Raw genomic sequence first — 57,671 nt, forward strand, 5'->3', positions numbered from 1 at the left:
TTAAATCGTGTCAGCGCAGGGCGTTTAATGGAAATTTCTGATATTTTGAATGTTCCCATTGCCTTTTTTTATGCCGATATCTTAACAAAACACCAGCCCCCATACCACCATGAAGAAATTGCATCAAGCACAGAGGAATACCTGCTTCTCAAAAGATTTAGAGTTCTAACAACGGTAAAAAAGAAAGCCTTTTTACAGCTGATCTCTGATGAGAATGCAAGCTAACATCACACGGATAGCGTGCGCTATTCATAAGCATTCATACGTATTTTAAAAAGCAACCTCCATTGTAAGCATTTTTTCATTTTATGGGGATAAGCCATTGATATAATAGAAGATAAGCATCTTTACATACGATAACCCCTCATCATTATTATTTTTAACAGGACTGTATTATTTTTAACAGAACTGTTTTAAACAGTCTGTCTCTCGTCGACATTTATGCTACTTTTTTAACTTACCCAACCCTACCTTGAACCAAGACGAAAAACTGAGAGATAAAAAGTAATATAGAAATGAAATTCTTATACGGCTTGTAATGATGAAAAAAAAATGTGAAAATTCTGATCGGTAATGAGGAGAAAACACCATGATCAAGAGAAGCGTGAAGCTGCTCATCTTAGGCGTGATTGGGCTTGCAAGTTCTGCTGTAAGTTCAGCGGGAAACACTGAAGAAATCTCAAATTCTGAAAGCTCTTTCAATACGATTCAAGAAGCTTCAAACACTCAAGAACCCTTTCAGCCCTTAAAAGCTGGAGACTATGATCAAGCCTATGACTATTACATCCAAGGTTATTATTTAAAAGCTTTTCGTGAAGCACTCCGACGTGCTGAAAAAAATGATCCTTTTGCACAAACTCTTCTTGCCCGAATTTATATGGAAGGATGTGCTGTTCCTATTGACGGTGCGCGTGCTGCTCTATGGTTTGAACGCGCTGCAAAACAGGGGGAACCCCAAGCACAACTACGCTATGGACTTATGTTGTTTGATGGTAACTTTATAAAACAAAATCAAGGACTTGGTGCGCAATTCATTCAAAAAGCTGTCAAAGCAGGCGTCAAGGAAGCCTATTTTTATTATGGACAACTGCTTCTTTATAAAGCCTCACAGGAAAAACAAGCTCTCCCTGGTGTTTCTTCCCAAAGTCGTGAAAATGAAGCAATAGAGCAAGCCTTAAAATGGTACTTAAAAGGTGCTGCTCTTGGCGATGCTGAAGCGGCTTTTTCTGCTGCAAAAATTCTTTCCTTAGGCACGTTAAAGCGACCAAAAGATGATCGCAATGCCCGCAAGCTCATGGAGGTAGCGGCTCAAAACAACCACTTAAAAGCTCAACTTCATTTAGCACAATGGCTTGTACAGGGGCGTGGAGGAGAAACAGATTTTCAGCGTGCTTTTCATTTACTTCAAAGAAATGCTATCAACATGGTAGCACCAGCACAGATTTCCCTTGCAAGGCTTTATCGAGATGGCACAGGAACAAAAGGCGATATAATAATGGCAGCGGCATGGTATATGCTCGCAAAGGAGGCAAAAATGCAAGCTCCTGATCTTGAAATAATGCTCCAAGGCATGGATAAGGCACAACTAGAAAAAGCGCACAAAGAAGCAATAAAGCTCCTTCCTGTTTTTTAAAATACTCCTCTCTGCATCAAAAAGATAAAATTTATAGAAATTCCGGGAGATTTTGCTCTGTCCAGGGGCGATAAGCACTAAAAGCAAAAAGGCTGATTTGAGTTCAGTATTTTCAAGCTCCCGGAATACCAATGCGAGGACGCTCGCAACCGGAGGGGGCTTTAAAATGCGAGCCAAAAATCTTGATAACGACATTTTCATTGGTAAAGAAAACGCACTGGTATCATTTGCTTAAGCAAACAATATCCAATAAGCAAAAGAGCTAGGCTATCCCGAAAATTCCGCAAGCTCTATTTTTTCATTCTTTTTGCTTGGATGAAAAACACGCCGACTCTCAGTAAAAAGCTATTTTTTATTGCCAAGCCTCCGAAATTACTTTACATATTGAAAAGTGTCTTGGTCGCATACGCAACGACCAATAGGGATCTAAAAACCCGAAAACTCAAACATGAATTGACCCCGCTTTGCGGGTATCCCGGGATTCCGGGAGATTTTGCTATGTCCAAGTGCTTTCAGCACTAAAAGCAAAATGCTGATTTGAGTTCAGTGTTTTTAGACTCCCGGAATACCAACGCGAGGGCGCTCGCAACCGGCGGGGGCTTTAAAATGCGAGCCAAAAATCTTGATAACGACATTTTCATTGGTAAAAAAATTCGTTTGAGACGAAAAATGCTAAAAATGTCTCAAAAAACATTAGGTCAACATTTAGGTGTTACTTTCCAACAAATCCAGAAATATGAAAACGGCTTAAATCGTGTCAGCGCAGGGCGTTTAAAAGAAATTGCCGATATCTTAAATGTTCCACTTGTCTTTTTCTATGCGGACACCTCAGCAAAACAACAGCCCCTATACCCTCATGATGAAATCGCATCAAGTACAGAAGAATACCTACTGCTCAAAAGATTTAGAGTTCTAACCTCGATAAAACAAAGAGCCATTTTACAATTACTCTCTGATCAAAATGAAAGCTTTTAACATCATAATATAAGGCGCTACACTCTCTGTTCTTGACTTGCCTCCCATCCCTCAAAGGATAGAAGCCCCTTCCCTATCCGGTTGGGAAACAATCCGTCTTCTCAGAACAGAACTCTTTTAGCTTCCCATTTTATGTATTTCATTTCACAAGATTATCCGGACAAGCTCCCCCTCAAATATTCACCACACACTCTCATAAAAACATCACATGTGCAAAGTTTTATGCCTTACAAACACCACACCTCAAACGATAGTATTAAAAAAAACAGAATAAACATTCATACGTATTTAAAAAAAGATAGCCCTTAAAAAGCAATGCTTGAAAATTTTTTTGGTCGATCTGGAATAACACTTAACACATCATTTTATAATGGTGATGGAGGACATGATCTTAACATGCAAACGCAAAAATTGCTTTTTTATCATAATCACTAAAAGCAGCTGTTTATTAAAATATACGCCACCAGAAGCACTTCAAGCAGCCTTTACAGCTGAAACCATTATTCATTGATTAATTAACCGATTGATTAGATACCGATATGTTGTTAATGTGCTATAAGTAAAGTTGCTCTTAATTTCTGGAAGAGGAGCTTCGCAAATAAAGAGCAACAATAAGTAAGGGGAATTAAAGATGTTAAAATATTTATTGCTGTCACCGGTTGTGTTGGTGGCTGGTTGCGCATCTGTAGGCAATTATTCATCAAATTATGTTGATCAAAGTCTTACAAAGCGTCAGGCACAATTAGTTGCTAACAAATTTATTAGCTATATCAAGAGACCTCTACCACCAGCTACAACCACATTTCTTATAAAGAAAAATAATACAGCAGACAACTTTACTCCTTTATTTATCAATCTGTTGCGACGGAATGGATATAATGTGATCTATACAGATCAACCTCAAAAGCAACAAAACATGGGTGTGAATTTGAGGTATAGAATAAAATTAAATAGTAGCACTATAGTGTCTCTTTTTCAGTATAGTGTGAACGGAGAACTACGTGCTCATATAAGTACTCAGCCCAAATGAACCCGCTATTTAATGTAAACATTCTCTATATTTTACACGTAAAGACTTAAAAGCTCTTGCGAAAGGCAAAGAGATTTTCACCTCAATAAAAAACCTCATTTTTAGCCAGAGTGGATAAATTTTATTATAGATTGTGACAATACAAAATAGTGTAAATTATAGCTTTGAGATTTAAGAAAAGAAGAATACTAAAAATAATGAAAATGCCCCACACCCTAGTGAATTGTTACGCGAAGATGTAAATGCAAAACTTGGACTATCTGTGATTGAAGCAGCTGAAGAGTTTTCTATATCCCGTGTAGCATTTTCTAGGGTTTTGGTAAAAATCCTTATAACGACATTTTCAGCGGCAAATTCATTGGCAAAAAAATTCGTTTGAGACGAAAAATGTTGAAGATGTCTCAAAAAACATTAGGTCAACATTTAGGTGTTACTTTCCAACAAATCCAGAAATATGAAAACGGCTTAAATCGTGTCAGCGCAGAGCGTTTAAAAGAAATAGCCGATATCCTAAATGCTCCACTTGTCTTTTTCTATGCTGATATCTTAACAAAACAACAGCCCCCGTACTCTCATGATGAAATCGCATCAAGTACAGAAAAATACCTGCTTTTAAAAAAATTTAGAGTCCTGACCTCGATAAAACAGAAAGCCTTTTTACAGCTGATCTCTGATAAGAATACAAACGAACACCCCGCGATAACACACACCACGCTCTATCCCATGAGACACTCATAATAAACTCCGTATTCACATATTCTTAATTAAAAACACCTCATGGTTTTAGGGAACTTATATCATTACCATCAATTATATCATTGCCATCAATGATGATATTTTACGACACAACGGGATAAATTTCCCCAAAAATTCTAAAAAATTTTTGTGCAAATTTTTAAAAAGCTTGCGTCTGAGCGCTTTTTATGGTCTTGCAAAGAGCTGAAAAGCAAAAATACATAAAGGTCCTTTTTTACTTAAGCTTTTCTCTTTGCAAAAAGCAGGAGAAAGCCCATAAAGAGCACACAGGACCATGAGAGAGTAGCAAGGTTAATCAAAGGGATTTTAGCCCGAAAATAACAAAAGAGCTTGACCGTTAAAGGCAGCAAAGAAAAGCGCCATAAAGACAACAAGAGAGTTCTTTTTGCAAGAATAGAATTGGATAGAAACGATGAAAATTAATGGCAATGAAATTCGCCCTGGTAATGTGATCGAACATCAAGGAAGTTTATGGGTTGCAGTTAAATGCAACGCTGTAAAACCAGGAAAAGGTGGTGCATTTAACCAAGTTGAAATGAAAAATTTGATTGATGGTACAAAACTTAATGAACGCTTTCGTGCTGCTGAGACGGTTGAACGCGTGCGCCTTGAACAAAAAGATTTCACATTTCTTTATCAACAAGGGGATGCTTTGGTCTTTATGGATTCAGAATCTTATGAACAACTTGAACTTCAAAAGGATTTTGTTGGTGAACGTGCTGCGTTTCTCCAAGATGGGATGACTGTCACAGTTGAACTTTATCAAGAAAAGCCTATTGGCATCTCACTTCCTGATCAAGTTGCTGTCACAATTGCGGAAGCCGATCCTGCCATCAAAGGACAAACGGTTACCTCCTCTTATAAACCCGCCATTCTTGAAAACGGGATTCGTATTCTTGTTCCCCCCTTTATGAATGCTGGTGAACGTATCATTGTAGACACCAATGAGTTGATTTATTTGCGTCGCGCAAATGAAAAAGATAAATAAAGGAATAAAAAATGGCCCATTCTGCAGTCATGAATGTCATGGTGCAAGCTGCAATGAAAGCAGGACGCTCGTTGGTACGTGATTACGGTGAAGTGCAAAATTTGCAAGTGTCTTTGAAAGGACCAGCAGATTATGTCAGCCAAGCAGATCGCAAAGCGGAAAAAATTATTTTCAATGAACTAAGCAAGGCGCGCCCCAAATTTGGTTTTCTGATGGAAGAGTCTGAAGAAATCATTGGAGAAGATTCACAACACCGTTTTATTGTTGACCCTTTAGATGGCACCACAAATTTTCTCCATGGCATTCCTTTTTTTGCTGTTTCCATTGCCTTAGAAAGCCAAGGAAAAATCGTTGGTGGTGTCATTTACAATCCCGTGAATGATGAACTCTTCACCGCAGAACGCGGGTGTGGTGCTTTTTTCAATGACCGCCGCTGTCGCGTTTCTGCTCGACGCAGACTAGAAGATTGTGTCATTGCCACAGGAATGCCTCATTTTGGTCGCCCAAATCATGGAACCTACCTTATTGAATTACGTAATGTGATGGCAGAGGTTGCCGGACTTCGCCGTTTTGGTGCTGCTGCTCTTGATTTAGCTTATGTGGCTGCTGGAAGAACCGATGGCTTTTGGGAAGATAACCTGCAAATTTGGGATATGGCTGCTGGAATATTGATGGTTCGTGAAGCCGGTGGTTTTGTCACCGATAAAGAAGGCGGCAACAATATATTTCGCAAAAAAAATATCATTGCCGGCAATGAACACATTCGCCTAAAATTAGAAAAAACCCTCAAAAAAGGCATTTAAGCCTAAAAAAATCCAGCAGATTACCTCAGCCAAGCAGATCGCAAAGCGGAAAAAATTATTTTAAATGAATTAAGCAAAGCGCACCCCAAATTTGGTTTTCTGATGGAAGAGTCAGAAGAAATCACTGGAGAAGATTCACAACACCGTTTTATTGTTGACCCTTTGAGATGGCACCACAAATTTTCTCCATGGCATTCCTTTTTTTTCTGTTTCCATTGCCTTAGAAAGCCAAGGGAAAATCGTTAGTGGTGTCATTTACAATCCCGTGAGTGATGAACTCTTCACCGCAGAACGTGGGTGTGGTGCTTTTTTCAATAACCGACGCTGTCGCGTTTCTGCACGTCACAGACTAGAAGATTGTGTCATTGCTACAAGCATGCCTCATTTTGGTCGACAAGGTCATGGAACCTATCTTATTGAATTACGTAATGTGATGGCAGAGGTTGCCAAACTTCGCCGTTTTGGTGCTGCTGCTCTCGAATTTAGCTTATGTCGCCGCAGAAAAAACCGATAGCTTTTGGGAAGATAATCTGCAAATTTGGGATATGGCTGCTAGAATATTGATGCTCGCAAAACCGGTGGTTTTGTCACCGATAAAGAAGGCGGCAGCGATATATTTCGCAAAAACACATCATTGCTTGCAATAAACACATTCGCATCAAACTATAAAAAAAACTTCAAAAAAGCATTTAATTCTTACAGTTTTTTACAAAACCCTTAGAACCTTAAACAAACACATGAAGAAAGAGTTTTTAATTTTCTTTACAGAAAACGATAGGAAATAACTGATTAGATAGTGACAAAAAACATCACCACAAACAAAAAATGTACTTGCTATAAGCCCCCACAAAAGCAATCCCCAATAGCTTACCTTATTGACGTTTCTGTTATTCAAATTCCCCTGCAAACAAGCTGCAAAAGGCAATAAACACAAATCCCATCATAACCAAACGCCCCAAAAAGCAATTATCGCACCCAAAACAAGAACACAGCCCATTTACTCCTCAATATATGCTCTTTACAGTGCGCTATCCATTGATCGAAAAACTCTCCTCTCTCATAAAAGCTGCCGCATATGCTTAAGAGTTTTCACTCTTTTCCACCACTACATAATAGCAGAAATTTCAGAAAAACCACTGATTCAGTGGGCTGTTCTCTACCCCTTTATTCAACCGTTTTACAAATAGTTTATCAAATGCCGACGACATTTATAATAATGAAAATCTTTGTTTTCCAAAATTGCTTTCTGCATTTCACTTGCAAGCTGCTCTTTATCTTTTTCAACAGCCTCTTTCAGCGCCTTTACCTTCTCATTACCGAAGATAATTTTTAATTTTTCTTTTAACTTTTTTTCCTCAACAAGCTTCTCCCAAAAGATCAATCGGTTATCACATTTCTCATTTGCTGCTTTTATCCATTCTCTGGCTCCTAATTTGTAAGCTTCTTCAAATGTTGGATTCCCCTCAGCTATGGAAAGATTTTTTGCTCTATTTGTGTCATTCTCTTTACAAGTATTGATTACATCTCTAACTGTGACAGAATGGCAACCATTATCAAAGGCAACATAGCCTTTTTTCACTGTTTTAATAAGCTTCTTATAGTAAATGAAAGTTTCTCTTGCCGCCTTATAATCACTGGAAAAATCACACAACAACAACAACACTTTCTTTTTACAATATAATAATAAAATACACTCACCAGACCAAGATTCCGAAAGCTTTAGCATTTCCTCTATCTCTTCGTGTTCTGTACTTATAGATATGTTGTCCCACAAAGTATCTGTAAATTTTTTCTTTTTATCCTCCCCTGTAGAGTTGTTTTCCTTTTGGTGCTGTTTGCATTCAGCTGTAATCATATCATCAAGAACATATAACCACCAATGAAGTAATAACATCGTAGGTTGACTCCGTTTTTTGTTCGTAAGAGGATCTACAAACTTTTGCAGAGTTATTCCATTCTTTCTCATTAATCGCACTGCTTTTACAAAAAATTTCCTAAAATACGAGGTATCCAAGAGACTACATATTTTTTTGTAATGTTCATAAGTAAGTTTTTTTTCGAGTGCTTGTTTGTACAATAAACGCACTTCGTGCTCCCCTCGAACACAAATATCCTTTACAAATGGAAGCCGATCTCCACTGAATTTCATATCTTCCCTAGGATTTTTTATCCCCAGTACGTCTCTTTCCCATAGCCTTACTCCCTCATCCCATTGTTTCAACCATTCCTGCGATACTTTTTGAGTTTTTTTAACAAGCCTTTGTTCCCCTTGTGCAATAATATCTTTATGTCCAGCGCATTCTTGCTTTTTTTGCTCAAGTTGTTCAGTCAATTGAAGACACTTCTGTTCCCATTGTGCAATAATATCTTGATGACCAGCGCAATCTTGCTCTTTTCGCTCAAGTTGGTCAGTCAATTGAAGACACTTCTGTTCCCATTGTGCAATAATATCTTGATGTCCAGCGCAATCTTGCTCTTTTCGCTCAAGTTGGTCAGTCAATTGAAGACACTTCTGTTCCCATTGTGCAATAATATCTTGATGTCCAGCGCAATCTTGCTCTTTTCGCTCAAGTTGGTCAGTCAATTGAAGACACTTCTGTTCCCATTGTGCAATAATATCTTGATGTCCAGCGCAATCTTGCTCTTTTCGCTCAAGTTGGTCAGTCAATTGAAGACACTTCTGTTCCCATTGTGCAATAATATCTTGATGTCCAGCGCAATCTTGCTCTTTTCGCTCAAGTTGGTCAGTCAATTGAAGACACTTCTGTTCCCATTGTGCAATAATATCTTGATGTCCAGCGCAATCTTGCTCTTTTCGCTCAAGTTGGTCAGTCAATTGAAGACACTTCTGTTCCCATTGTGCAATAATATCTTGATGTCCAGCGCAATCTTGCTCTTTTCGCTCAAGTTGGTCAGTCAATTGAAGACACTTCTGTTCCCATTGTGCAATAATATCTTGATGTCCAGCGCAATCTTGCTCTTTTCGCTCAAGTTGGTCAGTCAATTGAAGACACTTCTGTTCCCATTGTGCAATAATATCTTGATGTCCAGCGCAATCTTGCTCTTTTCGCTCAAGTTGGTCAGTCAATTGAAGACACTTCTGTTCCCATTGTGCAATAATATCTTGATGTCCAGCGCAATCTTGCTCTTTTCGCTCAAGTTGGTCAGTCAATTGAAGACACTTCTGTTCCCATTGTGCAATAATATCTTGATATCCAGCGCACTCTTGCGCTTTTTGCTCAAGTTGATCAGTCAATTGAAGACACTTATATGCCCCTTGTGCAATAATATCTTGATATCCAACGCACTCTTGCTTTTTTTTCTCAAGTTGTTCAGTCAATTGAAGACATTTCTGTTCCCCTTGAGCAATAATATCTTGATATCCAGCACACTCTTGCTCTTTTTGCTCAAGTTGTTTAGTTAAATGCTTGTTCTGATAAATTGCCAATGCAAGCATTAAGCTTCCCCCACAACACACTATCATTGCCAAACCGAACAAAAAATCCACTGAGTATCCCGAATACCACGACTTCCCCATCCATATGATGCAGAAAATCATAACGCCGCATCTTACACTCCCACATTTTTTCCCCCATTTCCAAATGACCTTAATTATAGCTATTATGAAAGCTATTGCCAATTTTATGTCTTCTTCCATTCTTGCTCTCTTTTATTCCCACCAATATTTAACGCAGCTCTTTTATCGATCCCTCGATATTGTATCATTGTGTGTACATCTGATTTGAAAATCACTACATATTATATTTTAATAAAAACAATACACAAAATATAGATGTTTTTATTGGTAAAATAAAACAATTTGTATTTAATAATGCTGTTTTAATGATTTATGTACTTTAAAGAAAAGCCTTATAAGCCCTCAAAATGCATGATCCATGAAATATTGATTTTCAAAGTAATAAAAACCTTAACTCAACCAAACAGCAAAACAAACTGCGTGCTTTGTTCGCACTGTTTTATAACATCAATAAAAAGCGCCTCTGCCTATTTAGCAGTTCTTCTTTAAGTAGCCCAGCACCATCATACTCTTATGCCAGCGCCCCCCGTTGTGATAGCCCTTGAAACTTGAGACGATTCATAAAGAGGACTTATTCTTTCTAAAGTGTTTTATTCACGCGAGCTCTCTCTGCTTGCCACATACAAGAGACATGGTTTTGATTGATTTAATATAACTACATTTGGCATGAGAAAATCCTATGTTTTTCATGATCTTTCATGAAAAACAATGAATTATCCTTATAAATCAACGTGACAGTGCTGTTATGAAGAGAACTCCTTGCTCATCTTAATAGTCCATAGCGATTTAACTGGGTATTATTTTATATTCTGTACACAGAAGTGTCTTTATAAAAATACTTCATCTCAGGCAAAAAAAGAACAGCCCGTTAAAAAAGAAAAACACCTCAATGCTTGCCTTTCTTTTTTCCATGAGAGTTTCAAATTGATAAGCCTGTCTGAAAAGAGTGCTGTTTATGCCCTTAAAAATACTGCTCTTGTATCAAGATCACTTACTCAGATGAAAATTGCAGTTGAGCCAAATGCGCATAAACATTATTTTTTATAATGAGTTGTGTGTTCCTTCTTCCACAAGGGCACCTTTATCCATCACAAGAATGCGATCTGCTTTTAAAATTGTTGCCAAACGATGTGCAATGACTAGGATTTAGGATTTTGCATCAATCCTTCTAAGGTATCTTGCACTAACTTTTCACTGTTTGCATCTAAAGAAAATGTTGCTTCATCAAGCAGCAACATTTTGATTTATAATAATAATTCATTATTTTATAGGTTGAATGAGAATCCCGAATACCGTAAGATTCTCTCATTTCAAACCTGTTCCATGGTGAACCAATCAAAACCATGTCTTTTGTACGTACCAAGCGGAGAGAGCCCGCGTGAATAAAAAACTATTAAGAAAGAACTTAAAATGCCTATAATAAATTATCTCAAGTGCCAAGGGCTGTAGCAACATCCACGAGTTAGCAAATATAATGACGGTGCCGGCTTGCAACAAGAGGGGTGCATTTCTTAAAATCGCCAGTGCAATACCAATGCGTTGTTTTTGCCCCCCAGAAAGCATGGTACCACGTTCTTCTACTTGCGTATCCAAGCCATCTGGTAAAGCTTGAATAAATTCAAATACATTGGCAGCTTTAGAAGCGGCAAAAATTTCCTCTCCATGGGTATGTTCAGTTCCAAAAAAAGAAGAAAAGTTTGCAATTATTTTATTTCAAGTCTTTATACTCTAGGGAAGAAAGGATTTATGCATATATTCAAAATGATTTTTTAATTTAAAAAACGCAACCACAATGATTTATAAGTGTTTAAGACCCATCTGTTTATGTCGGATGCGTTTTTGAATTAATATTTAAAGTGCACTCTTTGATAGGATAAAAATCCATCCATTTGCAATCGATTTGTTTAAAACCTTTGTACCCCATAAAAGGAGGCTTTTACATGCCAATATTACCAAAACGATTTTTGAATTTAGAAAGACGACCACCACGATCTACGAGTGTTTGGGAGCCACCTGTCCATGCCGGATGCGTTCTTGGATCAATATCTAGATTAAGAGTATCGCCTTCTTTTCCCCAAGTAGAGCGCGTCGTATATTGGGTTCCATCCGTCATAACAACGGTAATTTTATGATAGTTGGGGTGAATATTCGCTTTCATGCGTCAAACCTTTTGCGTTTATAGAATGAAATAGCACTTGCTTGTTTTTTTAAGTGCACTTCCTTTGTCTTTTTGATACATTGATTTAAAGTATTTATTCCTATAACTGAGCACGCATCAAAAAACAAGTGTTCAAGATACATCATTGTATCAAGTGTTACAAATCCAATACAGTGAGCAAAATTTTATGACATTACGTTCTCGTTCAGAAAAATCGACAAAGTCTTCCCCTAAAAAATCTTCATTCTCTTCGCTTGCAATTTTTGTTCCCTATATTTTGCGCTATCGTTGGTTGTTTATCTTTGCTTTTCTAGCATTATCTGTTGCTGCTCTTGTCACATTAGCTTTGCCTGTGGCTATCCGCCAAATGTTTGATCATGGGTTTTCTACTTCAAGCCATGGACATATCAATTTTTACTTTGGAATTTTGTTTATCTTAGCCTTGTTTCTCGCATTTGCTTCAGCAGCCCGTTATTACTGTGTTATCACCTTGGGAGAACGGATTGTTGCCGATTTACGGCGTGATGTGTTTGTTCATATTATGAAACTTTCTCCTGCTTTTTTTGATCGATCACATTCAGGAGAGATTGTTTCAAGGCTTCTAACAGATACCACACAAATAAAATTAGCTGTGGGCTCCACCGCCTCTACCGCTTTGCGTCAGCTGATTATCGTGATTGGAGCCGTCGTGATGATGGTGATCACCAATGCTAAATTGTCTTTGTTGGTTTTAGCAGCTATTCCTGTTGTGGCCATTCCCTTGGTAGTCTTTGGACGTAAAGTTCGCTCTCGTACCCGCGCGGCGCAAGATCGTCTCGCAGATGCCAATGCTGTTGCTACAGAGCAGGTAAGTGCTATTCGCACTGTGCAAGCTTTTACCGCTGAAAAACTCGTTACAATACGTTTTTCACAATTGATAGAACGTGCTTTTCAAACAGCACGTGCTTCTGTAATCTTGCGCTCCTTTTTTACGGGGTTTGCAATTTTTTTGGTTTTTAGCAGTGTGGTTGCTGTTTTATGGATTGGATCGCGCGATGTTTTGAATGGAACGATGACAGGAGGGACATTAGGGCAATTTGTTCTTTATGCGGTTTTTGGAGCTTCTACTTTTGCGCAATTATCGGAACTTGGGGCAGAATTAATCCAAGCAGCAGGTGCTGCTGAGCGGCTTGCCGAATTGTTACAAGAACAACCTACTATTGTAGCACCTAAAAATCCTTTATCATTGGCGCAACCTATTCGAGGTGAACTTGTTTTTGATCAAGTTGATTTTACCTATCCTTCTAGACCACAAGAGAAGGTTTTACGCTCACTTTCCTTTTCTGTAAAAGCAGGCGAAACGGTTGCTTTTGTTGGGGCTTCCGGAGCAGGAAAAAGCAGCATTTTTTCTTTGATCCTTCGTTTTTATGATCCGACAAATGGAACAATTCGGTTGGATGGCACAGAAATTAATCGCCTTTCTTTACAAGATTTACGCAGTGCAATTTCCTATGTTCCACAAGATGTTGCTATTTTTGATGGAACATTGCGTGATAATATTATTTTTGGAACTGAAAATACCCATGAAGAAGAAATCCTTGCTGCTGCTAAAGCGGCTAATGCACTTGAATTTATTCAAGCTTTACCAGATGGCTTGGATACGCAAGTAGGAGAACGCGGTACCATGCTTTCTGGGGGACAAAAACAACGCATTGGTATTGCGCGGGCAATTTTAAGAAATGCACCCCTGTTGCTGCTTGATGAAGCAACATCGGCTTTAGATGCAAACAGTGAAAAGTTGGTGCAAGACGCCTTAGAAGGGTTGATGCAAAACCGCACAACCTTGGTCATTGCACATCGTTTGGCAACAATTTTAAAAGCAGATCGCATTCTTGTGATGGATAAAGGCGCCCTTGTGGAAGAAGGAACCCATGCCGAACTTGTGGCAAAAAATGGCGTTTATGCTTACCTCGCAAAACTCCAATTTTCACCCGAATAAGTAATCTTGATACAAGAGCAATATCTTTAAGGGCATAAACAGCACTTTTTTCAGACAGGCTTATCAATTTAAATCTCTCATGGAAAAAAGAAAAGCAAGCATTGAGATGTTTTTCTTTTTTCTGCGCAAGATGGAGTATTTTTATAAAGACACTTCTGTGTACAGAATATAAAATGATACCAAGTTAATCGCTATGGGCTATTAAGATGTGCAAGGAGTTCTCTTCATAACAGCACTGTCACGTTGATTTATAAGGATAATTCATTGTTTTCCATGAAAGATCATGAATACCATAGGATTTTCTCATGTCAAACCCTCATAGTGAGTCAAACAAAATCTCTTGGCTTGCTCATCACAAGCAGAGTTGGTGTGTGGAGTAAAACGGTACAAGAAAGAGGTAAAATACCTCCCTTGCCCCTTTACGTTCTAAGGGCTGTCAAAACATTGGGGCGCTGACAAAAGAGTATACGCTGGCAAAAAGTATAATAGGTGCTCGCTTGCTGAAACCCTTATGCGGCTCACTTGATAGGCTCTAGGGACACAAGCACTACCCTAAAGACTGACCACACTCTTTAAAAAAACTGAATATGAAAATTTTTTCATGCCCTCTCTCACCGCTCTAAACAATAGTGTTTACCGAAAATCATGACAAATTGTAATTCACAAATACGCTTCTCTATTGCAAGAATATCCTTTTATTCTCTTTCAAAAACACGAACACTTTTTGAATATTGTTTGCAGATTCATATTATTGAAAAAGAGCAAAGACTTTTTTAGCACTTTTGGGCTTCTTATAACTTTGTGAGAGCACATGAGCAACAGCTTTTATAATAAACCGGCTTTTGGCAAAATCGTAAAATTTTATCAAATTTATTGTTTGTAAATATCACCACGACCACTGTTCTACTCTTGCAGACACGCAACCTCAGAACAACGTTCTCTTTACTCACAAATCGTCTCTCCAGCTCTCTCTTCCAGTCATAGCCCATAAAATAAGGATAGAGTACTTCGATTGAACACCATCTTCACACCCCCTCCAAGCCCCATATATTTTACAGCCCTCAACTTTATAGCACCCCCTGTCGTGCTTTAAGAAAGCATTTTAACGATGATAAGAACATGTACAAAGAGGATATATCTTTAGGGTATTTATGTTTTAAAGCTTGCACTAAATCATAATTTTTTTGTATAGCGAGCCAAGTGTGTGTAAAATACACACCCTAACCATTTCAAATCATTCAGCTGTTTCAGGAACAGATAAGCCAAGTTCTACGATTATATCTTCAATCACAAATTCATCGAAGTGCAGCGGATTTTCATCATTTTTTAGCGCTCCTCTTCAGTAATCCTCTAGATAATTAACTCATTCAGCATCTATACCAGCAAAGCGAAATATTACGTGCTAATTTTCCTTTACATTCATTAGCCAAGCCCCCTCAAAATGACCTTTTAGTGAATAGAGCTAAAAGGATAAGTCTTCAAAACCATTTGGTGAGATAGCTATATCAAGAGCACCTAAAATACGCCTTAGTTTCTAAGATAGGCAACTTCCCCCCTTTATCGTATCAGTCTTGTAGAACTTTAAACCCTTTATCTTCAAATCAAAAAATCATAATTGGATTATATTGCACAAAGATGCTTTTTCTCATTTTTCCATTTAACACACGATAAGTTACCATTTAGGCACGATGAGAAGCTTGCCCCTTATATCATGATTTCAGAACCACATGAGAAGAATAAAAGATGATGTGGCTTAATAAGAGAGTTTGTTCATAAGCCATTTGAGTGTCTTAAGGTCAAGGATGCCGTTAGGCGCACCGCCCTTGTAAAGGGTTGCCTTGAGGCTTAAGGACCCAAGGCTTGTTAGTCCCTTCATTAAAAGCGGGTTTGATGTTATGATTTTGGAGAGCGATTATTAAGAATTTGAGAGGCAGACAGCCTCTCATTTTTATTTGTATGCAAACGAATTGCACTCTATTTATTCAGGGAGAATAAGAACATACCCAGGAGGTGCTAAACGGAACAAGAGAGCGTCGTAACCCCACATAGCATACATGCAGCAAATAGAAAAAACGCCTTCACCAATTGCTAAGATTAATGTGAGCGATATACCGGCTTCATCTGCTGTTGCTTCGCGGCGTTGTAAGTAGTATCCGACAAAAAAGAAAAAGCACGCTAATCCACTCGCACCCGAAAAGAAGCTTAGTATGGCATGAACCGGTCCACGTATGTTGAACAGGATAAGAAAAATTGTGAAAGTAAATACTGCAAAGATCCCTTCGAATACCCCACGCACCATATTGCACAATTTTCGCATCATAATTGCAGAAAAGCTCTGTTCTGCGTATCGATTTTTTCTTTTGATGCTTGTATTCTTAGAAGATATACTGTTATTTTTAGAAGATATACCGTCCACAACTCCCCCCGTTTTAAGCCAAGATGCTATGAAGTTAGACATTTGTAATTATATCATCAAAAAATACAAGAAAAATTTATCCATTTTAACGAAAAAATAGGTGTTTTATTGAGGTGCAAATCTATTTTCTTTCGCAAGAGTTATTCAATTCGTTCGCCAATAGAAAAACTACCCCCATTGAAGAGGAAGCTATCCTGACGCAGAAAAGCTTCATAAGCTGTATTCCAATCCGCTCAGAAATCGCAACTCTCTAATCTACCCGCTTAATCCACCTTTGAAACTGCAATCAAATAAATTCTGCTGATGACAAGTAATGATAACATGAAAAAGAAAAAATATCATAATATCAAACTCTTCAATACAGTATGAGCTTTATGATTTTCACTCAAAAAGCAAGTGCCCACCCATGAACGACACCATACTAAAGTGCTGTGCACTCACAAATTTCCTAGCATTATCTCCCCTTCTCGAAATTGCACCTCTCCCGCAATCTTATCTCTCGATAGCACCCATTAAAGACTTTTAAAAGGTCCAAGGAAAAAACTCTCTGAGAAAGCTTTCAAGCCTAAAATGCCCCCGCCATTTTTATCATGATGAGGGCACCTAAAATCACGCAGAAACATGCAAAATCTCCCCGCATTTAAGAACAGAGCTTGTGCTTCAATCGCACGCTTTTTCTTGTTCTTTTGTCCATTGTCCCAAAGCCGCAAGATGGTTCATCCGAGCGCGATGACGAAATGCCTTCTGTGCAACAGCAATATTTTCATCTTTTCCTGCCCATGCTTTTAAGGCAGCTGCTTGCAATGCGCGTCCATAGGAAAAGGTCAATTTCCAAGGCAATACGCCCAAAGAATTCATAGCAGATAAATGCGCCGTTGCTTCCTGATCAGACTGCCCTCCAGAAAGAAAAGCAATTCCGGGAACAGCGGCAGGAACAGTCTGTTTAAGCACTTGGACGGTCTTTTCAGCAACTTCTTCAACAGAAGCCTTGCGAGCATCCTTTCCATCAATCACCATATTGGGCTTTAAAATCATCCCCTCCAAAAGAACACGAGCTTCAAACAATTCTTTAAAGACAGCTTGCAAAACAGTGCGTGTCACCTCAAAGCAGCGTGTGATTGAATGCCCACACGATGATCCATCCATCAACACTTCCGGCTCAACAATGGGCACAATATTGAACTCCTGACATAAGGCAGCATAGCGTGCAAGAGCTTGTGCATTTTGTCTTATGGCGCCTCTTGTTGGCAAAGTGTGTTCATCAATAGCAATTACCGCACGCCATTTAGCAAAACGTGCTCCCAAAGCATAATAATCTTTTAGCCGCTCACGAAGACCATCCAACCCTTCGGTAATTGTCTCTTGGGGAAAAGCCGCCAAGGGTTTTGCACCGGTATCAACTTTAATGCCTGGCAAAGCGCCTGAATCCCGAATAAGATCCGTCAACATTTTCCCAGTTGATGCTTTTTGCCGAATGGTTTCATCAAATAAAATAACCCCAGAGATGGCGTTTTCCATCGCTTCTTTTGTACTAAAAAGCATTTCACGATAAGCACGGCGCTTATCTTCATTGGATTCAACACCAATGCTTTCAAAACGCTTTCCAATGGTCGCCGTACTTTCATCTGCCGCCAAAATACCTTTACCCGCATGCACCAAAGCAAGTGCAATATCTTCAAGCCGTTCATTCATAAAAAAATTCCTCTTTATTTTGTCTTAATTTCTAAAAATGCGCAACACTATCAAAAACACTCTACACGACTGTATAATTTTTCTTTAACCTTCCCCTCCAAAGAAGCCCTTTAAGCCTGCATGAGGGCAAGAATACCAGGAAGAGTCTTTCCTTCCATCCATTCCAAAAAAGCTCCTCCAGCAGTCGAAAGATAAGTAAAATCATTGGCAACACCGGCATGATTAAGGGCAAAAACCGTATCGCCCCCTCCGGCAATTGAAACCAACTTTCCCGTCAAACTACGTTCTGCTGCGTGGCGTGCCACGGCAATCGTTCCTTTATCAAAGGGAGGCATCTCAAAAACACCAAGGGGTCCATTCCACACGAGGGTAGCAGCTTCATCAATTGCAGTATTGATATGCGCAATAGAGCGCGTCCCAATATCCAATATCATGCCATCTTGTGGAATATCTTCAATGTCATAAAGACGATGCGGTGCATCTTTTTCAAAACGAAATCCAACGACAGCATCCTGAGGGAGCAGAAGCGTACAGTGACACTCTTGCGCTTTTTTAATAATTTTTTTTATCGTTTCCATCAATGCATGTTCACACAGAGACTTTCCTACATGGATACCTTGCGCAGCTAAAAAACTGTTAGCCATCCCCCCACCAATAATTAAGGAGTCAACTTTTTCCACCAAATGATTGAGCACAAAAAGCTTACTAGAAACCTTTGCTCCTCCCACAAGAGCAACCACAGGACGTGCTGGATTGCCAAGTCCTTTTTCTAATGCCTGCAATTCACCTTGCAAAGAGCGTCCTGCATAAGAAGGCAACAAATGCGTTATTCCCTCCACCGAAGCATGGGCACGATGAGAAACTGAAAAAGCATCATTAACATAAAGATCTCCATTATGAGCCAAAGCTTCTGCAAAAGAACAATCATTCTTTTCTTCACCAGCATAAAAACGAACATTTTCAAGCAGTAAAACACCACCATTTTGTAATGACTCAACTGCAACCTGCACCGCCGAACCGATACAGTCAGGAGCAAAAGCAACCGGCTGATTAATGATCTTTTCCAGCACTTGCACAACAGGACGGAGTGAAAACTCTTGCTCTACCTTTCCTTTGGGGCGACCACAATGAGAAAGCAGAATAAGTTTAGCACCACGCTTTTGCAGCTCAACGAGTGTCTCTTTATGTCGTACAAGACGCGTCTCATCGCATACCTTACCTTGCGCCATAGGAACATTAAAATCTACGCGCACCAGAACACGTTTACCCAAAACATCAACATCATCAAGTGTACGAAACCCCATCACTGCTTCCTCTTCACTTTCCATTGTTTCAAATAAAAACGCATCCAACAACCCTGCCCACTTTTCTTTCCACTTATCCCCCCCTCTTTGCTTTTACAAGAGATCCACGACAGCCCATCTCTCACCCTCTGTTTGAAAAGCCAAAGCTTTTATCGTCAAATGTACAAAAGCCCACCATTGCTCTTAATCTTCATATTCCATTGTGGCAAACAAATGCATTGGCTCAACTTGATCTCTATTAAAGCTTCCTTTTACTTCTAGGAAAAAGAGTTTACATCTCCTGTTTTCTAACGTTTTCTCAAAGGGTATCTCGTTCAGATCTTACTTTTTAAAGTTTACTCTTTCATTCATCTTTTAAAAGCACGTATTGACACAGTATTAAAACAAAATACATCATCAATGTTTCAATAGCCTCTTCTCTCTAGCGCATGAGAACAACAGCCTCTAACTGTTTTTCTCAAAATTGCACAAAAATGAGACTTTTCCCTATAAAAGAGGACCCTGAGGTCCTCTTATATTGTCTTAGCAAAAGCCACAGCCGTATCACTCATACGGTTAGAAAAGCCCCATTCATTATCATACCAAACCAGAACGCGACAGAGCTTACCATCAATCACTTTGGTTTGATCATTGTGGAAAATAGCTGAATGAGGATTATGATTAAAATCACAACTCACGAGTTTCTCTTCTGTAGTGTCCAAAACACCCTTCAAAGAACCTTGTGCAGCAGTAGCAATAGCTGTATTAATTTCTTCGATTGTTGTGGAACGCTTAGCGATAAATGTCAAATCAACCACAGAAACATTAGGGGTCGGAACACGAATCGATACACCATCAAGCAATCCCTTTAATTCTGGCAAGACCAATCCCACAGCTTTTGCCGCTCCTGTTGAGGTAGGAATCATAGAAAGAGCTGCCGCACGTGCACGATAAAGGTCCCGATGCATTGTATCCAATACAGGTTGATCACCCGTATAAGAATGGATTGTTGTCATAAAGCCCTTTTCAATGCCCACCGTGTTGTGTAAAACTTGTGCAACAGGCGCCAAACAATTGGTTGTACAAGAAGCATTTGAAACAACGCGATGCTCGCTGCTTAAAGATTGATGATTAACCCCATAGACGACCGTAAAATCTGCTCCTTCAGAAGGCGCAGAAATAAGAACACGCTTTGCCCCCGCATCTAAATGAGCACTTGCTTTATCACGCGCAGTAAAAATGCCCGTACATTCCAAAGCAATATCGATATCCAAATCTTTCCAAGGCAATTGAGCAGGATCACGCTCTGCGCATACCTTTATTAAACCACCTCCCACATCAATAGCATCCCCTACCACCTTAACGATCCCAGGAAAACGCCCATGAACTGAATCATAGCGTAATAAATGGGCATTTGTTTCCACCGATCCCAAATCATTAATTGCAACCACTTCAACATCTTGTCGTCCACTTTCCACAAGTGCACGTAAAATATTGCGACCAATACGACCAAACCCATTAATTGCAACACGAACTGTCATTTCACATGTTTCCTCATCAATTTTTAAAAGCACAACATTTAAAACACAATAAATGGGTATTTCACCAATCCAAAATCATTAATTCCCACAATGTCAATATCTTGATCACTCACTCACTTATCCACAATAATGCACAAGATCATCCACAATACTGCACAGAATATGATGCCCTACAATCACCCCATTCATGACAACACAAGCTGTCACTTTGTCTTTTCCTCTTTGATCTTTTCCAGCCCTTTTTCAACGGTGGCAACAACATTTTCCCAAGTAATACCAAAATGCGCATAAAGGGCATCAATTGTTCCACTTGCCCCAAAGCCCTCCATACCAATAAACACACCATCACAGCCAATAAAACGGTCCCATCCTTGGGCGACAGCAGCTTCAATGGCAATTTTAATCGGTGCATCTCCAATGAGAGCACGCTGATAGGAGAGAGATTGTTGAGAAAAAAGTTCAAAACAAGGCACAGAAACCACACGCGTTGGGATGCCTTTTTCTTCTAACACCGTATGTGCCTCCACTGCAATTTGCAATTCTGAACCAGAAGCAAACAGCGTCACTTGTGCATCATCGCTAGCTGTTAGGAATTCATAAGCACCAAGCATACAAAGATTTTCTTCTTCATACTCTTGACGCAAAAGCGGTAGATTTTGTCGACTTAAAGCCAAGGTAGAAGGCGTCCCGCGTGCTTTCAAAGCCAATTGCCAACACTCGACTGTCTCCATAGCATCGGCAGGACGAAACACAAAATGATTAGGCATTGCACGCAAGCAAGCCAAATGCTCTACGGGTTGATGGGTCGGACCATCCTCACCAAGACCAATAGAATCATGAGTCATGACATAAATCACCCGCAACCCCATGAGAGAAGACAAACGCATAGCAGGACGCATATAATCAGAAAAGCATAAAAAGGTTCCCCCATAAGGAATAAAGCCGCCATAAAGGGCAAGACCATTCATCACAGCTCCCATTGCATGTTCGCGAATTCCATAATGCAGATAGCGCCCTGAAAAATCTTCAGCAGAGATACTTTTCATCTGGCTACTTTTTGTATTATTAGATCCGGTTAAATCAGCCGAACCACCAATAGTCTCAACAACGACTTCATTGATCACTTCAAGAGCCATTTCCGAAGCTTTACGCGTAGCAACAACGGGGCGCTCTTCAACCAATTTCTGTTTATAAGTATCAATAGCGCCATCAAATCCGCCCACGAGATCGCCCCGCATCAATCTTTCAAACTCCACACGCTCTGAGACAGGAAGATCAGCAAATTTTTCTTCCCATTTTTGGCGTTTTTTAGCAGCATTGAGACTAGCCAAGCGCCAATTATCGAGAATATCGGCTGGAATAACGAAAGGCTCAGCATCCCACCCTAACGCGATACGGGTTTCAGTGATTTCTCGTGCGCCCAAAGGGGCTCCGTGAACTTTATTGGTACCCGCTTTATTGGGTGCTCCAAAGCCAATTGTTGTTTTACAAGCGATCAAAGTTGGTTTATCGGAATTTTGTGCCGCCTCAATAGCCCGCGCAATTGCTGCTTGATCATGCCCATTGACTTTATGTGTCTCCCAACCAGATGCCTTAAAACGCGCAATCTGATCTGTACTGTCAGCAAGGGAAATCTCTCCATCGATAGAAATATTATTATCGTCCCACAACACAATAAGCTTATTGAGTTTCAAATGACCAGCAAGGGAAAGTGCTTCTTGAGATATCCCTTCCATAAGGCATCCATCGCCCACCAACGCATAAGTGTAATGGTTGATAAGATCACCAAAACGAGCATTTTGCAAACGCTCTCCAAGAGCCATCCCCACAGCATTAGCCAACCCTTGTCCAAGAGGACCAGTCGTTGTTTCGATTCCTGCCACATGCCCATATTCTGGATGCCCAGCAAGCTTTGCTCCTAATTGGCGAAAATTTTTGAGATCTTCAATGCCAATATCTTCATAACCAGAAAGATACAAGAGAGCATAAAGCAACATAGACCCATGTCCTGCTGATAACACAAAACGATCACGGTTAGGCCAGCGAGGTTTTTTGGGGTCATGAGCAAGGAATCTTGTATAAAGAACCGTAGCAATATCGGCGGCTCCCATTGGCAAGCCCGGATGACCAGAATTTGCTTTTTCAATCGCATCAATAGCAAGAAAACGGATAGCATTGGCCATCTGATTCTGTTGGTGGGTGTTTGTCATGAATACTCGACCATTTCGTTAAATACGTTATTCTGTTGCTTTTTCCGTATTCTCTTAAAATTCTCAAGAAATACTATTTTCTAACCATTAGCGTGAGACTTTTTGCCACCACTTCAATAATATTAATAACATTCCCCTCACGCGTTCTGTATATCCATGTCATTTATGCCAATACGCGCAAAAAATCCAGCTTTTAATTTATATCTATCCCCTGCTTTGCTTGCTAAAATATCCTACATACTTAAAAATAAAATGCACACAACACAAGAGTGAAAGTGATTCGTTTTTGCATAACACATTGATAAAGGATACAATTACCCAAAGGATAAAAGCAATGAACCAAGAGACTACAGTTCTACAAGATGCTTTAGAGCACCTAGAAAAGGCACTTAGAACTTTAGAGATCACCATAATAAACCGCAATGCCGTTATTGATAAAAATAACGAATGGGAAGAAGAAATCCAACGAATGAATGCTGACCGCAGCCATCTTGCCCAAGCGCTTGACAAAGCTGAAGCCCAAATTGAACGCTTAGAGTCCGTAAACAAAGAAGTTTCCAAACGTCTTATTAAAGCAATGGAAACAATTCGTGTTGTCATTGATAGATAAAGGTTTGAATGTATGGAAACTGTTTCCGTTACCATTGATGGTAAAGTTTATCGCATGGCTTGTGACAAAGGACAAGAACGTCGTCTTATTGCGCTTGCTGCTCAATTGGATCAATATATCACACATTTAAAGAACAATTTTGGTGAAATTGGCGACCATCGTTTATCGGTTATGGCTGGCATAATGATTATTGATGAAATGGAAGAAATAAAACGAGAAAATAAAAAATTACAAGAAGACTACAATACTCTTTTACGACTCCACAACGAAAGAGACCGCACCATGGGGAAAATTATGCGTGACACCACACAACGCATTGAAAATCTCACAAACCAATTGCTCAAAGATGATCAAAACCGCACAAACCTTCAAGAACAAGAACAGGAAGATTTCTAAAAAGTACATCAGCGCATAATAAACCAGAGATTTGACTTGTCCGCCACATCTCACAGGATAAAAATTCTTAAACCCACACCAGTGTGTAAACAGTCTGGTTTTTTATAGGAAGGATTCCAGCTACTCACGACTTATGGGATTAACTTAAACCTCAACAAGAAAGCCCTACCCTGAATATTTCACCTCCGCACAAACGCTTCCTACATCAAGGAGACTGCCTTATATCACCACATTTCAAATGAGATGTCTTTTAACCGCGCAATAAGATAACAAAATCAACATCATTGTAAAAAAATCATATAAATGACAACAGCAACAAACAAATAAAGCACCCTTCGAAAAAAAGAGCTATATTCATGTTCCCTATGAATGCATGCCCAAAAATCCTTGCCCCTTAGATAATATCAAGCAGATTCAATATATATTAAAAAAATAACCTTATCTATTATACCGTAAAACACCGCTATTTGATACTATAAGCACCATAGAGTCTTTGCACCTGAGATATCCATCCGATGAAACCCACCGAAAAGAACCGTATCATTTATAAACCAGCGTGAACTTTAGTATTTTCATCCTTTAGAGCAGGAAAAAAGTCAAACCCGAAGAGTATGTTAATCTCATACAACCTCAAACATCATAAACAACAATAATAGCTCTTGAAAACATCCTCTACCGCTATTTTTATCCTTATAACAATTCATCCATACCTCTCTCCCCACCCCTCAAAATCTCCAAGCTTAATAAAAGAAAGAGCAAGTCGGCATCATCATTATAGTCAGCCCTCAGTATTGCGATAGCCCCCTTGGCTCGTAAAACGATTCATAAGAGGGACGCCTTTCTTGTACAGCTTTTTCCCATAAAACCCACCCGCTTATGACGTACAAGCAAAGAGTTATGATTAACAAAACATAAATAAATTTAAGAGAATCTTACGGAATTCGGGGTTCTAATTCAAGTTTAATAACGATAAATTATCATTATAAATCAATATGTTGCAAATGATTCGACAAGGCATATTTTAAAAACACATTCACCCATCACTTTTTCTCATAACATACCAGTACGATTTTTTAGGCACATAATTTTAATTTTATTCAATTCTGTTTGCAAAAGTTTAAAATGGGAAAAATTTCAAGGCTCTTATCCAAAAAGCGAAAGAATGAACTCTCATTATCAATAAACATCTCGCTCGTATAAACATCAATAAAGCATCCCCAATCTGTCTCAATGAAATAAAAGGGGGGCTCCCATTAAATGCCCTACCGTAAAAGCAGCTTCCTCAGAACTAAAACAAAATCAACAGACAACATCACCGCATCTGCTCCCATCCCCAAACTGGACAACCTAACGCAATACCTTTCTATCTTACGATAGAAGATAAAAGAATAATGGGTCTATGGAGGCATTCACAAGAGGCGCACACCCGTTGTTTTTAAAGCCTGTTCAAAGGCGCATGAAAAAACACCATGCGCAAACGGCTCAAATCCCTTTCGTTCCATCTTGGGAGACAGAAGCAATACGCAAGAGATTTGTCGCACCAGGCGTTCCAAGGGGAACACCAGCTGTCACAAGGAAGCGATCTCCCCCTTTGCAAAAGCCTTCCTGAAATGCAATAGCTGCTGCTCGATCAACCATATCTTCTAAATTGCGAGCATCTTCGCTCACCACACAATGAAGCCCCCAAACGAGAGCCAAACGCCTTGCTGTTTCCACAATGGGCGATAAAGCAATAATCGGTCTATTAGGGCGTTCACGAGAGGCGCGCACCCCCGTTGTTCCTGAAGCCGTATAGGCAACGATAGCGGATAGAGCAAGTGTTTCAGCAATCTGACGCGCAGCAAGAGAAATCGCATCCGTTCCTGTTGATTCTGGTGCTGGATGTTGTGCTCCAACCTGAGCGGCATAAGTGTGATCCTGTTCGATTTGTCGCGCGATTCGGTCCATCATAAGCACAGCTTCTTCAGGATAACGACCAGAAGCAGATTCAGCAGACAACATCACCGCATCTGTTCCTGCATAAACTGCTGTAGCAACATCCGACACTTCTGCGCGTGTGGGAACAGGAGATGTGATCATTGATTCGAGCATTTGTGTTGCCACCACAACCGGTTTTCCAGCTAAACGACAAGCTTTTATCAACTCCATCTGAAGTGCAGGGACCTTTTCCAGAGGCATTTCCACACCGAGATCACCCCGTGCAATCATAATACCATCGGAAATTTCAATAATCTTCTCTATATGCTCCAAGGCTTGAGGCTTTTCGATTTTAGCCATCAAAGACACCTTACTTTTCGTCAACTGACGCACCGCCATAATATCTTCTGGACGTTGAATAAAAGAAAGAGCAACCCAATCAACAGGCTGCTGTAAAAGAGCCTGAAGATCCTCCTTATCTTTTGACGTCATCGAATCAAAAGGCAAAATTGTATCGGGAAAACTGACACCCTTTCGATCAGAAATACGGGTACCAGCAACCACGCGACACTGTACAAAGTGATCATCACAAACTTGCGCACGCAGTTCCACCCTTCCATCATCAATCAACAACCGGTCCCCTGGTTTAACAGCCGAAAATACATCCTCATGAGGGAAAAAAACACGCTGTGCATCACCAAGAACATCGCGATTATCTAATGTAAAGCTTTGCCCAACACGCAAATCTTCTTGCCCCTTAGCAAAACGTCCCACACGCAGTTTTGGCCCCTGAAGATCCACCAAAATACCTATGGGACGTCGAACTGTTTTTTCAACTTCTCGTATAGACTTGACCAAATCACCCAGCATATCACGATCAGTATGGCTCATATTAAGACGAAAAACGTCTGCCCCTGCCCTAAAAAGCTTTTCAATCATCAAACGAGAAAAAGAAGAAGGACCAAGAGTCGCAATAATTTTTACTTTACGTGCACGTTTCACGGTGGAGAATTTCCTGAAAGAGAAGGTATAACTGAATTGTTTAACAAAGACTCATCCGTCAACTGTACCATCCAACTGGTTTGATTTCCGGTATCGATCTCTTTAAATTCAGCCTTTTGATATCCTCGAGGGAAACAATCATGAACCCCTTGAATGGTAAATTGGCTATCTTGTACACACATGGTCACAGAGCCTGCCCAGTTCCCTTTTTTTTGTGCCCCTTCCGCATAAAAATAATAAAACCGTGAAGCAAGAGGCCCCTCAATTAAAGTTTTACATTCCGTCACTGGTACCGTCCACCAGCCTTCGCTCACCCACCCTGAAAATGTACGATATCCAAGAGCAACCCCTACAGACTGTTGGGTTGTATTACAAACTCTAAAGTCAGCTTTTGCAAAAACAACAAGGGGAAACAAGAGCAAAATGCTCAAGAGAAAAACTTTTAATCCTTTCTGAAACACCCAATATCGCTTTTTTAAAATCACAAAACTTCCTCTATAATGCCAAATTCTCAAAACAAATTACACATTTCTTTTTTTTTAAAGCTTTTCAAATCTAAAACGTATATTTTTATATTTTTCTTTTTATAGCCCTTTTATCAATGCATATATCTTAAAAATTTTACAAAATATTTAAAGTCAATTTGTAAAAAAGCTGTGTAGCTTGATTTACTTTTTATTTTCAAGCTTTTTTAACATAAATTCGTCGTCGAAAAACAACTTAAAATATATAACTTGGAGAAAAATACAATGAACGATACAGTAACCGATCAAACACACGCTATATCCGTAAACCAATTACGCTCTTTTATCGAACGTATTGAACGACTAGAAGAAGAGAAAAAAACCATTTCTGATGATATTAAAGACGTTTACACTGAACTTAAAGGCTCTGGTTTCGATAGTAAAGCTGTTCGAAGCATTATACGGCTGCGTAAAAAAGAAGAACATGAACGAATGGAAGAAGAAGCAATCATTGAGCTTTATAAAAATGCGCTTGGTATGAATTAAAACCATTGAGAACATTGGAAATTTTTTTAAGAAAAGAAAATGCAAAAAATAAATGAATGTATAAAAATTTCACCCAACAATAAGCCGTTTGTGTAACTTGTAACGAGACTATCGGTCACAGAATACACAATATTGCAACAGCCCTCACATTTAAAAGGATTTATACAGAGAATTTTTATTCTTATTCTTCAATCATTGTTTATCCACATAAACCCTCACTTGTATGCCAACCTATGCCAACTCAGTTTGTGATGTGCAAGAGAGGTGTTTTTATGATTAAACATCAATAAATTTGAAGTGAGAAAGTCTTCCGATATTGAGTACTCTCTTCAAATTAAAAAAATGAGTTATGATGATAAATCAATTTCTTATCTACGAAAAGAAACATATGAAAATAGTCAGCAGTTGAAATCCGCTAAACGAGATTCTAAACTATTTATAAAAGAAGAGGTGGTTAAAGATCTTAGTCTTTGAGGATAGGGAAAAATTCAGCATATTTACACATTTGATAAAAAGACCCTTAACAAAACTTTATTCGAATCTATTAACGAACTCATAAAGATCATTGATTCGAGAGGTTAGAATGTGATCTCTCCATTTTCCAGAAATCATCAAATAGTCTTTGGCATAGCCTTCTTTTTCAAAATGAAGGCGTTTTAATAAACGTTCGCTTTTTATGTTCTCAGGTCTATAATTTGCCATCACTCTATGTAGATGATAAACATGAAAGATATGGCGTATTAGAGCCGATAAACTCTCAAACATGAGACCTTTTCCTTGTTGTTTTTCATCAAGAGAAAAACCAAGATGACAGGCTTGAAAAACACCCCGAACCACATTTGTAAAATTCACAACACCGATGACTGTGTTTTCATTTTTTAATCGTACAGCATATCGGTATGCTTGTCCCTGTGCGCTTTCATAAGCAAATGCATTGGCTCGTGTTTCCCAAGCTGTTAGGCTGTGGTAACCATCAGATCTAACAGGTTCAAAAGGACGCAGATGATTCGCATTACGGAGGAAATAAGAAGACAGTTCAGCTGCATCTTCTAAACCGATCAATGTGGAAATTGTTCGCTTTGTTTTAATTGCCATCATTTTCTCCTCCTAGGCAATGTCACAATAACACGTTGATTTATCTTAACAAATCATCATTTTTAAACTCAAATCATAATGTCGAATACAGTAAGCTTTTCTCATCACAACACTTCTTACGTTAGAATCAATGAGGATCTTTTGCTTTTCCGTCATAAGTGGGGGTGGTATGTTTAAAGCATAAGGTAAAGACAGGGGAATATTTCTTATGAATGCTCTCAAGTTCTAAGGGGCGCTGTAGCAACATTGGGGACTGGCAAAGTATGCAAGGGAATTGGCGTACTTCCATATACGAAATTTTGAAAAAACTTACGGCAAAGATAGTTTTGTTTCTTTGCCTTGTAAGCTCAGAGCATGCTTGTTTTGCGCTACCATATCACTGCTCCCCCGTATACAAATCCCAATGACCATCGCCTTGAGATGCTATATGTTACAGTGCAATCTAAAAAGTCTCTGCCATAACCCGTCAACAACACTGTTCCCGCTAAATCAGCGACAAACTCTTGTAACAAATTAAAGAAAAGCGATGATGCAATACGAATTAAAATGTTTAGATATTAATATCTGAAACATTACCGTGAACACGCTTCCATTTCTTCGCGTAAAATTTCAAGTTCTAACCATTCTTCTTCTTTTTGTGTGCAAGTATTTTTCTTTTTTTCCAACGTTGTTGATAAACGTTCAAAACGCTCTTTATCACTGCGATAAAGGGCTGGATCAGAGAGTTCTTGCTCAATTTTTTTGATTTCGTCCTGTAAAACAGCAATTTCTTCAGGCAATTTTTCCAATGCATAAACCTGCTTATAAGACAATTTACCTCGTGTTTTTTTCTCCCGCCCTATCAAGCGATCATCTGTTGATGTGTCCTGCTTTGAAAGCTCTCCCGCATGAGATTTTGAAGGTGCTTTACGTTGCGATAATTCTGTTCTTTTGCGTTGTAAGCGAAGAGCATGCTGGTTTTGCGCCATCATATCACTATAGCCGCCCGCATACAAAACCCAATGACCATCACCTTGAGGTGCCAACATATGCGTTACAGTACGATCTAAAAAGTCTCTGTCATGGCTGACCAACAATACTGTCCCCGCAAAATCAGCAATAAATTCTTGCAACAAATCCAAAGTTTCCATATCCAAATCATTGGTCGGTTCATCAAGAATCAAAAAGTTTGCAGGACGAGAAAGAAGTCGTGCAAGCATGAGGCGTGCTCTTTCTCCCCCAGAAAATTCTTTAAGGGGAGTGCGTGCTTGTTCCGGTGAAAATAAAAAGTCTTTCATATAAGAAACCGCATGCCGCTCCAACCCATTGATCACAAGAGTATCACCTCTTCCCCCCGTTAAATAATGCGCTAAAGTTTCTTCTTCATTTAAAATACGTTGCTGATCAAGCAATGCCATAGAGAGGTTATAGCCATGCCTCACCGTTCCACTATCCACGGCTTCTTGCCCAATTAATGCAGAAAGGAGCGTTGTCTTTCCGATTCCATTGGGTCCTACCAAACCGATTCGATCACCCCGCTGAATGCGCAAAGAGAAATCTTTCACGATAATGCGATCACCATAGGATTTTGAAATTTTCTTTGCTTCAAGCACCAATTGCCCAGAATCATGACTTTTTGCTGCTGTCAAAAGTGCATTTCCTGGCTGCCCTTTATAGGTTTGATGACGCTGTCTTAAGTCTTTTAATTCGCCTAAGCGCCGTACATTACGCTTACGCCGTGCGCTCACGCCATAACGCAACCATTGCTCTTCACGAGCAATTTGGCGCCCCAATTTATGCTGTTCGATGGCTTCTTCTTCCAGTGCTTTATCACGCCAATTTTCAAACTCAGAAAAACGCTTTTCCAGTCTTTTGGTTGTGCCACGATCAAGCCATACCGTTGACCGCGTAACATTTTCTAAAAATCGCCGATCATGGGAAATCACCACAATCGCTGAACGCAAAGAAGCCAAAACAGCTTCCAGCCATTCAATGGTTGGTAAATCAAGATGATTGGTTGGTTCATCTAAGAACAAAATATCGGGTTTTGCAGCAATGGCCCGTAACAATGAAACACGCCGCTTTTCGCCTCCCGAAAGCGTTTCCAATTTTTCCGTCCCAGAAAACCCTAAATTTGTGCGAAGCGTATTAATCCACTGAACATCAGATATATCATCCAGCCCCGCTTCCATATAAGCATTAATATCTTCAAATCCTGAACAATCCGGATTTTGTGAGACATAACGGAGCGTTACTCGCGGGTGGCGAAAAATTTCGCCACCATGAGGTTCTAATATTCCTGCGGCAATTTTTAATAAGGTTGATTTTCCACAACCATTACGGCCAACCAACGCAATACGCGCCCCCTGCTCAACCGATAAAGAAGCTTGATTGAGCAAAGGCGTTTTTCCAAAATTTAAGAAAATGCGGTCAAGCCGCAGAAGCGGCACCGCCATTAACGAACGCGGCGCGGACAAGGTGCTTGATACATCACCCCTCTTGCATCACGGTAAGCACACAATTGCCGTACAGGAACTCTTTGTCTACAAGGTGCTTGGTAAACATGCCCTCTACGACCACGATACGTGCACAATTGTGATGCCTGTCTTTGTTGTTTTCTTTGATTTGCAGCTGCACCTGTTACTGTTCCAGCCAAAGCACCAAATGCTGCACCGGTAAGTGCTGCTCCAGGCGTACTTCCAGCAATAGCAGTTCCAGCCAAAGCACCGATTGCTGCTCCTCCTACGCCGTAACGTGCAACGCGTTCATCATTTGTAGTACAAGCGACTGAACTGAAACCAATGGCTGCAACAACGGCCACTTTAAAAATTGATTTTAACATATCAAAACCTTTCCTTCTCAAGATCAATACATATATCGTTTATGTCGGCACTTCATCACTAGGCCCCCCCCTGCCTTATTCAAAATATATTGGAAGAGCTTTATGGAATAGGTACAGACACTAGCAATATAGCTTTTCCAGAACCTAAATGGCAAGAAAAGGTTCCACAAATACGGTTAGAAAGTGTTAAAGAAGAGCCAAATGACACATTTTTGTCACAAATTGGCCATTTTACTCCCTTAAGCGTTAAACCTTTTAAATCAGAAAAACCGATAAGACTAAACAAACACCCTTTAGGCAAATCATATGAACAAGGCTTTGGCAAAACCGGCCAACCTTCTTCCAAACCGCTTGTCAACAACACTGAAATACCCCTTTCAGCCATCATCAACGCTTGCGTCATATGAGAAAGGCTATGATCACTTCGCTCCCCTCCCAAAGCACCGCATAAAATAAGCTTTTTAGCACCCTTTTGCAGCGCTCTTTCACATGCCAGAGCACTATCTGTCATATCTTTATCAGAGGGAAAAACTTCACGCGGAACATGATTATATTGGCGGATTAAATTCTCATCTGATGAATCAAAATCTCCTAACCACAACTCAGGCGTTACATTAAGCGTTGCCGCATGACGCATACCACCATCCGCAGCAATCACCCGACTGTTTTGAATTTGATTAAGCAAACGATCAGTGATATGAACATCCCCATTTAATAATATCGTAAATGTTGTCATGCCATACTTTGCCTTTCACAAATTTTTCTTTACAGTGCATCTTTTTATAAGTGAGAGTCATTTTTTATAAACAAAAAGCATGATATAGCCAAACGAATCCTTATCCCTAATGCCTTTCTTAAAGAAACATACGATACAAAGATACAAATGCAATTTGCCAAATTACTCCGCAGAAATAATGTGCACCATGGTCCAACGCACCCCATTTTTCACCGCAATTTTCTTTTTCGCTCTTGCCTGTATAAAGCAACTTTCATAAGTCTAACGTTTCTCCTTTCGGCTTGTCATACACCACTTTCTCAAAATGATAGGCTTTCTTCCACTTCTTCTAAAACGATCAAACGTACCAACAACCACAATATCTATGTCACATTAAGCGCTCTGCAACACCCACGTATTTTGCAAATGTATGGTGGCGCTTATCATGATGCAAAACTTGAACACCTTTTAGCAAAGATTGTCCGTAAACTAGCAGTTGCATCCCATAGTTCTCATCAAAACTATTCTGTAACAATTTTAAACTCAGAAACTATCAATGCTTTTGCGCTCCCCAACGGCTCGATCTACATCACTCGTGGTATGCTGGCATTAGCCAATGATTCTTCAGAAGTTGCAGCCATTTTAGCCCATGAGATAGCACATATCAGAGCCAATCATGGCATTTTACGCCTGCAAAAAGAAGCCCAATTAAAGATGACCAATCACATGTCTTCACGTCTTCTTTCTTCTATTGGCAAAAAACTTCATAACCCTATGCAAAACAAGCAACAACTCGCGCAATTTTCCCGCAATCAAGAGCTGGAAGCTGACTCCCTTGCGCTCGAAATGCTCCAACAATCAGGATATGATCCTTTTGCTTCACCACGCTTTCTTCAAACAATGGAAGCCTATAGTGCTTTTCGTAATATCTCTGGCACCCAAAATGCCTCTCTAGATTTTTTAGCCTCCCACCCAACTACCCCTCAACGCATTCGGCTTGCGATAGAAAAAGCGCGTAAAATCAGTAAAGGGAATAGTAAAATATCCGATCATGATTCTTTTCTCAAAAGCATTGATGGCATAATTTTTGGAGGAGGCTTTTATACAGGTTTTGTACGAGGCAACCAATTTATTCACCCACAATTGCGCATAGCTTTTTCTGTTCCAAACAATTTTACAATAGAACATTCAGCACACACTGTTTGGGCCAGTGGACCAGATAAAATTGCGATTCGTTTTGATGCTATTCCACATCCTGCTGAAATATCTGCGAGTGATTATTTGAAAAGCGGCTGGATTATCGGTCTAGATCAATCATCTATCCACCCCATCACAATTCAAGGGCTCCCCAATCAAGAATTTATGCGCCAAGAATCCCAAAGCCAAAGTTTACTTGGAGCGCGGGCCTATGCTACCAATGATCAATGGCAATTTGATGTGGTTGTCATTCCATTCAACAACCACATCTTTCGTTTTTTGACGGCCGCTCCATATAATTCTCGAAATTTTGCAGAGGTTGCCCAAAAAACGCTACAAAGCTTTCATTCTCTTTCATCTTCACAGTTAAAAAAATTGCAGCCCTTAAAAATCCGTGTTGTCCGTGTTAAACAAGGAGAAACCGTTGCCAATCTTGCAGATAAAATGCAATACACACCATATAAAGAAAAACTCTTTCGCATCCTCAACGCCCTCTCACCAACGCAAACTTTACCCGCAGGTACAAAAGTGAAAATTATTACAGAATAAGCCTTTCTTCTCATCCGTTACAGTTTTGATTCTTTTCTGCCTGTATCACGCCCTCCCCCTTAAAGCATATTCGAAAATAAAGAGGAACACTTTAAAATCCAACTTCATCATGCCTTTATAGGTCTCCGTTTGATATATATATTTCCTCCAACTAACAGCCCCCTATCTTCCTCTGTTTATCAGTAGCGCCCCCAAGGAGGCATATTCCTAAACAAATATGAACACCCCCTAAAACTGACTTTATCATATTCTCATATGCCCCCACTTAATACATTCTCTTTCCTCCCCCCCCAAAGCCTTTCACTGCTTATATATCGTAAGCGTCTTCTGAATGAACCGTAAGGAGAGCAGAGCGCAATTTTTGCAAAGCCCTAGCTTCAATTTGACGCACGCGCTCTTTCGAGATTCCTAACTTTTCACCTAAAACTTCGAGAGTCGCCCCCTCTTCATTTAAGCGACGAAAGCGAATAATTTCCAACTCCCGTTCGTTGAGAATTTGCAACGCATCGTAAAGCCATTGTGTACGCCGTTGACCATCAATGACTTGCTCAATTAAAGCATCAGGAAGAGGACTCTCATCCACCAAAACATCCATCTTAGCAATGGGATTATCACTGTTCTCAGAAACAGAAACACTCAAGGAATTATCAGAACTGGAAAAACGAAAATCCATCGTTTCAACATCGCGCACGGAAACACCGAGTTTTTCAGCGATTGTGCGAAAAATATCCTGTTTTGACAAAGCACTATCATCTTGTATCAGTTTTGCACGCAAACGCCGAAGATTAAAGAAAAGTGCTTTTTGCGAAGAACTCGTTCCCCCTCGAACGATTGACCAATTTCGCAAAATATAATCTTGAATAGAAGCGCGTATCCACCACGTTGCATATGTTGAAAAACGCACTTCCCGATCAGGTTCAAAACGTGCAGCTGCTTCCAATAGTCCCACATACCCTTCTTGTACCAAATCCCCCAATGGCATTTTGAAACGTTTAAAGCGATTAGCAATAGCAATCACTAAACGCATATGAGCCGCTGCAATTTGATGCATGGCATCATCATCACGTTTGTCTTTCCACCGCAGAGCCAAATCATGCTCTTTTTGTCGTTCAAGATAAGGTGCTTGCATAGCAGAACGCATCATATTACGTCCTAAGCTTTTGTCTGCATCGCTATAATTTTTGCTGCTTTTATAAACAGCATTTGAAAGATTACCCATAATAACCCCTTGCGATTAAAATTATCAAAATTGATTTGGCAACGACATCATTGTTCTTCGCTTAAAAAGAACGCAAAAGTTGTTAACTTCTGTGACCACTACTTTAACGTGTAATTTTATAATCGCAATTGTTTTTTTTACTGTCATGGTAAAACTTCTTGACATAAGACACAATTTCACCTGCAAAATGCCTTTACAATATGCCTTTTAGCCTATGAAATATTTGAAAAAACTTTCTCTTCACTTTTCATGACAAAACAGCAAAAAAATAAAGTGATCATGCAAAAGAAATGCCGTTTTTTGATAACCGGTTCCGTTTCCTTTTAAATTGAAGAATTTATTTATGCTTTTAGCTTTACAATACAACTAATAAGTGTAATTTGCAAATATAAAGCATCCAAACTGAATGAAAACTGAATGAAAAAAGAATCATTCAAGTTTTAAAGGCGCAAAGAAACAGCAAAAAATGACAAGAGTGATTGAAGCAAACGCAACAAACGTGTTAAAGAAAGAGCACCATTATGAAATTGTCGCAAAAAGCTTTTGACCAGTGTCACACTGAGAAAGAAAATGATCATGGATAGCAAGATTGTTCAACAGAATGAGATTCTTCAAGATGATATTCTCATTGAAAAACACGGAAGGGGTAAATTTGAAGGTTTTCGTTTTTATGCCAACAAAAACAGTACCGATCAAATAGCTGAGAAGCAAATTTCAACAGAGAATGAGAATTTGATTCTTGCTTTTTCCAAACGCGCGACACGTTTTTGTGCTTCTGCAAATGGAGATTTTACCCTCAGTTCTGATGGAATTGTGCGCTGGATTGGTCAACCCGTAGGACAACTTGTAGCAACAGAAGATTTTTTTAAACCAAAACTGATTGTTTTAGCAGATGAACAACTCACGGGAGAATCCCGCAATAACGTTGTGAAACGATTAGAACGCTTTGTCACCTTTCATTTTGAAACGACTTTAAAACCCCTGTTTGATTTGCGCAATGCTGATAATTTAACGGATTCAACAAACAGTCTTGCTTTACAACTTTTTAACTCTTTAGGGATTTTACCACGCCGCGAAGTCTTAGACATTGTCAAAAACCTTGCGCAAGAATCACGTGCCGTTCTTCGGCGTCTAGGCGTGCGTTTTGGCGCTTTTCATATCTATGTTGCCGGAATGCTTAAACCTGCTCCGGTTCAAGCCATTACTCTCCTGTGGAATCTTCAAAATGCGGGACAAGATCAAACTGGTTTGGGTGAAGTTTTTTCAGCATTATCTGCTGGTCGAACCTCTTTAATTGTTGACCCTAACTATAACCGCCAATTTTATCAATTAGCCGGCTACCGAATCTTAGGACAACGTGCTGTACGGATTGATATTTTAGAACGTCTTGCCAATCTCATCCGTCCCGCACTTCATTGGAAACAAGGAAGTGATCCTAAACCCGATGGAGCCTATGATGGCAAAAGTTTTTTTGTTACACCAGCCATGATGTCCATTCTTGGGGCCAATGGAAACGATATGGAAGAAATCCTCAAAGGACTTGGTTATCAATCGTACAGCATAAGCAATACTGTTTTTGAACAAAATCTCTTTGCACACCAAGCCTCTTCCCCTGTCAATAGGGCAATGCAAGATGTTCCTGCAGCAGAATGCGTTGGAAGTCAATGGCAAACAGTAAGCGATTTAGAAACAACACGAGAAGAAAAAAATACCTCATTCCCAAACACTTCATCCTCTGGTATTGAAAAACATCTCCATAAAACCAATCGTTTACCAGCAGCTGAACCTGTTGGGAATTTTGCCAAATCCCCTCGCTCTACAGAAGAAGATAAAGTTATTTTGTTATGGCATTATAAGCATCAATTTCCCCACCATGCACAAAAAAAACGTGATAAATTAGGAAATAAGTGGCAAAATAAATCGAAGAACGCTGTAAAAAAAGCGGAATACAAAAATGAAAATTCCCCTCAAGAAGCACCATCACAAGCAAAACGCTCTCATAAGTTCCACAAATCCCAAGGGAAACATGCAAATCATAAGCCCTTTCAAAAAGAAAAGCGCCTTAATCCTGATTCACCTTTTGCGAAACTAGCTGTACTACGCGATCAACTCACCAATCATAAAAACACGCACACACTTTCCTCTAAAGAGAATTAAAGTAACAAATGGAGTTTGATCTTGACCCACGTAGTAACCGACAACTGCATTCACTGCAAATATACGGATTGCGTTGAAGTCTGCCCAGTTGATTGTTTTTATGAAGGGGAAAATATGCTTGTTATTCACCCCGATGAATGCATCGATTGTGGTGTTTGCGTGCCAGAATGCCCAGCAGAAGCGATTTTACCTGATACAGAACCAGGATTAGAAAAGTGGTTAGAACTCAATCTTCATTATGCAAACAAATGGCCTAATCTAACCACCAAAAAAGATCCTCTTCCTCAAGCAAAAGAAATGGATGGTGTTCCAAATAAATTAGAAAAGTATTTTTCAGAAAATCCAGGAAGTGGCGAAGAGTAATGATAAAGTGTACACTCTCCTCCTTCAACGATTGAAAGACTTCTCTTGTAAAAATAAAAAATCCTTAAGCGAAATGATTGATTCTTTTAAATTTTGATGTTAGTGTTATTTTAACATGATCATCTTTCTAAGTATTTTTCTTTGCTTGTTATAGTAAAGCGGTGTATTTTTTTTTGATTTAAAAGTACTCGGCTTTTATGCTCACTTAATTGGTACAATATACTTGGTTAAAGAAAACTCAACCCTCAGGTTTATAACCTGTTTTCCGATACATTTGTTGATCATAAGGGAGTAAACTAAAATATGGCATCCCAACATGGAACGTCTTCCAAGACCAAAGAATTTGCAACCTCTGAATATATCGTCTACCCTACGCATGGAGTAGGACAAATTATAGCGATTGAAGATCAAGAAGTTGCAGGACATAAATTAAAACTTTTTGTCATTCATTTCGCGAAAGATAAGATGGATGTCAAAGTCCCCATTGCAAAAGCCCTTTCCGTTGGAATGCGTAAATTATCTGCTAGTGATTCTGTCGAACGTGCCTTAAAAGTTTTACGTGGAAAAGCACGCGTTAAACGGACCATGTGGTCACGTCGTGCACAAGAATATGATGCTAAAATCAACTCAGGAGATCTTATTTGTATCGCCGAAGTGGTCCGTGATCTTTTCCGCTCTAATCTACAGCCTGAACAATCTTACTCTGAGCGCCAACTTTATACAGCTGCTCTTGAAAGAATGGCCCGTGAAATTGCGGTTATCAATAGTCTTTCTGAAACAGAAGCTATCAATCTCATAGAGATGCATCTCTCCAACAAGCCGGAACGCGAGTTTAAAACTGAGAGAGAAGAAACAGATGAAAACAGTAAAGCTGTCTACGCTGCATAATACACTCTTTCATCATAATGATGATATTTCGATAAAACCAGCGAAAAGCTGGTTTTATTTTTTAACATCCTCTCTGCCCTTAAGGACAAAGTTTCTTAACCAGCGCCAATCTATAAACAATCTAACTTTTCGACAAATTCCTCTTCCTCATTTTCTTTCTTCATAGATAACAAACTGATTAATCATCATAATCTAGCATTATTCATATTAAATTAGAATCTTGAATATGGTAAGATTACTCATTTCAAATTTCTCTCATGTTGAATTAATCAAATCACTTGCTTGTCAATCACACGCGGAGCTGATCTGTGGGTAAAAACTGTACAAAAAGAGCGAGACACTGTCTCAAGCACCAAAGGATATACCAATATTGGAATCTGGCAAGATGTGTAAGGGCGGGGCTTGCTTTTTTATTAAGCGTAAAGATCATAGTGCCGTTTATACACTACACCGAAACTTTACCATTGACCCCCTTCTACAAAACCATTGGAACATTCAAAAACACCGTCATAAAATGGATGCCACAAATATTGAAAAATATTCCTTTAAAAAAATGCCTGACAGTACAACATAAGATATTTTGTCTTGGGCGCTCTATTTTGCATGAGAAGCATTCCCCCCATTAAAGAACACGATAAAAAAAGCATGAACTAAAACCATCATCTCCATTCTGTAAAAGGCATTCCAAATACTTTTGAAAGCTGTAAAACTAACTTAAAAAATAACAATAAAAATGAACGTTAGCATTGCCCCTTTCAATTTCATATTTTTCCCAAATGAGGTTTCTTATTTCAGAAATTACGAGATATACGCAATATTCTTATTCCAATCGAACACAAAAAATCTAGAACGATTCATAGAACTCTTAAAAGTCTCAATCTCTATTTTAAACAGACCGCTAAAGATTGGATATTCTCAGCAGGAATTGTCCAGTTATCATCTTCAATCTGATCTTCACGAATATGACGCAAAGGATTAGTACGAACGCCTGTCAGGATAAGCAAACGCAAAGCCAGTCGTGTTATGTTTTGTGTTTTACAGAGTAACTGATAAAAGGCAGGAACATCTTTCCAATCCATGGCTAGTCTATTAATAGTTTTATAGCGTTGCTTACCTTAAGAGTGCGCGTGCTTTTTTTGCTTGTAAATCAACATCCAAACCCAAAGCAACCGCATGCTTAAGACAACGATTAAGACGCTTCAGTGCTTTATCTGCTGTTGCAGCTTTTGCATGCCAAATAGAGGCAAGGGTATTGCGTATCTCTGTTTGCGTAATCTCTGAAACGGGTAGACAGCCTAATTTGGGGAGAATATGGAGGCGTAAATGTAAAAACCAATTACAAGCTTCACCATCATTTTTTAATTCAGCTTTACGGCTTTCAAAAGCATCTAGAGCAATGTTTTTTAAATAATGGAGATTACGCATTGCCTCACACTTTTGTTTATCGCGTTCTTTAATGGGGTCACGCCCCTCACGTAAAACAGCACCCCACCCAATTGCCAATTCACGGACTTGTTTAAAGAAACATCTCGCAACGCTCCCAAGCCCATTTCGCGGCCCCCGTGAAAGGTATAACGGTAAATCCATTGACCACCCCCATCTCTTACGTTTGTGAAGAAGCAAGCCGGTACCATCATTATATTTTCCAGCTCGTGGGTGTTACGACAGCCCTTGGCTCTTAAGACGATTCATAAGAACCATTTCTAGTCCTTTCTTATACAAATTTTATCCACACACTCATCCCACTTGTGACGTGCAAACGAGTGGTTTTGATTGATTCTAGATAGAGAGATTTGAAATGAGTGAATCTTACGTTATTCGGGGTTCTAATTCAATATGAAAAACAATGAATTATATATATAAATCAATATGTTGTCTAGTGATGAACAGATAACAAAAAAATCATAAACTTAGGTAAGAAACACTATAAAATCATTCATAAACCAGCTATGAACTGGAGAATCGTACCGGCTTTGATAAAATACTTTGCTCACCCCCACACATAACATATCTGGTTTTAAGTTTACTTATTTTTACAAGCTGTTCGCAACAAATCCCTTATATTCACAAAAATACGAAAAATATATGGACAATTCTTAGTTCAAAAATATGAAAAGACAGCGTGATATTCATAGAAAAGTCTCATATACCTTTATCATAAAAAGCACTAAAGGTTATTGAATGTGTACACCTTCTGTCTTGTAACGGTTTTCTCTTTTCTGCTCATAAGAAAGCACGCTGGCATCAGCATACACTTAACCCCAATGTTACAACAATTCTTACATTTGAAAATATTCATTATAAACATTTTTCCTTTTTATAGAGTTTTCACCCACATGCCAGCCCCACTTGTGACCGAAAAGCAAGTGATTGTCATTGATTCAACATAGGGAAAAATTTGAAATGAGAAAATCCTACGATAGACCTTCCATTCAAGGCGCAAAACAACAAATGATCTTTATAAATCAATGTGATGTCGATCTCTATTTTTTTAAGGAGAATCACATGTCACAATATAAGCCTATAGACAAACCATTGCCTTAAATATTCTCATAAAAAATACCGGTATGCTTAAAGCCTTACATAGATCAACCGCCTTAAACGATGATATTTTACGGTCTAATAGGATTCTCTCTATAGTCAATAAAGATTAAGTGCGATACAAAATGATTCTATTACTGAGCTAACTTATATCAATACCCAAGCTCTTAACGAAGTCATCATAAAAGACACTGATACAAGCAATCCCTTATAGCCTCTCAAGAAAACAAGAAAATCATCTCCCACAATAGAATCATTTCTCTACAGCAAAACTTTATCCCACACATGTTCTCAAGAAAAAGTGAAAAACGCATCTCACCCAATGCATTCATTAATGAAACAAAAGAAGTTCACCACTAGAAAAGAAAGAAAACGCTAAAGTTTTAACTACTAAAACGGAACGCCCACGATACATTCGCTGTTCCACATCGATAGAAGACGATGCAAGGGAACCTCAACATTCATCTTAAAGCGAAAATGCACGCCCCAAGCGTGCATTGATCGATGAAATAAAAGAAGTTGACCTCTGGAAAAGAAAGAAAACGCTCAGTCTTTAACCACTAAAACGGAACGCCCACGATACATTCCCGTTTTCAAATCAATGTGATGAGGACGACGTAATTCACCAGAATTTTTATCTTCGATATAAGTCGGCGCCTTCAGAGCATCAGCCGAACGGCGCATGCCCCTCTTCGCTGGAGAGGTTTTTCGTTTAGGTACAGCCATAAAAAGACACTCCAAATCCATTAAAACAGAAAAAGCAATGTCAAAAATGACAATGCTTCATTTAAAACACCATAAAATTTGATGATATTATACACTGATAAAAAAGAAGAGGCAATGTCAAAATGATCCCCCTCTTACCAAAAATGACCTTCCTGTTATCAAAAATGGTGTCACAATAATCAAATGAATATCAAAAACACTGCAAAATTTAAGAATTTTATACACCAATGAAAGCTTTTTTATAAGCCCTTCATTCAATTTTTATTTGGTTTAAAAAGGGATTTGCGCATACAGTAGAGATACAGATAAAAAGAGAAGTTGATTTTTAATAAAAAACGACGCCAATTTATGAAAACAAGAAAAAGCAACAACCTTTCTCTTTAAACTTCATAATTTCATTTTTGTAAAAACAAAGGAAGCAAGAATGCACGAATTTACCACCCTTCTTGCAAAACATGGACATACCGTTGAAAAGCGGCTTGATACCCTGTTAAGTGATCAAATCCAAAATGGTGAAATTTCACGCCCTAAAAATTTAATCAAAGCCATGCGCTATGGTGTGCTGAACGGTGGAAAACGCTTGCGTCCTTTTCTTGTAATTCAAAGTGCTGCACTTTTTGACGTCCCTGTAGAACATTCTCTTGATGTTGCATGTGCCTTAGAATGTATCCATTGTTATTCGCTCATTCATGATGATCTTCCCGCTATGGATAACGATATACTCCGGCGTGGAAAACCCACCGTCCATATAGCATTTGATGAAGCAACAGCAATTCTAGCAGGCAATGCCCTCTTAACATTTGCCTTTGAAATTATTGCTCATAAAGCTAGTATTTTATCTACAGATATTAGAATCAAGCTGATCACGTCTCTTGCACAATCGGCAGGGCTTGGCGGTATGTTAGGTGGACAAATGCTGGACCTTGAAGCTGAAAAAAGACCGCAAGAAAGTACTGACATTATCACTCTACAACACATGAAAACAGCAGCCCTGATAAGCTTTGCTTGCCAAGCAGGTGCCATCATTGGCAATGCATCTAAAGAATTAACTGAAAAACTTACTGATTTTGGTACCTATCTTGGTTTAGCCTTTCAATTAACCGATGACCTTCTTGATGTCACCGCCAACACGCAAACCCTAGGAAAAACGGCTGGGAAAGATGAAACGGCACAAAAAGCCACTTTTGTTCATCTCTACGGCATTAAAGAAACCCAAAAAAAGCGAGATACACTCATCAGTAAAGCAGAAGCATTCTTACATCCTTTTGGCGCTAAAGCACTCCCCCTCCAACAAGCAGCACACTTTAGTGCAATACGCCAAAATTAAACTTCATCTACCCTATTGTACATAGTGTACACCGTCATATTTATTAAATGCATAATAGACTTTTCAAAGAAACATTACCATTAATCTCCATTATACTCCTTATCATGAAATGGGTGCGACAAATCTTGAGAGGAATTTCATTAAAACAAGCCGCGTGAATTTATAACACAAATGCATTCTGGGTATCCTATTTTGCATGAAAAATGCCTTCCATTAAAGACTAAAAGAAACAAAATGTGAAAATGCGTAATCACCATGTTTTAAAAGATATTACAGTGGATGCTTTAAAGCCGAATAAAAAACAACCGGAAAGAGGAAAACTCGTTTTCTCCTTTATGTCTTTAATCTTCTAACGATAAGGCAAAAATAAACAGAATAAGTATAAAACCAGGCATTTTATAAACCCGCAAAAAACAATAAAAATGCCGATTGGCTTTGTAGCCTTATCAAAGTCATCTGTTGTTTATTGCCAACCCTAGGAGTACAATGCCCTCAGTAGAGAGTCGTAATTTTTATGCCTTTCCACGCTATCTTGTTGTAGAAGATCAAATATGCTTACATTCTGTAAATTCACTCGTGTATTGCTTGCTCTCTAAAAACACTTTTACAAAAGTGCTCGTTGTTTAGTTTAAGCATCATTTTTTTGAAGCTCGTATTTAAAATATCAGAAAAAAATGAACATAATGGCTATTTTGATTTTTATGCCACCCTCAAAGAACAAAGTCTTTTAACCTAATCTACTCTGTAAACAGTCTAGTTTCCTACCGAGTAGGTTTCTCTCGCTTTCCACGCATGCGATTCACTTAAACTAAAGACGCAATAAACAAGACTTAAGAATATTCACCATGCACTTCTTAAAATACTTAATGTATCAAACAGGCTACCTTCACCACCCCTCAAATGACAGTATGTTACGGCATAACAGGATAAATAAAGCCATTAATTTCAATAGAACGAAAGACCAAAAAAATATTATTACCGATCTCTCTTTTCTTAGCAAGAAATATATAATACATTGATTTATAATGATAATTTGCGGTTTTTAACTTGAATAAGAACCCTGAATACCGTAAGATTCTCTCATTTCAAATCTGTGTATGTTAAATCAATCAAAATCACTTGCTTGCACGTCACAAGCGGGAAAAGCCGTGTGGGGCAAAACATCAAAGAAAAGACTAAAAACTGCCTCTTATGAACCGTCTTAAAAGCCAAGGGCTGTCCGCAACATTAGGGGCTAGCAAAGTGAATAATTGTGTCGGCATGCTCCTTCAAAAGAAGAAACATTTTTATTTACAAAAGTGTGTAATAACTTCAATTGAATAATAATCATGATCACTGTACAACTTTAATTCATCACGCTCTTTATCTCGTTTATTCAATTCATCACATAAAAAGAAAATTGATAAGATTAAACAGAGAATGATCATTGCAACAGAAAGATAAAAAAAGTCCTTATTATTATATATAATAGCGCAATCTAATTTGTGATAAGTAGTTTTTTCAATCCAAGTGCAAATTTCCTCCTTTAAATGCAATTTTCTTATTAAGATGAAAAGCATCATTGTAAGTGAACCTATGCCTGTTGTAAAAGCTGGAAAATATGTCCACCTTTTGAAGCCATAATAAAAAAACATGCAACATGGCCAAGAAAATGCCGCGATTATCAAGAGTATTATAGCCATTGAATATCCTTCGAGAGAATTTTTCTCATTATCCATTCAATGTCATTTGTAAATTCTTCTTGGTTTCATCATGTCATATATCGTGTTTAGCTCTATGCAAAAACGCGCTATTTGTTTAACATTTTCATCATCACCGGTCCTCATACTCGACACGAGATCAATCATTTGTGTTTTGAAACTCATGCCATTTTCACTTGAAGAATTAAGAAACTTTTTCGCGTAATCAATCATGGGGTCGGTAGAATTCATAGACATATTATATGCCCAAATAAAATCGCTTTCTCTCCAATTATAGTCATAACGCAAACTGCTTATGACATTGGGTAGCATTGCCCATGACATCTCCTCATTATAATCACCGCGTAATAAATTAACGAAGCGTCCACATAAAACAATCAGTATGTGACGATGCCATATAATATCAAATTTGGGCGCGATATTCTGATAATCACGGCTATAAACGAAATTTCTTGCTTGTTCCTGCTTTTGAAAATGTTCAAAAGCCTCGTATTTTTCACTTATATATTCTTCGTAAAGTTTATTGTACTGTTCTAGACTATCCACACGCGTACATCCCACCAATACAAATACAAAAAAAGAGTTATCAATGTTACAACACGCGTTATGGATAACGATTTCATCGCTTTACCTTTTAATGACCATAATTTGTACGGCTTAACAGATTCCTATCAAATATATCAATATATGCTGTTTTCTTGTGGCTTATTTGTAGCAAATTGTACTCAACAATATTTCTGTACTTGGTTTTATTCCCTCTCAAAGAGGGGAGATATCATTCAAAGTTTCCATAGATAAGTTTATTATCTGGATAAGAGTATTTTCTAACATCAGAAAATACAGAGCTAACGCCACAATCAAAGAGAAAATACTCAAAAACGAGCCATAATGAGAATGAACAACGTAAAAAAATTATCTCAACAAGATAATTGATATTTTAAAGAAAACAGCAATAAAACGCGTTAAATATATCAACAATAAAATCAGTCATGAGGAAAGCCTATTTGAACAGGCTATAAATTGTCCGACTGCTTAAATTAGCTCTAATGAGATAAAGTGTTACCAGCAAGGAACCAATAAAAACGGGAAAACTGCTCTATCACCATTCCTTAATAAGCATATAATCTGGCACAATCATTTTCTTTATCAGCGTCCAATCTTATCAGCAACTCTTTGTGCAATATTCATAAGCAGCATTTTTATTTCCTTTTTAACGATTATTATGCCAAGCCCACTTATAACGTACAAGCAGATGACTTTGATTGCTTCAACATACATAGATTTTAAATAAGAATAACTGACACTATTCAGCTTTCTCATTCAACATGCAAAAACAACGATGCGCCTTAATAAATCAAAGCCTTGTTCCACTATGAAACCCTATAAAACACGTATCGTAATAAGTTAATATTTTCACTGAACTTTTTTGAGAGTTCCTTCTAAAAAAAGTACTGCCAACAAGTAAATCAATAAATAAATAGCAAAAATATAAACGAGTGAGAAAAAGCCAAATATATTGACCATATACGCACTCATGTAAAAAAATACCAATAAGCTAAATCTCCCAACGGTTGACAAGAAAGATTCATATGTAGCCCTGAAATGATCACTAATACTATCATGCAAAACAACTTCTACACGAAGATATGTATACTTAATGAGATAAAAAATCATACAAACTAAAATGACAGCCATTTCTTTTCTTGGTTCAAAGAAAGCAACGGTAAAAATCAGTGAAGCCGAAAGAAACAGTAGTAAAATAAAATTCACTCTTTCACTTAGTTTTGTAAAGAGAAAACTAGCCAAGAGCTGAGAGAACAATATCAGTGAAAATGTCACACCAAGATCAAAATAAGTGACATTAATATTATGATCTTTAAATATCCACTGCCAATACTGCGAGAATATATTGAAAAAGATCAATGAAAAATAAAAGCATAAAGAGATATAAGGAACTTTAATAAAAATAGACAACATCTCCTTAGCTTCACAAATGAGAGAATTCGCTTTATTTGGTTTTTTCTCCCCCTTCAAGTCATCAAGAAAAAACAAACCAAATAGTGTCGTCATCAACATTAAAAACGCCGCGATATACCATATATATTGGCTAGAATAATCAGCAAAATATGCCCCGATTAAACTGAATATAAACATGCCGATATAATTATATTGAGAGCTGGAACCAAGCACTTTTTTAGTAGATGTCAATTTTGCTTTTGCATATTGAACAAGTAAAGCATTATAGGCTCCAGCAATTAATGTCAGCGATAAGGCATTAAAAGTTTCTGCCAAAAGAAAACCATAAAAGCTTGTAGAAAATCCCATGAGAAAGAGCCATGTGGCAGCAAAAGCCGCTGCCAAAACGATCGATATTTTATAACTTTTTCGATCAGCAAAATATCCCAGAGGAATATCGGTAACCATCATAATAAAAGCCTGAAACGACTTAATGATCCCAATATCAATAAGCGTTAAGCCTTTTTCAAGCATATAAAAGACAATAAAGGCGCCGGTTAAAATCCTTATACCGTTAAATAAAAAGCCAAACGCTAATATACTTGTCATGCACTCCCCCAATAACGCCAAAAAAGGCACCCGTATACATCATTTTATATCAATATAAAAGCTTACATTTTACGACAAATAGGACTATAATCGCTATAAGGATTTCCAATCCTATCAATTTGATACCCAAAAAAATGCTGGGAAAATACCTGAAAAATCAATAAACAATGTTCTTTCTATAATTTGACATTTGTCAAAATCCGCTAAATATTTCACTGTCTCAAAAGCAGCCAAAAAACCAGCAACAACATTTACGGATCTATTAAAGTATTCATATCGTTTTGCTTAATAGTCTTAACACACTCAAACTCATTAATATCCTTCATAAGCTTCTGATTCTAAAACAGGCATATCATCTGGTTTTACCTAAAATAATAAGCAACCAAGGACAGTATTGACCATAGCTAAAGCAGCACACAGCACCCTCTTCACATTGAAGACAGCTTGTTTAAAAAAACGACACACCCTTTTTACTTCAACCTTATGCGATTTTTACCTCAACCTTGCCCAAAGCGTGTATGAATATAATCACTCAAAAGCGCTTCAAATTCTTCAGCAATGTGATCACCCCGCAAAGTTTTTACCTTTTGTCCCTCAATAAAAACAGGTGCCGCTGGACTTTCCCCCACTCCAGGCAAAGAGATTCCAATATCCGCATGTTTTGACTCCCCCGGTCCATTGACGATACATCCCATCACAGCCACCTTCAAACTTTCAACCCCAGGATATTTTTCACGCCAAACGGGCATATTTTTGTGTAAATCCGCTTCAATTTTTTGCGCCAATTGCTGAAAGACCGTAGAAGTTGTGCGCCCACAACCAGGACAAGCCGCAACAACAGGCAAAAATTGGCGAAACCCCATCACTTGCAAAAGTTCTTGCCCCACCTTTACTTCTCGTGTCCGATCACCACCAGGTTTTGGTGTTAAGGAAATTCGTATCGTATCGCCAATCCCTTGCTGTAATAAAATACCCAAAGCCACCGAAGAAGCAACAATGCCCTTTGTTCCCATCCCAGCTTCCGTTAATCCCAAATGAAGAGCATAATCACAACGCGCCGCCAAGGTGGTATAGACAGCAATAAGATCTTGGACATCACTCACTTTAGCAGAAAGAATAATTTTATCACGCCCCAACCCTAACTCTTCTGCTAAAGTAGCCGAAAGCAAAGCCGACTGCACAACAGTTTCCCGCATCACTTCAGCCACAGATAAGGGTTTTTCTTGCTGTGCATTTTCATCCATAAGCCGTGTTAACAACGCATTATCAAGAGAGCCCCAATTCACGCCAATGCGAATAGGTTTATGATACCGACAAGCAATCTCAATAATTTCTGCAAATTGACGATCTTTTTTTGCGCCAAAACCAACATTTCCAGGATTGATGCGATATTTTGCAAGCGCTTCAGCACACGCAGGATGCTCAGATAAAAGCTTATGACCAATATAATGAAAATCCCCAACCAATGGTACAAAAAAACCTAACCTCTCCAATCGCTCCCGTATTTTTGGTACAGCCGCCGCCGCTTCATCGCGATCAACAGTAATTCGAACCAATTGTGAACCAGCTTGCCAAAGAGCAGCTACTTGAGAAACAGTTGCATCAACATCAGCGGTATCTGTATTGGTCATTGACTGTACAACTATCGGGCTCTGCCCCCCAATAATCACATCACCAACAGCAACACCAACAGATCGACGACGCTCAAGTGGTTTAGATAAAAAATAGGTCGTACTCATCAAGTCCTCAAATTTTTAAAACCTGCGCTATCAATCATTATTTACATTGACTTCCTCCGCGCTTCAAAGGACGAAAATTACACCGCCCACCAATCTTAACAGATTGCTCTTAAAAGGTTCTACCTACTAACACTGATGCAATACAATTCATAGGTAGATTCATTCTATAGACGCACCGGATAAGTTCTACTATTTCTGTTCAAGTTTATACTTCTACACTTGGTTGCTTCAAAAAGAAACTGAAACAAAACAGAGACAATACTGTATTTTTAAATTGCATGCCGATACCTTAATCAACGTCACCACAAAACAATGTTTTACAACACAACAGATAACGCCTATCAAAGCGCAATTTTTAAAAATGCATGAAAGACATCGCCAAATTAATCCAACATATTGATTTATAATAATCTATTTTTTACAAATTTGAATAGCAACCCCAAATATCGTAAGATTTCCTCATTTTAAATCTTCTTAATTGAATCAATCAATACCACTCCCTACAGCCACAAGAGAATAGATAGATAAAAACTCCTTATAAACTATTTCAAGTGCCAAAAGCTATCCCAACACTTTAAACAAACAAAAAAATGAAGACATCGCCCACCATCTTTATGAATGAATCTTACACCATTTTGTAAAAATTTTTACCTTACATCCTTAACAAACACCATCACGAAATGAACTCAAGTACATTAAGAAATGCCTCATTAAACCCAAACTTTTAATTCTCATCTCACCCACGCGCGGCATTATCAATGCAACCTTTCAATTTTCAAGCCGTTATAGCAAAACCCCAAACACCATCCCAACGATCATGCAACAATTTAACATATGAAGGAGTCAATAAATGTGTCTATTTTCACCCCATAGAAAAAATGCTAAAATTAAAAAACGTATAGCACAATTAAAAAGAGAGCTGGTTCCCGTAAATTATTGGAGTTCTCAAAATGATAGCTTTGAAAACATTTCTGAGCTGTTTAACACATGGAAACAAAAAGGCCGTCACGCACTTTATCACCTCAACGAACATGCTACAGAATTAAAGAAAAAAGTGAAAGAAAATCCTAAAAAAACCCTCGCATTAGCAGCAGGAGTCGTTTTAGTAAGCTTCTTACTGATCCGTAAAAATTAATAACACAACCAATAACCTTCCCTTTTAATGCCCGCCTCAAAGCGGGCATTTTTTATGGTTTACAAAATATAAACTTTACGTCTTCCTCCTAACTTTACGCCCTCTCCCAAAAGGATAAGTTTCCCATCCGACCCAGTCTATAATCCAGTTTTTTATCTGGCATCCCCCCCCTACCCCCATCTTCCAAACATGCGGTGACACCACACCTCAAAGGACAGTGTTGTGCAAAACCACAGGCAAAGCTTCCAATACTCCCCCCCTACTGAGTTAGTTCAAAAGAAATGGAAGTGAGTAAAGATGCATGCGCTTTAATATTCTAAGGAACATTATTTTACATCATGACATAAAAGTATAAGAAGCCTAAGAGCTTTAAAACATGTAGTATAGCAAACCAAACGAAATCTTCCAATGTAAACAACCACTTGCTATAAGTAAATGACGCAAAAATTAAACTGAAAAAACCCAAAATTTCATCCTCCAGAATCGACTCGCTGCGAAGTATCTACATAGGTAACCACGGACATGCCAGGAATGAGTTTTTCAATTCCTTCCTGCCCAGGATCTAAAGCAATCCGTACTGAAATACGTTGCGCAATTTTGATAAAATTACCAATTGTCGTATCCGTTTTTAACAATGAAAACTCTGAGCCTGTAGCAGGTGCAAAACGAACCACACGCCCTGTTAACTTTTTGTTGTTCAATGCATCAACAGAAAAAACAACCGGTTGTCCCACACGCATCTGAGAAAGTTGCGTTTCCTTATAATTAGCAATAATCCAAATATCATCAGAAATAACAGAGACCAATTGTGTCCCCGGCATAACATATTGCCCTACCCGCGCTCCAACTAATCCAATATAGCCTGTTCGAGGAGATAAAATCTTTGTGTGATCGAGATTAAGTTTTGCCAACTCAACACTCACCTTCGCTCCCGCAATTTCTGACTGTAAACTTTGCCGTTCAAGATCCAATTGTTTTTGCAATTGGCGTTTTGTTTCGAGAGCTGTCAAGAGTTGTGAAAGAGGACGAGAAACAGAACTTGCCGCATCACCAAAACCTAACTTTTTACTATCTGGAACAACATTGGAAAATGCTCGTGAACGCGCCAATTCCACCTCTGCTGTATTAATTTCGCCCTGCAAAAGCTGTGCTTGTAATTCAATACTTGCCAGTTTTGCATTTTTTGAATCGAGAACAGCCTGTGCCCGTGCAAGCTGCTGCCGAAAAAGAGAATCATCGAGCTCAAAAAGCAGCATTCCCTTTTCAACACGTTGATAATCTTGCACATAAATCCGTGCAATCACCCCAGAGATCTGTGAACTAACCAGAGTAACATTGCCCTTAATAGAAGCATTATCCGTTATTTGAATGTTACTCACAAAAGGAGGAAGCCTCCAAGCCCACAAAATCAGCAAAACACCCGTAATGCCCGATAGGAATGCAACAATCGTAGCTTTTGACCGTAATTTTTTTATCATTTTTTGCACCCCTCTTTCTATGACATTACTCTACTTTTCTAATGCACGCAAAGAGCATGACTTAACAATCATTGTGACAAGAAAAATAACGAATACAACCATTGAAATATAAAAATAAAGCCGAAAAACGTCATCATAAGCAAAAATATTTGCTGTTAACTTAAATTTCTCTATCAACATAGAAGTACCCTGCTCACTTCTCAAGCCATTGGGAACAGAAACACCATAAGAAGGCGAAAATAAAGTATTCATCTCACCAGAAATAAGCGGATCAGTAATAATAATATTTTGTGTTAAGGACTCAAAGTTCTTATGGGCAAAATAAAACTGAAGGCTGCCAAAAAAAGCCGACCCCATCAATCCCCCTGTCACTTGCGTTAGCAAAAAAACAGCAATAAAACTTAAAACGTAACGCGGTCCTCGCTCACCAGCGATCACAAACCCTTTGAAAAGAGCCGGAGGCAAAAAAAGTGCATAACTAAAACTCACCAACCCTTGGCTCAACATCATATCTTGTGGGCGCGTTAAATGGTTTACATGACTATCTAAATAAGCTCCTAACGCCAAACAACCCAAAGACAACAAATAAAAATAATCCTCACGCCCCGCCCGTAAAAAAAAGACACAAACAGCCCCCCCTAACAGAATCCCTAATGTCACCGCAAGATACATGGGCGCCATCTCACGATTGAGCAAACCAAAAAGATTAAAAAACCCTACGGGCAAATTTGACCGCTCCAATAAAAAAACATGAAAAATAAATAAAATAAAAACAGATTGGACCATTTCTTTACTGAAAATCCAACGGAGATCAATCAACGGTTTTTCTCTATTAAGCTCAATAATAATAGCAATAGCCAACGAGAAAATAGCAAGTGCGAACCCCCAACCAATCCATGGTGCTTCATACCACCAATACAATATGCCAACAGACATGATCACAGCATTTAATCCAAGACCAAGAGCAATCAAACCATAGCTTATCCAATCTAATTTTTGAATAACCTTACTACGCACAACAGGAGTAAGAGGCAAAGTATAGATACAGACCAAGCTGATAAGAACCAACCCCATTTCCAGAGCGGAAAGACTGGAAAAACCACCATTTTCCAGCAAATCAGGAGAAATCAAACGTGATAAAGGTGCCGCTAAAGCCGCATTCATATAATTCAAACTAAGACCAACAGTAAACTTCTTTGCTGGAGCAAAAGCCTCCATCATATAAAGCAGCGCAAGCGAAGCCAAAGGAGCAGCAGCAATCCCAGCAAAAAAGCGAATAATCAATGCAGAACGCAAATCCGTAACAAAGAGCTGCAACACGCAAACCAAAACAAAGCCAAGAATTGATAATTCAGCAAAAGCGCGCAGCCCAAATTGATAGCGGATTTTGATCAACATAATCGCTACACTCACATTTGGCGCCATATAAGCCGCTACCAGCCATGTCGTCTCGGCCAAAGTTGCATGAAAATCACCCGTAAGATGGACAATGTTAGACTGAACAATATTAGCCCCTAAACCATAAGCCCATTGCAAAATAAGAGAAGCAAAAATATAAACAAAGCACTTTGGCAAAGGTCCCGCAAAGACACGACCAGGATGAGGAAAAGGTTTTGCACTCCTTTTAGCAGACACAACCGTACTCTTTTTTCCGCTCATGTCATCTTTTCCTGTAACTCTGCTACGCTTCTATCAACACAGCACCATCAGCTGACAACTGCTGGAAAAAAGCCTCTATTTTATGATTGTCCTCATCACTTGTCCCTCCTTCTAACGTCGCTTGAATCTGCAAAATCTGCTGTTCTAATACATCAAAAGAAAGATTCTCTACAGCCACAACGTGCTCTACCAATAAAGAGCAGCCTGAAAAGGTAATATTTGCAACGCCCCCGCATACAACAAATAATTTTTCACCCACAGAGGTGCGAACACGAACACTGCCCAACACAATACTTGCCACCAATGGCGCATGATGCGCCATAACTGTCAAATAACCTGAGGCTGAAGGAAGAACAACAGACACGACCTGCTCTGAAAACACAATTTTTTCAGGCGATACAAGCTCAAATAAAAAATGCTCTTCTCTATTGTTTTCCACAAAAGTCTCCACAATACCCGATATAAGGACTCTCCGTTTTCTCCAACGACTCGTCCTTTTTAACGAAAAATACCCATGACAGTTTTCTCTTGAATAAGAAGCTTCTTACTAAGAAGCCTCTGCCATGAGACGCTTTCCTTTTTCAAGTGCTTCATCAATCGAACCAACCATATAAAAAGCAGCTTCTGGCAAATCATCATAATCGCCAGCACAAAGCCCCTTAAAGCCTTTGATTGTCTCTTCCAAAGGAACGAGTTTCCCCGGTGAACCAGTAAAGGCTTCCGCAACATGGAAAGGTTGCGAAAGGAAACGTTCAATTTTACGCGCCCGCCCCACCAGCAATTTGTCATCTTCAGAAAGTTCATCCATTCCAAGAATAGCAATAATATCCTGAAGCGCTCTATAACGTTGTAAAATGGTTTGCACTTGACAAGCAACAGTGTAATGCTCTTCCCCCACAATCAATGGATCCAACATACGCGAGAAAGAGTCAAGCGGATCAACCGCTGGATAAATCCCCTTTTCCGCAATAGAGCGCGAAAGAACAGTTGTTGCATCCAAATGAGCAAAAGACGCTGCCGGCGCCGGATCCGTCAAGTCATCTGCCGGAACATAAATTGCCTGAACGGAAGTAATAGAGCCTGTTTTTGTACTAGTAATACGTTCTTGCAACGCCCCCATATCTGTTGCCAAAGTTGGCTGATACCCCACAGCAGAAGGAATACGCCCTAAAAGAGCAGACACCTCAGCTCCTGCTTGCGTGAAACGGAAAATATTATCCACAAAGAAGAGAACATCTTGTCCTTCATCACGGAAACTTTCTGCAATTGTCAATCCTGAAAGAGCCACACGCGCACGCGCTCCTGGTGGTTCATTCATTTGCCCGTAAACAAGGGCACACTTTGACCCTTCCGTTGAACCATTATTCTCTTTTGGATTCACATTCACGCGGCTTTCGATCATTTCATAATAAAGATCATTTCCTTCACGTGTACGTTCTCCCACACCAGCAAATACAGAATAGCCACCATGTGCCTTTGCAATATTGTTTATAAGCTCCATAATGAGAACGGTTTTTCCAACACCAGCACCACCAAACAAGCCAATTTTACCTCCTTTAGAATAAGGGGCTAACAAATCCACGACTTTAATACCGGTGACAAGAATTTCCGAAACAGTCGATTGCTCAACATATTCAGGTGCCTCTTGGTGAATAGAACGTGTTTTGGTTGAAGCGATTGGTCCCACATTATCCACCGGTTCCCCAATCACATTCATAATACGTCCCAACGTTGCTTCTCCTACAGGAACGCTAATTTGTGTGCCTGTATCCACAACCTTTTGGCCCCGCATCAAACCATCAGTCGTATCCATAGCAATCGTACGCACGGTATTTTCACCCAAATGCTGCGCAACTTCTAATACCAAGCGATTGCCTAAATTCTCTGTTTCCAAAGCGTTGAGAATATTTGGCAATTCACCTTCAAATTGCACATCAACAACAGCACCAATAATCTGCTTGATTTCACCAACAGCGCCTTTTGCACGCTCTTCTTTTTTTGCGGATGTATCTTTTTTTACAGGTGTATCTTTAGCTGCATCACGCGCAGGTACAGAGGAAGCCTTTACATCCACTTGAGATTTCGAAGCGGCTTTTTTCACGCTGGAACGAGCAGCTGGTTTCTTTTTTTCACCTTTTTCTGTTCCTTTGCTTGAGGTTACTGCTTTTACCATCAATCCTTACCTTCTCCATTTAAAGCGCTTCAGCGCCCGCAATAATTTCGATCAATTCTGTCGTAATCTGTGCTTGACGTTGACGATTATAAGCCACCGTCAATTTACTAATCATTTCACCCGCATTGCGCGATGCATTATCCATAGCTGTCATCTTGGCGCCCATTTCACCAGCAACATTTTCTAGCAAAGCCCGAAAGATTTGCACCGAAAGATTACGTGGTACAAGGGCCTCTAAAAGAGACGCAGCATCAGGTTCATATTCATAAACAATCGATTGTGAACCTTTGTTATGATCGGTTTGCTCCACAATATCTATTGCCCTAACAGTTGCTTTTGGAGCAACCATTGGAATCAAATCCAAAGCTGTTGGACGCTGATTAATTACGGAAACAAATTCAGAATAAAACAGCGTACAAACATCGAAAGCGCCTTCATTGAATAAATCAACAATCCGTTGACTAATCATCACTGCTTCTGCAAAACCAATTCGCTTTACAGCATGCAAATCGATATGATCAATTATCAAGCCTTTGTAATCACGCGATAAAATATCCGCGCCTTTTTTACCCACAGTGATAATTTTTACTATTTTATCAGCCGCCAACAATGCCTTAATCTGTTCACGTGCACGACGAGCAATTTGCACGTTAAAAGCACCACACAAACCGCGCTCAGCAGTACACACCACCAAAAGATGTACATCATCGCGCCCCGTACCACGCATAAGAGTAGGCGCATCAACACCATCTACATCAGCAGCAACACTGGTCAAAATATCAGCCATTCTCTTCGCATAAGGGCGTGCAGACTGCGCTGCCTCTTGAGCACGATGCAACCTTGCCGCTGCAACCATTTGCATAGCTTTGGTAATCTTTTGTGTTGCTTTAACCGAAGCGATACGGTCTCTAAGATCTTTTAGTGAAGCCATTCAAGCATTCCATCAATTCATCACGAGAAATTTTTTGCATAAGTATCAAGAACAGTTATCAACTTATCTTTCAGCTCATCTGTTATTTGCTTTTGCTCAGCAATTGCCTTTAAGAGATCTTGATAATCACTACGCAAAAGCACTAAAAGTCCCTGCTCAAACCGCACAACATCAGAAACCGCCAAAGCATCAAGATAGCCATTCACACCCGCGAAAATAACCACCACCTGTTCTTCTGTTTTGAGCGGAGAAAATTGCGGCTGCTTCAACAGCTCTGTCAAACGCGCACCCCGATTTAACAGACGCTGGGTTGACGCATCCAAATCAGAGCCAAACTGCGCAAAAGCTGCCATTTCACGATATTGCGCCAATTCACCTTTAATCGAGCCAGCAACTTGCTTCATTGCCTTAATTTGTGCAGCAGAACCAACACGCGATACAGAAAGACCAACATTTACAGCAGGACGAATTCCTTGATAAAACAAATTAGTCTCTAGAAAAATTTGCCCATCAGTAATCGAAATCACATTTGTAGGAATATAGGCAGAAACATCATTTGCTTGCGTTTCAATAACCGGCAAAGCTGTCAACGACCCAGATCCATTTTCCGCATTCAACTTCGCAGCCCGCTCTAAAAGACGCGAATGCAGATAGAAAACATCTCCCGGATAAGCTTCACGACCTGGAGGACGACGCAATAAAAGAGACATTTGACGATACGCCACCGCCTGTTTTGATAAGTCATCATAACCAATCA

General features: G+C 39.1%; 42 protein-coding genes and 4 pseudogenes (1 of these 46 running past the window's edge). 18 read left to right on the forward strand and 28 right to left on the reverse strand.

Annotated elements, in window-relative coordinates:
- From ACFIMS_RS00280 to ACFIMS_RS00315, 8 genes and pseudogenes are all read left to right on the forward strand, one after another.
- Positions 1-225: pseudogene (locus ACFIMS_RS00280) on the forward strand (transcriptional regulator); the annotation flags it as partial.
- Positions 226-589: 364 nt separating this feature from the next.
- Positions 590-1,633 (forward strand): tetratricopeptide repeat protein, encoded by a 1,044-nt coding sequence (locus tag ACFIMS_RS00285; RefSeq protein ID WP_375696257.1) that lies wholly within the window; start codon positions 590-592, stop codon positions 1,631-1,633.
- Between the two features lie 606 nt (positions 1,634-2,239).
- The gene (locus ACFIMS_RS00290; protein WP_375696258.1) at positions 2,240-2,608 is read left to right on the forward strand and encodes a helix-turn-helix domain-containing protein; all 369 of its coding nucleotides are present in this window, start codon (positions 2,240-2,242) and stop codon (positions 2,606-2,608) included.
- Between the two features lie 631 nt (positions 2,609-3,239).
- Complete coding sequence (locus tag ACFIMS_RS00295) at positions 3,240-3,638, forward strand: hypothetical protein (protein WP_375610286.1); 399 nt, start codon at positions 3,240-3,242, stop codon at positions 3,636-3,638.
- Positions 3,639-3,977: 339 nt separating this feature from the next.
- Positions 3,978-4,376, forward strand: coding sequence for a helix-turn-helix domain-containing protein (locus ACFIMS_RS00300; RefSeq protein WP_375611779.1), 399 nt, complete (start codon positions 3,978-3,980; stop codon positions 4,374-4,376).
- A gap of 430 nt (positions 4,377-4,806) precedes the next feature.
- A complete protein-coding gene (gene efp, locus ACFIMS_RS00305; RefSeq protein ID WP_015856958.1) occupies positions 4,807-5,382 on the forward strand; it encodes an elongation factor P in 576 nt (191 codons plus the stop codon).
- Positions 5,383-5,393: 11 nt separating this feature from the next.
- A complete protein-coding gene (locus ACFIMS_RS00310; protein WP_375620999.1) occupies positions 5,394-6,185 on the forward strand; it encodes an inositol monophosphatase family protein in 792 nt (263 codons plus the stop codon).
- A 6-nt stretch (positions 6,186-6,191) separates the two neighbouring features.
- Positions 6,192-6,851: pseudogene (locus ACFIMS_RS00315) on the forward strand (inositol monophosphatase family protein); the annotation flags it as partial.
- Positions 6,852-7,362: 511 nt separating this feature from the next.
- On the opposite strand, the gene ACFIMS_RS00320 reads toward ACFIMS_RS00315, so the two are convergent.
- From ACFIMS_RS00320 to rpmE, 5 genes and pseudogenes are all read right to left on the reverse strand, one after another.
- Entirely contained in the window at positions 7,363-9,642 is a 2,280-nt protein-coding gene (locus ACFIMS_RS00320; RefSeq protein ID WP_375696259.1) for a hypothetical protein, read from the reverse strand.
- The gene (locus tag ACFIMS_RS00325; protein WP_273790483.1) at positions 9,602-9,769 is read right to left on the reverse strand and encodes a hypothetical protein; all 168 of its coding nucleotides are present in this window, start codon (positions 9,767-9,769) and stop codon (positions 9,602-9,604) included. Before ACFIMS_RS00325 ends, ACFIMS_RS00320 begins: the two co-directional genes overlap by 41 nt.
- Positions 9,770-10,714: 945 nt before the next feature.
- Positions 10,715-10,961: pseudogene (locus ACFIMS_RS00330) on the reverse strand (ABC transporter); the annotation flags it as partial.
- 97 nt (positions 10,962-11,058) lie between these two features.
- Complete coding sequence (locus tag ACFIMS_RS00335; protein ID WP_375668301.1) at positions 11,059-11,430, reverse strand: ATP-binding cassette domain-containing protein; 372 nt, start codon at positions 11,428-11,430, stop codon at positions 11,059-11,061.
- Positions 11,431-11,659: 229 nt separating this feature from the next.
- Positions 11,660-11,881: a 50S ribosomal protein L31 gene (gene rpmE / locus ACFIMS_RS00340; protein ID WP_005774581.1), complete on the reverse strand. Its 222-nt coding sequence runs from the start codon at positions 11,879-11,881 to the stop codon at positions 11,660-11,662.
- 187 nt (positions 11,882-12,068) lie between these two features.
- Here rpmE and ACFIMS_RS00345 point away from each other — a divergent pair, with 187 nt between their 5' ends.
- Positions 12,069-13,859 (forward strand): ABC transporter transmembrane domain-containing protein, encoded by a 1,791-nt coding sequence (locus ACFIMS_RS00345; protein ID WP_375696260.1) that lies wholly within the window; start codon positions 12,069-12,071, stop codon positions 13,857-13,859.
- Positions 13,860-15,837: 1,978 nt separating this feature from the next.
- Here ACFIMS_RS00345 and ACFIMS_RS00350 read toward each other — a convergent pair.
- The 5 genes from ACFIMS_RS00350 to tkt all read right to left on the reverse strand — a co-directional run bounded on the left by ACFIMS_RS00350 (position 15,838) and on the right by tkt (position 23,001).
- Complete coding sequence (locus tag ACFIMS_RS00350) at positions 15,838-16,275, reverse strand: hypothetical protein (RefSeq protein ID WP_375611741.1); 438 nt, start codon at positions 16,273-16,275, stop codon at positions 15,838-15,840.
- Between the two features lie 660 nt (positions 16,276-16,935).
- On the reverse strand, positions 16,936-17,967 hold the full coding sequence (locus tag ACFIMS_RS00355) for a class I fructose-bisphosphate aldolase (RefSeq protein WP_375611740.1): 1,032 nt from the start codon (positions 17,965-17,967) through the stop codon (positions 16,936-16,938).
- Positions 17,968-18,077: 110 nt separating this feature from the next.
- Positions 18,078-19,271, reverse strand: a complete 1,194-nt coding sequence (locus tag ACFIMS_RS00360; protein WP_375696297.1) for a phosphoglycerate kinase — start codon at positions 19,269-19,271, stop codon at positions 18,078-18,080.
- Positions 19,272-19,783: 512 nt separating this feature from the next.
- Positions 19,784-20,791 (reverse strand): type I glyceraldehyde-3-phosphate dehydrogenase, encoded by a 1,008-nt coding sequence (gene gap / locus ACFIMS_RS00365; protein WP_375696261.1) that lies wholly within the window; start codon positions 20,789-20,791, stop codon positions 19,784-19,786.
- 203 nt (positions 20,792-20,994) lie between these two features.
- Complete coding sequence (gene tkt, locus ACFIMS_RS00370) at positions 20,995-23,001, reverse strand: transketolase (protein WP_375696262.1); 2,007 nt, start codon at positions 22,999-23,001, stop codon at positions 20,995-20,997.
- Between the two features lie 334 nt (positions 23,002-23,335).
- On the opposite strand from tkt, the gene ACFIMS_RS00375 reads away from it, so the two are divergent.
- Both ACFIMS_RS00375 and ACFIMS_RS00380 read left to right on the forward strand, forming a co-directional pair.
- On the forward strand, positions 23,336-23,611 hold the full coding sequence (locus ACFIMS_RS00375; protein ID WP_005774573.1) for a DUF4164 domain-containing protein: 276 nt from the start codon (positions 23,336-23,338) through the stop codon (positions 23,609-23,611).
- A gap of 12 nt (positions 23,612-23,623) precedes the next feature.
- Positions 23,624-24,007 (forward strand): cell division protein ZapA, encoded by a 384-nt coding sequence (locus tag ACFIMS_RS00380; RefSeq protein ID WP_375668279.1) that lies wholly within the window; start codon positions 23,624-23,626, stop codon positions 24,005-24,007.
- Positions 24,008-25,489: 1,482 nt separating this feature from the next.
- Here the strand turns inward: ACFIMS_RS00380 and pyk are convergent.
- Positions 25,490-26,926, reverse strand: a complete 1,437-nt coding sequence (gene pyk / locus ACFIMS_RS00385) for a pyruvate kinase (protein WP_375696263.1) — start codon at positions 26,924-26,926, stop codon at positions 25,490-25,492.
- On the reverse strand, positions 26,923-27,411 hold the full coding sequence (locus ACFIMS_RS00390; protein ID WP_273790491.1) for a DUF1036 domain-containing protein: 489 nt from the start codon (positions 27,409-27,411) through the stop codon (positions 26,923-26,925). The genes pyk and ACFIMS_RS00390 overlap by 4 nt, the downstream gene beginning before the upstream one ends.
- A gap of 264 nt (positions 27,412-27,675) precedes the next feature.
- Here ACFIMS_RS00390 and ACFIMS_RS00395 point away from each other — a divergent pair, with 264 nt between their 5' ends.
- On the forward strand, positions 27,676-27,936 hold the full coding sequence (locus ACFIMS_RS00395; protein WP_005774567.1) for a DUF2312 domain-containing protein: 261 nt from the start codon (positions 27,676-27,678) through the stop codon (positions 27,934-27,936).
- 531 nt (positions 27,937-28,467) lie between these two features.
- Here the strand turns inward: ACFIMS_RS00395 and rimJ are convergent.
- The 4 genes from rimJ to ACFIMS_RS00415 all read right to left on the reverse strand — a co-directional run bounded on the left by rimJ (position 28,468) and on the right by ACFIMS_RS00415 (position 32,588).
- A complete protein-coding gene (gene rimJ, locus ACFIMS_RS00400) occupies positions 28,468-29,031 on the reverse strand; it encodes a ribosomal protein S5-alanine N-acetyltransferase (protein ID WP_375696264.1) in 564 nt (187 codons plus the stop codon).
- Between the two features lie 572 nt (positions 29,032-29,603).
- On the reverse strand, positions 29,604-31,466 hold the full coding sequence (locus ACFIMS_RS00405; RefSeq protein WP_375696298.1) for an ABC-F family ATP-binding cassette domain-containing protein: 1,863 nt from the start codon (positions 31,464-31,466) through the stop codon (positions 29,604-29,606).
- Entirely contained in the window at positions 31,466-31,852 is a 387-nt protein-coding gene (locus ACFIMS_RS00410; RefSeq protein WP_375645924.1) for a hypothetical protein, read from the reverse strand. The genes ACFIMS_RS00405 and ACFIMS_RS00410 overlap by 1 nt, the downstream gene beginning before the upstream one ends.
- 100 nt (positions 31,853-31,952) lie before the next feature.
- Positions 31,953-32,588, reverse strand: coding sequence for a thiamine diphosphokinase (locus ACFIMS_RS00415; protein ID WP_375613185.1), 636 nt, complete (start codon positions 32,586-32,588; stop codon positions 31,953-31,955).
- Positions 32,589-32,735: 147 nt separating this feature from the next.
- Between ACFIMS_RS00415 and ACFIMS_RS00420 the strand changes: the two genes are divergently transcribed.
- Entirely contained in the window at positions 32,736-34,313 is a 1,578-nt protein-coding gene (locus ACFIMS_RS00420; protein WP_375696265.1) for a M48 family metalloprotease, read from the forward strand.
- A gap of 307 nt (positions 34,314-34,620) precedes the next feature.
- Here the strand turns inward: ACFIMS_RS00420 and ACFIMS_RS00425 are convergent, their stop codons facing one another.
- On the reverse strand, positions 34,621-35,532 hold the full coding sequence (locus tag ACFIMS_RS00425) for an RNA polymerase factor sigma-32 (RefSeq protein WP_375628693.1): 912 nt from the start codon (positions 35,530-35,532) through the stop codon (positions 34,621-34,623).
- A 576-nt stretch (positions 35,533-36,108) separates the two neighbouring features.
- On the opposite strand from ACFIMS_RS00425, the gene ACFIMS_RS00430 reads away from it, so the two are divergent.
- The 3 genes from ACFIMS_RS00430 (at position 36,109) to ACFIMS_RS00440 (ending at position 38,940) form a co-directional block, all read left to right on the forward strand.
- A complete protein-coding gene (locus tag ACFIMS_RS00430) occupies positions 36,109-37,689 on the forward strand; it encodes a hypothetical protein (RefSeq protein ID WP_375696266.1) in 1,581 nt (526 codons plus the stop codon).
- A 21-nt stretch (positions 37,690-37,710) separates the two neighbouring features.
- A complete protein-coding gene (fdxA, locus tag ACFIMS_RS00435; RefSeq protein ID WP_015856977.1) occupies positions 37,711-38,052 on the forward strand; it encodes a ferredoxin FdxA in 342 nt (113 codons plus the stop codon).
- 303 nt (positions 38,053-38,355) lie between these two features.
- Complete coding sequence (locus tag ACFIMS_RS00440; protein WP_273790499.1) at positions 38,356-38,940, forward strand: CarD family transcriptional regulator; 585 nt, start codon at positions 38,356-38,358, stop codon at positions 38,938-38,940.
- A gap of 905 nt (positions 38,941-39,845) precedes the next feature.
- Here the strand turns inward: ACFIMS_RS00440 and ACFIMS_RS00445 are convergent.
- Positions 39,846-40,563 (reverse strand): annotated as a pseudogene (locus ACFIMS_RS00445) (tyrosine-type recombinase/integrase); the annotation flags it as partial.
- Between the two features lie 1,464 nt (positions 40,564-42,027).
- A complete protein-coding gene (gene rpmF, locus ACFIMS_RS00450; RefSeq protein ID WP_005774555.1) occupies positions 42,028-42,207 on the reverse strand; it encodes a 50S ribosomal protein L32 in 180 nt (59 codons plus the stop codon).
- Positions 42,208-42,631: 424 nt separating this feature from the next.
- Between rpmF and ACFIMS_RS00455 the strand changes: the two genes are divergently transcribed.
- A complete protein-coding gene (locus ACFIMS_RS00455) occupies positions 42,632-43,534 on the forward strand; it encodes a polyprenyl synthetase family protein (protein WP_375696267.1) in 903 nt (300 codons plus the stop codon).
- A 1,724-nt stretch (positions 43,535-45,258) separates the two neighbouring features.
- Here the strand turns inward: ACFIMS_RS00455 and ACFIMS_RS00460 are convergent.
- The 3 genes from ACFIMS_RS00460 to ispG form a co-directional block, all read right to left on the reverse strand.
- Positions 45,259-45,780: a hypothetical protein gene (locus tag ACFIMS_RS00460; RefSeq protein ID WP_375696268.1), complete on the reverse strand. Its 522-nt coding sequence runs from the start codon at positions 45,778-45,780 to the stop codon at positions 45,259-45,261.
- A gap of 867 nt (positions 45,781-46,647) precedes the next feature.
- Positions 46,648-47,799, reverse strand: a complete 1,152-nt coding sequence (locus ACFIMS_RS00465; protein WP_375696269.1) for an MFS transporter — start codon at positions 47,797-47,799, stop codon at positions 46,648-46,650.
- A 497-nt stretch (positions 47,800-48,296) separates the two neighbouring features.
- The gene (gene ispG / locus ACFIMS_RS00470) at positions 48,297-49,538 is read right to left on the reverse strand and encodes a flavodoxin-dependent (E)-4-hydroxy-3-methylbut-2-enyl-diphosphate synthase (protein ID WP_375696270.1); all 1,242 of its coding nucleotides are present in this window, start codon (positions 49,536-49,538) and stop codon (positions 48,297-48,299) included.
- Between the two features lie 850 nt (positions 49,539-50,388).
- Between ispG and ACFIMS_RS00475 the strand changes: the two genes are divergently transcribed.
- Positions 50,389-50,673, forward strand: a complete 285-nt coding sequence (locus ACFIMS_RS00475) for a hypothetical protein (RefSeq protein WP_375696271.1) — start codon at positions 50,389-50,391, stop codon at positions 50,671-50,673.
- Between the two features lie 470 nt (positions 50,674-51,143).
- Here ACFIMS_RS00475 and ACFIMS_RS00480 read toward each other — a convergent pair whose 3' ends face one another.
- The 6 genes from ACFIMS_RS00480 to atpA all read right to left on the reverse strand — a co-directional run.
- A complete protein-coding gene (locus ACFIMS_RS00480) occupies positions 51,144-52,151 on the reverse strand; it encodes an HlyD family secretion protein (protein WP_375611727.1) in 1,008 nt (335 codons plus the stop codon).
- A 30-nt stretch (positions 52,152-52,181) separates the two neighbouring features.
- Entirely contained in the window at positions 52,182-53,810 is a 1,629-nt protein-coding gene (locus ACFIMS_RS00485; protein ID WP_375696272.1) for an MFS transporter, read from the reverse strand.
- 22 nt (positions 53,811-53,832) lie between these two features.
- On the reverse strand, positions 53,833-54,249 hold the full coding sequence (gene atpC / locus ACFIMS_RS00490) for an ATP synthase F1 subunit epsilon (RefSeq protein WP_375611725.1): 417 nt from the start codon (positions 54,247-54,249) through the stop codon (positions 53,833-53,835).
- Between the two features lie 108 nt (positions 54,250-54,357).
- Positions 54,358-55,983, reverse strand: coding sequence for a F0F1 ATP synthase subunit beta (gene atpD, locus ACFIMS_RS00495; RefSeq protein WP_375611724.1), 1,626 nt, complete (start codon positions 55,981-55,983; stop codon positions 54,358-54,360).
- A gap of 19 nt (positions 55,984-56,002) precedes the next feature.
- Positions 56,003-56,914, reverse strand: coding sequence for a F0F1 ATP synthase subunit gamma (locus ACFIMS_RS00500; protein ID WP_375611723.1), 912 nt, complete (start codon positions 56,912-56,914; stop codon positions 56,003-56,005).
- Positions 56,915-56,934: 20 nt separating this feature from the next.
- Positions 56,935-57,671: the end of a F0F1 ATP synthase subunit alpha gene (atpA, locus tag ACFIMS_RS00505; RefSeq protein ID WP_375696273.1), read on the reverse strand. The gene runs 799 nt beyond the window's last position; 737 of the gene's 1,536 nt are visible here — the last part of the coding sequence; its start codon lies beyond the right edge, outside the window; it ends in the stop codon at positions 56,935-56,937.

It is taken from the genome of Bartonella sp. AP331QHHD (assembly GCF_042195905.1).
Classification (GTDB): Bacteria; Pseudomonadota; Alphaproteobacteria; order Rhizobiales; family Rhizobiaceae; genus Bartonella.

Coding starts and splice junctions, on each gene's coding strand:
- ACFIMS_RS00285 (WP_375696257.1), top strand. CDS start 590: ATGATCAAGAGAAGCGTGAAGCTGCTCATCTTAGGCGTGATTGGGCTT.
- ACFIMS_RS00290 (WP_375696258.1), top strand. CDS start 2,240: ATGCGAGCCAAAAATCTTGATAACGACATTTTCATTGGTAAAAAAATT.
- ACFIMS_RS00295 (WP_375610286.1), top strand. CDS start 3,240: ATGTTAAAATATTTATTGCTGTCACCGGTTGTGTTGGTGGCTGGTTGC.
- efp (WP_015856958.1), top strand. CDS start 4,807: ATGAAAATTAATGGCAATGAAATTCGCCCTGGTAATGTGATCGAACAT.
- ACFIMS_RS00310 (WP_375620999.1), top strand. CDS start 5,394: ATGGCCCATTCTGCAGTCATGAATGTCATGGTGCAAGCTGCAATGAAA.
- ACFIMS_RS00320 (WP_375696259.1), bottom strand. CDS start 9,642: ATGCTTGCATTGGCAATTTATCAGAACAAGCATTTAACTAAACAACTT.
- ACFIMS_RS00325 (WP_273790483.1), bottom strand. CDS start 9,769: ATGTGGGAGTGTAAGATGCGGCGTTATGATTTTCTGCATCATATGGAT.
- rpmE (WP_005774581.1), bottom strand. CDS start 11,881: ATGAAAGCGAATATTCACCCCAACTATCATAAAATTACCGTTGTTATG.
- ACFIMS_RS00345 (WP_375696260.1), top strand. CDS start 12,069: ATGACATTACGTTCTCGTTCAGAAAAATCGACAAAGTCTTCCCCTAAA.
- ACFIMS_RS00355 (WP_375611740.1), bottom strand. CDS start 17,967: ATGAATGAACGGCTTGAAGATATTGCACTTGCTTTGGTGCATGCGGGT.
- ACFIMS_RS00360 (WP_375696297.1), bottom strand. CDS start 19,271: ATGGGGTTTCGTACACTTGATGATGTTGATGTTTTGGGTAAACGTGTT.
- gap (WP_375696261.1), bottom strand. CDS start 20,791: ATGACAGTTCGTGTTGCAATTAATGGGTTTGGTCGTATTGGTCGCAAT.
- tkt (WP_375696262.1), bottom strand. CDS start 23,001: ATGACAAACACCCACCAACAGAATCAGATGGCCAATGCTATCCGTTTT.
- ACFIMS_RS00375 (WP_005774573.1), top strand. CDS start 23,336: ATGAACCAAGAGACTACAGTTCTACAAGATGCTTTAGAGCACCTAGAA.
- ACFIMS_RS00380 (WP_375668279.1), top strand. CDS start 23,624: ATGGAAACTGTTTCCGTTACCATTGATGGTAAAGTTTATCGCATGGCT.
- ACFIMS_RS00395 (WP_005774567.1), top strand. CDS start 27,676: ATGAACGATACAGTAACCGATCAAACACACGCTATATCCGTAAACCAA.
- rimJ (WP_375696264.1), bottom strand. CDS start 29,031: ATGGCAATTAAAACAAAGCGAACAATTTCCACATTGATCGGTTTAGAA.
- ACFIMS_RS00405 (WP_375696298.1), bottom strand. CDS start 31,466: ATGGCGGTGCCGCTTCTGCGGCTTGACCGCATTTTCTTAAATTTTGGA.
- ACFIMS_RS00410 (WP_375645924.1), bottom strand. CDS start 31,852: ATGTTAAAATCAATTTTTAAAGTGGCCGTTGTTGCAGCCATTGGTTTC.
- ACFIMS_RS00415 (WP_375613185.1), bottom strand. CDS start 32,588: ATGACAACATTTACGATATTATTAAATGGGGATGTTCATATCACTGAT.
- ACFIMS_RS00420 (WP_375696265.1), top strand. CDS start 32,736: ATGCAATTTGCCAAATTACTCCGCAGAAATAATGTGCACCATGGTCCA.
- ACFIMS_RS00425 (WP_375628693.1), bottom strand. CDS start 35,532: ATGGGTAATCTTTCAAATGCTGTTTATAAAAGCAGCAAAAATTATAGC.
- ACFIMS_RS00430 (WP_375696266.1), top strand. CDS start 36,109: ATGGATAGCAAGATTGTTCAACAGAATGAGATTCTTCAAGATGATATT.
- ACFIMS_RS00440 (WP_273790499.1), top strand. CDS start 38,356: ATGGCATCCCAACATGGAACGTCTTCCAAGACCAAAGAATTTGCAACC.
- rpmF (WP_005774555.1), bottom strand. CDS start 42,207: ATGGCTGTACCTAAACGAAAAACCTCTCCAGCGAAGAGGGGCATGCGC.
- ACFIMS_RS00455 (WP_375696267.1), top strand. CDS start 42,632: ATGCACGAATTTACCACCCTTCTTGCAAAACATGGACATACCGTTGAA.
- ACFIMS_RS00465 (WP_375696269.1), bottom strand. CDS start 47,799: ATGACAAGTATATTAGCGTTTGGCTTTTTATTTAACGGTATAAGGATT.
- ispG (WP_375696270.1), bottom strand. CDS start 49,538: ATGAGTACGACCTATTTTTTATCTAAACCACTTGAGCGTCGTCGATCT.
- ACFIMS_RS00475 (WP_375696271.1), top strand. CDS start 50,389: ATGTGTCTATTTTCACCCCATAGAAAAAATGCTAAAATTAAAAAACGT.
- ACFIMS_RS00480 (WP_375611727.1), bottom strand. CDS start 52,151: ATGATAAAAAAATTACGGTCAAAAGCTACGATTGTTGCATTCCTATCG.
- ACFIMS_RS00485 (WP_375696272.1), bottom strand. CDS start 53,810: ATGAGCGGAAAAAAGAGTACGGTTGTGTCTGCTAAAAGGAGTGCAAAA.
- atpD (WP_375611724.1), bottom strand. CDS start 55,983: ATGGTAAAAGCAGTAACCTCAAGCAAAGGAACAGAAAAAGGTGAAAAA.
- ACFIMS_RS00500 (WP_375611723.1), bottom strand. CDS start 56,914: ATGGCTTCACTAAAAGATCTTAGAGACCGTATCGCTTCGGTTAAAGCA.